The 54,557-nt window shown below is 60.9% G+C and carries 60 protein-coding genes and 1 pseudogene (1 of these 61 cut by a window edge); 28 read left to right on the forward strand and 33 right to left on the reverse strand.

The features are described 5' to 3' along the window. Positions 1–824: the end of a S9 family peptidase gene (locus tag ACZRN6_RS02320; protein ID WP_464007115.1), read on the forward strand. Its footprint begins 1,231 nt before the window's first position; 824 of the gene's 2,055 nt are visible here — the last part of the coding sequence; its start codon lies beyond the left edge, outside the window; its stop codon occupies positions 822–824. An 84-nt stretch (positions 825–908) separates the two neighbouring features. Further along, on the forward strand, positions 909–1,382 hold the full coding sequence (locus ACZRN6_RS02325) for a cyclic nucleotide-binding domain-containing protein (protein WP_322143807.1): 474 nt from the start codon (positions 909–911) through the stop codon (positions 1,380–1,382). On the opposite strand, the gene ACZRN6_RS02330 is transcribed toward ACZRN6_RS02325, so the two are convergent. Continuing rightward, positions 1,379–1,666 carry a hypothetical protein gene (locus ACZRN6_RS02330; RefSeq protein WP_322143806.1) on the reverse strand — a complete coding sequence of 96 codons (288 nt, stop codon included), beginning with the start codon at positions 1,664–1,666 and terminating at the stop codon, positions 1,379–1,381. The two genes, ACZRN6_RS02325 and ACZRN6_RS02330, sit on opposite strands and share 4 nt — an antisense overlap. Positions 1,667–1,744: 78 nt before the next feature. Between ACZRN6_RS02330 and ACZRN6_RS02335 the strand changes: the two genes are divergently transcribed. The 4 genes from ACZRN6_RS02335 (at position 1,745) to ACZRN6_RS02350 (ending at position 4,117) form a co-directional block, all read left to right on the forward strand. Beyond that, positions 1,745–2,431, forward strand: a complete 687-nt coding sequence (locus tag ACZRN6_RS02335) for a spermidine synthase (RefSeq protein WP_063032534.1) — start codon at positions 1,745–1,747, stop codon at positions 2,429–2,431. Positions 2,432–2,691: 260 nt separating this feature from the next. Next, the gene (locus ACZRN6_RS02340; protein WP_003210675.1) at positions 2,692–3,066 is read left to right on the forward strand and encodes a YajD family HNH nuclease; all 375 of its coding nucleotides are present in this window, start codon (positions 2,692–2,694) and stop codon (positions 3,064–3,066) included. A 163-nt stretch (positions 3,067–3,229) separates the two neighbouring features. Then, the gene (locus tag ACZRN6_RS02345; protein WP_003210674.1) at positions 3,230–3,697 is read left to right on the forward strand and encodes an RNA methyltransferase; all 468 of its coding nucleotides are present in this window, start codon (positions 3,230–3,232) and stop codon (positions 3,695–3,697) included. Positions 3,698–3,766: 69 nt separating this feature from the next. Next, positions 3,767–4,117 (forward strand): YgaP family membrane protein, encoded by a 351-nt coding sequence (locus ACZRN6_RS02350; RefSeq protein WP_464007116.1) that lies wholly within the window; start codon positions 3,767–3,769, stop codon positions 4,115–4,117. A 103-nt stretch (positions 4,118–4,220) separates the two neighbouring features. Here the strand turns inward: ACZRN6_RS02350 and ACZRN6_RS02355 are convergent, their stop codons facing one another. Next, positions 4,221–5,459: a hypothetical protein gene (locus tag ACZRN6_RS02355; protein WP_464007117.1), complete on the reverse strand. Its 1,239-nt coding sequence runs from the start codon at positions 5,457–5,459 to the stop codon at positions 4,221–4,223. 12 nt (positions 5,460–5,471) lie between these two features. Further along, positions 5,472–5,921: a YcgN family cysteine cluster protein gene (locus ACZRN6_RS02360; RefSeq protein ID WP_322143802.1), complete on the reverse strand. Its 450-nt coding sequence runs from the start codon at positions 5,919–5,921 to the stop codon at positions 5,472–5,474. A 153-nt stretch (positions 5,922–6,074) separates the two neighbouring features. Here ACZRN6_RS02360 and ACZRN6_RS02365 point away from each other — a divergent pair, with 153 nt between their 5' ends. Beyond that, entirely contained in the window at positions 6,075–6,674 is a 600-nt protein-coding gene (locus ACZRN6_RS02365; RefSeq protein WP_322143801.1) for a nitroreductase family protein, read from the forward strand. A 63-nt stretch (positions 6,675–6,737) separates the two neighbouring features. Here the strand turns inward: ACZRN6_RS02365 and ACZRN6_RS02370 are convergent, their stop codons facing one another. From ACZRN6_RS02370 to ACZRN6_RS02395, 6 genes are all read right to left on the reverse strand, one after another. Then, a complete protein-coding gene (locus ACZRN6_RS02370; protein WP_464007118.1) occupies positions 6,738–10,124 on the reverse strand; it encodes an OspG family effector kinase in 3,387 nt (1,128 codons plus the stop codon). A gap of 209 nt (positions 10,125–10,333) precedes the next feature. Next, complete coding sequence (locus ACZRN6_RS02375) at positions 10,334–11,266, reverse strand: D-2-hydroxyacid dehydrogenase (RefSeq protein WP_464007119.1); 933 nt, start codon at positions 11,264–11,266, stop codon at positions 10,334–10,336. A 117-nt stretch (positions 11,267–11,383) separates the two neighbouring features. Beyond that, positions 11,384–11,677, reverse strand: coding sequence for a YcgL domain-containing protein (locus ACZRN6_RS02380; RefSeq protein ID WP_322143797.1), 294 nt, complete (start codon positions 11,675–11,677; stop codon positions 11,384–11,386). Next, positions 11,674–12,807, reverse strand: coding sequence for a ribonuclease D (rnd, locus tag ACZRN6_RS02385; protein ID WP_464007120.1), 1,134 nt, complete (start codon positions 12,805–12,807; stop codon positions 11,674–11,676). The genes ACZRN6_RS02380 and rnd overlap by 4 nt, the downstream gene beginning before the upstream one ends. 122 nt (positions 12,808–12,929) lie before the next feature. Next, positions 12,930–13,580 (reverse strand): class I SAM-dependent methyltransferase, encoded by a 651-nt coding sequence (locus ACZRN6_RS02390; RefSeq protein ID WP_322143795.1) that lies wholly within the window; start codon positions 13,578–13,580, stop codon positions 12,930–12,932. A 143-nt stretch (positions 13,581–13,723) separates the two neighbouring features. Further along, a complete protein-coding gene (locus tag ACZRN6_RS02395; RefSeq protein WP_322143794.1) occupies positions 13,724–15,097 on the reverse strand; it encodes a glutamine synthetase family protein in 1,374 nt (457 codons plus the stop codon). Between the two features lie 387 nt (positions 15,098–15,484). Here ACZRN6_RS02395 and ACZRN6_RS02400 point away from each other — a divergent pair, with 387 nt between their 5' ends. Continuing rightward, positions 15,485–16,261, forward strand: a complete 777-nt coding sequence (locus tag ACZRN6_RS02400; RefSeq protein WP_322143793.1) for a transporter substrate-binding domain-containing protein — start codon at positions 15,485–15,487, stop codon at positions 16,259–16,261. On the opposite strand, the gene cynR is transcribed toward ACZRN6_RS02400, so the two are convergent. Continuing rightward, entirely contained in the window at positions 16,236–17,102 is an 867-nt protein-coding gene (gene cynR, locus ACZRN6_RS02405) for a transcriptional regulator CynR (protein ID WP_464007121.1), read from the reverse strand. The genes ACZRN6_RS02400 and cynR overlap by 26 nt on opposite strands. A gap of 112 nt (positions 17,103–17,214) precedes the next feature. Here cynR and ACZRN6_RS02410 point away from each other — a divergent pair, with 112 nt between their 5' ends. From ACZRN6_RS02410 to ACZRN6_RS02420, 3 genes are read left to right on the forward strand one after another with little or no spacing between them, the layout of a single operon-like run. After that, positions 17,215–17,856: a carbonic anhydrase gene (locus ACZRN6_RS02410; RefSeq protein ID WP_063032552.1), complete on the forward strand. Its 642-nt coding sequence runs from the start codon at positions 17,215–17,217 to the stop codon at positions 17,854–17,856. Between the two features lie 29 nt (positions 17,857–17,885). After that, complete coding sequence (gene cynS, locus ACZRN6_RS02415) at positions 17,886–18,356, forward strand: cyanase (protein ID WP_322143791.1); 471 nt, start codon at positions 17,886–17,888, stop codon at positions 18,354–18,356. Between the two features lie 55 nt (positions 18,357–18,411). Continuing rightward, complete coding sequence (locus tag ACZRN6_RS02420; protein ID WP_322143790.1) at positions 18,412–19,251, forward strand: cache domain-containing protein; 840 nt, start codon at positions 18,412–18,414, stop codon at positions 19,249–19,251. Between the two features lie 88 nt (positions 19,252–19,339). Here ACZRN6_RS02420 and ACZRN6_RS02425 read toward each other — a convergent pair whose 3' ends face one another. Both ACZRN6_RS02425 and pobA read right to left on the reverse strand, forming a co-directional pair. Further along, positions 19,340–20,851 carry an MDR family MFS transporter gene (locus ACZRN6_RS02425; RefSeq protein WP_464007122.1) on the reverse strand — a complete coding sequence of 504 codons (1,512 nt, stop codon included), beginning with the start codon at positions 20,849–20,851 and terminating at the stop codon, positions 19,340–19,342. Positions 20,852–20,925: 74 nt separating this feature from the next. Then, on the reverse strand, positions 20,926–22,110 hold the full coding sequence (pobA, locus tag ACZRN6_RS02430) for a 4-hydroxybenzoate 3-monooxygenase (protein WP_464007167.1): 1,185 nt from the start codon (positions 22,108–22,110) through the stop codon (positions 20,926–20,928). Positions 22,111–22,299: 189 nt separating this feature from the next. Here pobA and ACZRN6_RS02435 point away from each other — a divergent pair, with 189 nt between their 5' ends. Then, a complete protein-coding gene (locus ACZRN6_RS02435; RefSeq protein WP_322143788.1) occupies positions 22,300–23,196 on the forward strand; it encodes a helix-turn-helix domain-containing protein in 897 nt (298 codons plus the stop codon). Here ACZRN6_RS02435 and ACZRN6_RS02440 read toward each other — a convergent pair. Together ACZRN6_RS02440 and ACZRN6_RS02445 are read right to left on the reverse strand one after the other, a co-directional pair. Further along, positions 23,180–23,413 (reverse strand): hypothetical protein, encoded by a 234-nt coding sequence (locus ACZRN6_RS02440; protein ID WP_322148781.1) that lies wholly within the window; start codon positions 23,411–23,413, stop codon positions 23,180–23,182. The genes ACZRN6_RS02435 and ACZRN6_RS02440 overlap by 17 nt on opposite strands. A 53-nt stretch (positions 23,414–23,466) precedes the next feature. Then, positions 23,467–24,372, reverse strand: coding sequence for a LysR family transcriptional regulator (locus ACZRN6_RS02445; protein ID WP_322143787.1), 906 nt, complete (start codon positions 24,370–24,372; stop codon positions 23,467–23,469). 104 nt (positions 24,373–24,476) lie between these two features. Here ACZRN6_RS02445 and ACZRN6_RS02450 point away from each other — a divergent pair, with 104 nt between their 5' ends. Then, positions 24,477–25,349: an MBL fold metallo-hydrolase gene (locus tag ACZRN6_RS02450; RefSeq protein WP_464007123.1), complete on the forward strand. Its 873-nt coding sequence runs from the start codon at positions 24,477–24,479 to the stop codon at positions 25,347–25,349. A 34-nt stretch (positions 25,350–25,383) separates the two neighbouring features. Beyond that, positions 25,384–25,998: an NAD(P)-dependent oxidoreductase gene (locus ACZRN6_RS02455; RefSeq protein ID WP_322143785.1), complete on the forward strand. Its 615-nt coding sequence runs from the start codon at positions 25,384–25,386 to the stop codon at positions 25,996–25,998. Between the two features lie 121 nt (positions 25,999–26,119). Here the strand turns inward: ACZRN6_RS02455 and ACZRN6_RS02460 are convergent, their stop codons facing one another. Further along, entirely contained in the window at positions 26,120–26,998 is an 879-nt protein-coding gene (locus ACZRN6_RS02460) for a LysR substrate-binding domain-containing protein (protein ID WP_322143784.1), read from the reverse strand. A 110-nt stretch (positions 26,999–27,108) separates the two neighbouring features. Between ACZRN6_RS02460 and ACZRN6_RS02465 the strand changes: the two genes are divergently transcribed. The 4 genes from ACZRN6_RS02465 to ACZRN6_RS02480 all read left to right on the forward strand — a co-directional run bounded on the left by ACZRN6_RS02465 (position 27,109) and on the right by ACZRN6_RS02480 (position 32,795). Further along, complete coding sequence (locus ACZRN6_RS02465) at positions 27,109–28,734, forward strand: 5-guanidino-2-oxopentanoate decarboxylase (RefSeq protein ID WP_464007124.1); 1,626 nt, start codon at positions 27,109–27,111, stop codon at positions 28,732–28,734. Continuing rightward, on the forward strand, positions 28,731–30,173 hold the full coding sequence (locus ACZRN6_RS02470; protein ID WP_464007125.1) for an aldehyde dehydrogenase family protein: 1,443 nt from the start codon (positions 28,731–28,733) through the stop codon (positions 30,171–30,173). Before ACZRN6_RS02465 ends, ACZRN6_RS02470 begins: the two co-directional genes overlap by 4 nt. A gap of 361 nt (positions 30,174–30,534) precedes the next feature. Continuing rightward, on the forward strand, positions 30,535–31,722 hold the full coding sequence (locus ACZRN6_RS02475) for a cyanate transporter (protein ID WP_464007126.1): 1,188 nt from the start codon (positions 30,535–30,537) through the stop codon (positions 31,720–31,722). 137 nt (positions 31,723–31,859) lie between these two features. After that, positions 31,860–32,795: a LysR family transcriptional regulator gene (locus tag ACZRN6_RS02480; protein ID WP_322143780.1), complete on the forward strand. Its 936-nt coding sequence runs from the start codon at positions 31,860–31,862 to the stop codon at positions 32,793–32,795. A gap of 10 nt (positions 32,796–32,805) precedes the next feature. On the opposite strand, the gene ACZRN6_RS02485 is transcribed toward ACZRN6_RS02480, so the two are convergent. Together ACZRN6_RS02485 and ACZRN6_RS02490 are read right to left on the reverse strand one after the other, a co-directional pair. Next, the gene (locus ACZRN6_RS02485) at positions 32,806–33,168 is read right to left on the reverse strand and encodes a 5-carboxymethyl-2-hydroxymuconate Delta-isomerase (protein WP_322143779.1); all 363 of its coding nucleotides are present in this window, start codon (positions 33,166–33,168) and stop codon (positions 32,806–32,808) included. 172 nt (positions 33,169–33,340) lie between these two features. Beyond that, positions 33,341–34,276 (reverse strand): LysR substrate-binding domain-containing protein, encoded by a 936-nt coding sequence (locus tag ACZRN6_RS02490; protein WP_322143778.1) that lies wholly within the window; start codon positions 34,274–34,276, stop codon positions 33,341–33,343. Between the two features lie 61 nt (positions 34,277–34,337). Between ACZRN6_RS02490 and ACZRN6_RS02495 the strand changes: the two genes are divergently transcribed. Next, complete coding sequence (locus ACZRN6_RS02495) at positions 34,338–34,583, forward strand: hypothetical protein (RefSeq protein ID WP_023659101.1); 246 nt, start codon at positions 34,338–34,340, stop codon at positions 34,581–34,583. Here the strand turns inward: ACZRN6_RS02495 and ACZRN6_RS02500 are convergent. From ACZRN6_RS02500 to ACZRN6_RS02525, 6 genes are all read right to left on the reverse strand, one after another. Beyond that, entirely contained in the window at positions 34,538–35,863 is a 1,326-nt protein-coding gene (locus tag ACZRN6_RS02500; protein ID WP_322143777.1) for an MFS transporter, read from the reverse strand. The two genes, ACZRN6_RS02495 and ACZRN6_RS02500, sit on opposite strands and share 46 nt — an antisense overlap. 59 nt (positions 35,864–35,922) lie before the next feature. Further along, positions 35,923–37,245 (reverse strand): MFS transporter, encoded by a 1,323-nt coding sequence (locus ACZRN6_RS02505; RefSeq protein ID WP_003211904.1) that lies wholly within the window; start codon positions 37,243–37,245, stop codon positions 35,923–35,925. 74 nt (positions 37,246–37,319) lie between these two features. Next, entirely contained in the window at positions 37,320–38,198 is an 879-nt protein-coding gene (locus tag ACZRN6_RS02510) for an SMP-30/gluconolactonase/LRE family protein (RefSeq protein ID WP_322148635.1), read from the reverse strand. Between the two features lie 69 nt (positions 38,199–38,267). After that, positions 38,268–39,200 carry a 3,5-dioxohexanoate:acetyl-CoA acetone transferase gene (kce, locus tag ACZRN6_RS02515; protein ID WP_010176558.1) on the reverse strand — a complete coding sequence of 311 codons (933 nt, stop codon included), beginning with the start codon at positions 39,198–39,200 and terminating at the stop codon, positions 38,268–38,270. Between the two features lie 82 nt (positions 39,201–39,282). Then, entirely contained in the window at positions 39,283–40,071 is a 789-nt protein-coding gene (locus ACZRN6_RS02520; protein ID WP_010176559.1) for an SDR family oxidoreductase, read from the reverse strand. Beyond that, positions 40,068–40,790 carry a GntR family transcriptional regulator gene (locus ACZRN6_RS02525; protein ID WP_003211913.1) on the reverse strand — a complete coding sequence of 241 codons (723 nt, stop codon included), beginning with the start codon at positions 40,788–40,790 and terminating at the stop codon, positions 40,068–40,070. The genes ACZRN6_RS02520 and ACZRN6_RS02525 overlap by 4 nt, the downstream gene beginning before the upstream one ends. A 134-nt stretch (positions 40,791–40,924) precedes the next feature. Between ACZRN6_RS02525 and ACZRN6_RS02530 the strand changes: the two genes are divergently transcribed. After that, entirely contained in the window at positions 40,925–41,314 is a 390-nt protein-coding gene (locus ACZRN6_RS02530; RefSeq protein ID WP_177066761.1) for a VOC family protein, read from the forward strand. 134 nt (positions 41,315–41,448) lie between these two features. Here ACZRN6_RS02530 and ACZRN6_RS02535 read toward each other — a convergent pair whose 3' ends face one another. Then, positions 41,449–41,595, reverse strand: coding sequence for a hypothetical protein (locus ACZRN6_RS02535; protein ID WP_322143776.1), 147 nt, complete (start codon positions 41,593–41,595; stop codon positions 41,449–41,451). Between the two features lie 198 nt (positions 41,596–41,793). Between ACZRN6_RS02535 and tcuC the strand changes: the two genes are divergently transcribed. Further along, positions 41,794–43,086: an MFS transporter gene (gene tcuC / locus ACZRN6_RS02540; RefSeq protein WP_322143775.1), complete on the forward strand. Its 1,293-nt coding sequence runs from the start codon at positions 41,794–41,796 to the stop codon at positions 43,084–43,086. 12 nt (positions 43,087–43,098) lie between these two features. Further along, positions 43,099–43,857, forward strand: a complete 759-nt coding sequence (locus ACZRN6_RS02545) for a substrate-binding domain-containing protein (protein WP_464007127.1) — start codon at positions 43,099–43,101, stop codon at positions 43,855–43,857. Here the strand turns inward: ACZRN6_RS02545 and ACZRN6_RS02550 are convergent. Both ACZRN6_RS02550 and ACZRN6_RS02555 read right to left on the reverse strand, forming a co-directional pair. Further along, entirely contained in the window at positions 43,849–44,751 is a 903-nt protein-coding gene (locus tag ACZRN6_RS02550; protein WP_322143773.1) for a LysR family transcriptional regulator, read from the reverse strand. The two genes, ACZRN6_RS02545 and ACZRN6_RS02550, sit on opposite strands and share 9 nt — an antisense overlap. Beyond that, entirely contained in the window at positions 44,748–44,993 is a 246-nt protein-coding gene (locus ACZRN6_RS02555) for a hypothetical protein (RefSeq protein ID WP_008437880.1), read from the reverse strand. Before ACZRN6_RS02555 ends, ACZRN6_RS02550 begins: the two co-directional genes overlap by 4 nt. A 151-nt stretch (positions 44,994–45,144) precedes the next feature. On the opposite strand from ACZRN6_RS02555, the gene ACZRN6_RS02560 reads away from it, so the two are divergent. Continuing rightward, entirely contained in the window at positions 45,145–45,990 is an 846-nt protein-coding gene (locus ACZRN6_RS02560; protein ID WP_464007128.1) for a DUF6216 family protein, read from the forward strand. A gap of 191 nt (positions 45,991–46,181) precedes the next feature. Further along, positions 46,182–47,033, forward strand: a complete 852-nt coding sequence (locus ACZRN6_RS02565) for an SMP-30/gluconolactonase/LRE family protein (protein ID WP_464007129.1) — start codon at positions 46,182–46,184, stop codon at positions 47,031–47,033. Positions 47,034–47,139: 106 nt separating this feature from the next. Here the strand turns inward: ACZRN6_RS02565 and ACZRN6_RS02570 are convergent, their stop codons facing one another. After that, the gene (locus ACZRN6_RS02570; RefSeq protein WP_322143771.1) at positions 47,140–47,523 is read right to left on the reverse strand and encodes a DUF6124 family protein; all 384 of its coding nucleotides are present in this window, start codon (positions 47,521–47,523) and stop codon (positions 47,140–47,142) included. A 417-nt stretch (positions 47,524–47,940) separates the two neighbouring features. Between ACZRN6_RS02570 and ACZRN6_RS02575 the strand changes: the two genes are divergently transcribed. Together ACZRN6_RS02575 and ACZRN6_RS02580 are read left to right on the forward strand one after the other, a co-directional pair. Then, a complete protein-coding gene (locus ACZRN6_RS02575; RefSeq protein WP_464007130.1) occupies positions 47,941–48,762 on the forward strand; it encodes an SDR family NAD(P)-dependent oxidoreductase in 822 nt (273 codons plus the stop codon). A gap of 20 nt (positions 48,763–48,782) precedes the next feature. Next, on the forward strand, positions 48,783–49,805 hold the full coding sequence (locus ACZRN6_RS02580; protein WP_464007131.1) for an AraC family transcriptional regulator: 1,023 nt from the start codon (positions 48,783–48,785) through the stop codon (positions 49,803–49,805). Here ACZRN6_RS02580 and ACZRN6_RS02585 read toward each other — a convergent pair. From ACZRN6_RS02585 to ACZRN6_RS02605, 5 genes are all read right to left on the reverse strand, one after another. Continuing rightward, positions 49,795–50,409, reverse strand: coding sequence for a hypothetical protein (locus tag ACZRN6_RS02585; protein ID WP_464007132.1), 615 nt, complete (start codon positions 50,407–50,409; stop codon positions 49,795–49,797). The genes ACZRN6_RS02580 and ACZRN6_RS02585 overlap by 11 nt on opposite strands. A gap of 104 nt (positions 50,410–50,513) precedes the next feature. Continuing rightward, entirely contained in the window at positions 50,514–51,281 is a 768-nt protein-coding gene (locus ACZRN6_RS02590; RefSeq protein WP_464007133.1) for an anti-sigma factor family protein, read from the reverse strand. Continuing rightward, positions 51,278–51,775, reverse strand: coding sequence for an RNA polymerase sigma factor (locus tag ACZRN6_RS02595; protein ID WP_322148634.1), 498 nt, complete (start codon positions 51,773–51,775; stop codon positions 51,278–51,280). Before ACZRN6_RS02595 ends, ACZRN6_RS02590 begins: the two co-directional genes overlap by 4 nt. A 59-nt stretch (positions 51,776–51,834) precedes the next feature. Further along, entirely contained in the window at positions 51,835–52,326 is a 492-nt protein-coding gene (locus ACZRN6_RS02600; RefSeq protein ID WP_416152112.1) for a tetratricopeptide repeat protein, read from the reverse strand. A 103-nt stretch (positions 52,327–52,429) separates the two neighbouring features. Continuing rightward, positions 52,430–52,987 carry a cytochrome b gene (locus tag ACZRN6_RS02605; RefSeq protein ID WP_322143766.1) on the reverse strand — a complete coding sequence of 186 codons (558 nt, stop codon included), beginning with the start codon at positions 52,985–52,987 and terminating at the stop codon, positions 52,430–52,432. A gap of 237 nt (positions 52,988–53,224) precedes the next feature. Here ACZRN6_RS02605 and ACZRN6_RS02610 point away from each other — a divergent pair, with 237 nt between their 5' ends. Then, positions 53,225–53,527: a type II toxin-antitoxin system HigB family toxin gene (locus ACZRN6_RS02610; protein ID WP_464007134.1), complete on the forward strand. Its 303-nt coding sequence runs from the start codon at positions 53,225–53,227 to the stop codon at positions 53,525–53,527. Between the two features lie 3 nt (positions 53,528–53,530). Next, entirely contained in the window at positions 53,531–53,902 is a 372-nt protein-coding gene (locus ACZRN6_RS02615; RefSeq protein WP_010176581.1) for a helix-turn-helix domain-containing protein, read from the forward strand. 98 nt (positions 53,903–54,000) lie between these two features. Here ACZRN6_RS02615 and ACZRN6_RS02620 read toward each other — a convergent pair. After that, positions 54,001–54,288: pseudogene (locus ACZRN6_RS02620) on the reverse strand (transposase domain-containing protein); the annotation flags it as partial. Positions 54,289–54,557 lie beyond the last annotated feature (269 nt).

The raw sequence follows: 54,557 nt of genomic DNA on the forward strand, positions 1-54,557 counted from the left end.
TGCTGGGCGTATTCAACGCCGATGACTACGTCAGCCAACGCCTGTGGGCGACGTCGGCCGATGGCACTCAGGTGCCGATCAGCCTGGTGGTGCGCCGCGACCAGTTGGGCAAGCCCACGCCGCTGTACCTGTACGGCTACGGCGCCTACGGCCACAGCCTCGACCCGTGGTTCTCCCATGCGCGCCTGAGCCTGCTGGACCGTGGCGTGGCGTTCGCCATTGCGCATGTTCGCGGCGGCGGCGAATTGGGTGAAGCCTGGTACCGTGCCGGCAAGCAGGAGCACAAGCAAAACACCTTCAGCGACTTTATCGCCTGCGCAGAACACCTGATCGCCCAAGGCCTGACCACTTCCAGACAACTGGCCATCAGCGGCGGCAGCGCCGGCGGCCTGTTGATCGGCGCAGTGCTCAATCAACGCCCGGAGCTGTTCCAGGCAGCGATTGCCGAAGTACCGTTTGTCGATGTGCTCAACACCATGCTCGACCCGGAGTTGCCACTGACCATCACCGAGTACGACGAATGGGGCAACCCCGAGGAGCCCGAGGTGTATGAGCGGATCAAGGCCTACGCGCCGTACGAAAACGTCAGCGCCCAGGCCTACCCGGCTACGCTGGTGATCGCCGGCTACAACGACAGCCGCGTGCAATATTGGGAAGCGGCCAAGTGGGTGGCCAAGCTGCGAGACACCAAGACCGATGACAACCTGCTGCTGCTCAAGACCGAACTGGGTGCTGGCCACGGCGGCATGAGTGGCCGTTACCAGGGATTACGTGACGTAGCACTCGAATATGCATTTGTTTTCAAGGCGCTGGGGCTGGTTTAAGGAACTCCGCCTGGCGGACGGGTCTGAACACCTGACCGCCGGGCGCGCGCCCTGCACGATTTATGGACGAAGACTGTAAGCCTCATGCCAGAACCGACCTTACTCAATAACGAAATCCGCGACATGCTGATGGATTGCGGCCTGTTCGACCCTTTGCTGCCGGAAGACTTCCACGTGGCGGCGGGCTATTTCAACATCAGCAGCATCGGCCGTGACGAGGTGATTTTCCTCGAGGGCGACGCCGGCACCTTCATGTGCATCATCCACAGTGGCCAGGTGGCGGTGCAGAAAACCAACCATGAAGGCCAGCGCCTGACCATCGCCACCTTGCGCAGTGGGCGGGCCTTTGGCGAGATGGCGGTGCTCGATGGCGAGCGCCGCTCCGCCAGTTGCGTGGCGGCCAGCGATTGCGTGCTGTTGAACCTGGGCAAGGATTCCCTGGAAAAAATGCTCAACGATGCGCCGAAAATCGCGGCCAAGATCATTCGTGCGATTGCCATCGCCCTGTCCAAACGCCTGCGCATGGCGGACGGGCAATTGCTGTCCCAGCAGTTTTAACCGCCTGGGGTCTTGGGTTTGATGTCGTTCTGCTGCAAGCCGGGTATCGTCTGGTCCTTGGGCGGCGTAGGCAGCACGATCGGTGCCAGCATCGGCTCACCACCGCCTGAAGCCTTGGGCGTCGCCGGTGGCGTGACTTGCGGGTACGGCGTGGGCGTTGCAGTGCCCGGCGAACCCGCCGTGGGTGCGGGGGTGATCGGTACGGTTTGCGACTCCTGAGCCTGGGCCACACCGCTAAGGGTGAGCGCGCTCCACACAATGACCGTTAGAATGCTGCACTTCATCGATGGCTCCATGGCCTGACCGTAAAGTCGTAAGGCTACTCCCAACCGCGCAAGAATGCCCTTCCCAATGAGATTCCCATGAAACGTTTCGTTCTGCTGGACACCACTCCGATCCCCGACAACGGCGGTGCCTTGTGCCTGTTCGAATACGGTGAGGATTTTGTCATCAAGATTCAGGGCGGTGACGGTGGCCAGTTGATGAACACGCGCATGCACGGTTCCGAGGATGCACTGGCAGAAATTCCGTGCCGCAAAGTTGCCGGTCGGCCTGGTTCCAGGGTGTTGATTGGTGGCCTGGGCATGGGCTTTACCTTGGCGGCGGCGCTAAAGCATCTGGGCAAGACCGCCGAAGTAGTGGTCGCCGAGCTGGTGCCCGGCGTGGTGGAGTGGAACCGTGGCCCGCTGGGGGAAAAGTCCGGCCGCCCGCTGCTGGACCCACGCACCGTGATCCGCATGGAAGACGTGGCCAAGGTGCTGCAGGCCGAGCCCCAGGGCTTTGACGCGATCATGCTCGACGTCGACAACGGCCCCGAAGGCCTGACGCAAAAAGCCAACAGTTGGCTGTACTCAGCCGGCGGCCTCAGCGCCTGCGCCAAGGCTCTGCGGCCCAAGGGCGTGCTGGCAGTGTGGTCGGCCAGCGCCGACAAGCAGTTCAGCGACAAACTGCGCAAGGCCGGCTTCAAGGCCGAGGAAGTGCAGGTGTTTGCCCATGGCAACAAGGGCACACGGCATACCATCTGGATTGCCGAGAAGCTCAAGGGCTGAGGCCTGCCCGGTTCAGCGGCTATTTGTTTCTACCTTCGATCACGTAGGGCACTTTTTTGTCGAAGGTACTGTTCAGCGCTTTGCGGTTGAGGGTGGAAGTCGCCTGTCACCCTCACCCACATCCTCAACTGCGGCCCGGCGCCCGGCTGTTCCCACAAGGTGCTGAAACTGTGGTTACTGCGCAAAAAGCCGGAGGCTTATTACCCCGCAAGCAGCTAGAATCAACGCTATCCGTGATCCACTACAAGACAGGAGCCATGATGAGCTCGACCAACCCGCCCTCCCACACCGCCAAGCTGGACCGCATCCTCGCCGATGCCCAGCGCGACCGGGAAATGGGCTACCGCGACAAAGCCCTGAAGATGTACCCCCATGTCTGCGGCCGCTGCGCCCGTGAATTCGCCGGCAAGCGCCTGAGCGAACTGACCGTGCACCATCGCAACCACAACCATGACGACAATCCCCAGGACGGTTCCAACTGGGAGTTGCTGTGCTTGTATTGCCACGACAACGAACACTCGCGTTATACCGACCAGCAGTACTTCGGCGAAGGTTCCACCAGCAGCCCGACGATTGCCAAGGCGACGCACAACCCGTTTGCGGCGTTGGCCGGGTTGATGAAAAAAGACGACTGAGTATCTTCGCTGAATGTGAAGGCATCATCGCGGGCAAGCCCGGCTCCCACAGCGCAATGCATTCCGCATGTGGGAGCCGGGCTTGCCCGCGATAGCGATCGCCCAAGCAATACATTAGCCCGAGGCCGTATAATCGCGGTTTTTCTCGAAGGCACCCTCTCCCGTGGGCAATAAACGCTACAGTTGCATCGGCCTGTATAACCCCAAATCCCCCGAAAACGTCGGCTCGGTAATGCGCGCCGCCGGCTGCTACGGCGTGGCCTCGGTGTTCTACACCGGCAAGCGCTACGAGCGGGCCCGGGACTTTATTACCGACACCAAGAAGGTCCACCACGACATTCCGCTGATCGGTATCGATGACCTGAAAAAGATCCTGCCCCTGGGCTGCATTCCGGTCGCCGTCGAGCTGGTGGAAGGCGCCCGCCCTCTGCCCGAATACACCCACCCCGACCGTGCGCTGTATATCTTCGGCCCGGAAGACGGCTCTCTGGATAAAGAGATTCGCGACTGGTGTGAAGACGTGATCTACATCCCCACCACCGGCTGCATGAACCTTGCTGCCACCGTCAACGTGGTGCTTTACGACCGCCTGGCCAAGGGTAACAACACCCGTTCGGGACCCAAGTACTGATTTTTTGGGAACATCCGCTTGCTGTATGCAGTCAGCTGCATATCACTAAGCCCTTGTTGGAGACAGATCATGAGCGACAGCAAAACCCTGCGACCCGTCATCCGGTCCACACGGTTCGACAGCCAACCTTCGCAAAACGTCCAAGGTTGGGAACGCATCGGCTCCCTGGCGGGCGGTGTGGTAATGATGGGCAAAGGCCTGCGCCGTGGCGGTTTTTTTGGTTTGATTCAGCTGGCGATTGGCGGCGTGGCACTGGCGCGCGGGATCAGCGGGCACAGCTCGGCAAAAGACTTGCTGGAGAAGAGTCGCCAGGAAATGAACACCGTGCGCACCAGTATTGAACGCGCCGGTGAGGAACTGAAAAACCTCAAGACCAAGGCTGAAGTGGCGGCTGAGAAAGCCAGCAAAACCACGGGTTGACCGCTGACCTGTAGGAGCCCGGCTTGCCGGCGATGGCGTCCTCAAGGGCCTCATCGCCGGCAAGCCGGGCTCCTACAGGTGTCAGTGTGCCAAGAGGCGGGTGTCAGCGCAGCAGCTTGCTGTCGAGCACCACCGAGGACTCGCCGATGATGCTCTCCCCCAACTGCACGAATTCCTTCGTGCTGATGCTGTTCATCCGCATCACCGCCTGAGTCAAGTCATCCAGCGAACGCTTGTTGTGGGTTTTTACACGAATCTCGCGGTCCAGCTCCTGCAACAACACCACCGCTCGCGCTACCGTCGCGCCGCTGGCGTGTTCAACCCGCAGGGTGGTCACGTCCTTGCCGTCCTTGGTCAGCCGGGCCTGTATCGCGGCGTAGCGATCGTCACTGATGCCGCCCGCACGGCGCATCAGTTCAACGGCGTAGTACTGCGCCAGGCCTTCGCTGATCCAGTCGCTGCCCTGATGGTCGTTGAAGCGGCCGATGGCCTGCACCACTTCACGGATCAACGGGCTGCTGCCGTTCTCGCTGACCAGTGGCGTGCGGCTGTTGATGTAGATCGAGTCCCGCGCCGAAAACGCACCGCGACGCATCGGATCAGCCGCGCCCACCACTAACAACTTGGCCGGATGCCGCGGGAACGCCGCCTGCACCTGGGGCCAGACAAACGTCAGCAAGGTCAGCACATCCATGCGATGCATGCCCTGCCCTTTGGGCGAGGCCACGGTGATTTCGGTTTCACCCAGGCGCATCCTGCGGCTGCCCAAGGTGCCGGCAAGCATCCAGCCGGTGGGCCGGTCGAACAGGCGGGAAACGTTGTCGACGCGGAATTTATTCTTGCCGATACGCGGCCAGGAAGTCTCGACGCTTTTCCAGCCGGCGGGCAGTTCAAACACCAGGCGCGACACCAACTCAATGCCGTCTTGCTGGTCCAGCCGTGCCGCAGGCACCAGGTCTTCCCCGCGAAACAATGCCCAGCTCGGCGTCATGCGCGCCTCGTAAACGCCCTTCTTGCGCGCATGGGTCAGGCGTACACGGTAGGTCAGGCTGGCCTTGTCGGCGCTGGGTTGCCACAGGCCACGGCTGTCACCCGGCGCATTGCCCGGCAACACCTGCCACTGGCCATCGGCCTTGAAGTCGGTGTAGTCGCCGTCGCGGCCCAGGTCGAAGTTGAGGCTGCGCACGGCCGAGCCATGGGACAGGCTCAGACGCACTTCAGCCTGGTCACTTTGAGGCAGCAGCTTGACGTGATAGTCCAGGTCGACTTTCTTCGCCGCCCACGTCGACGCACTCAATGCCAACAACAGCAGGCTCGCCGCCAGCCTGGCTCCAACCGTCATACACACTCCTTTTCAGCCAGCGCGAAAAATCAGGTAATCCTCCCAGTCATCCTCGGGCACGCTGCCCTCGCTGAGCATGCGCCCCGACTGAGAAATGCGTTGCTGGTGTACGACATCGCGATCGCCGCAGACCAGGTGGTGCCACAGCGGCAGGTCCTTGCGTTCGCTGACCAGCCGGTAACCACAGGTAGGCGGCAGCCATTTGAACTGGTCGGCCTGGCCCGGGGTGAGCTGGATGCAATCGGGCACCGCGTCGCGGCGGTTGGGGTAGTCGGTGCACTGGCAGGTTTTCAGGTCCAGCAGTTTGCAGGCGATGCGCGTGTAATAGACGCTGTTGTCGTCTTCATCCTCGAGCTTTTGCAGGCAGCACAGGCCGCAGCCGTCGCACAACGACTCCCACTCATCCTGATCGAGTTGTTCGAGGGTTTTGCGGATCCAGAAAGGTTCGACTTTGGCGGCCATGGCTCTACATCAGTATCTGTATGTTAAAAGGCCGTCAGTCTAGTGCCCATGGCGGTCGGGGCCAAGCGCTTACGACTGTCGGTAGAACAAGACTTGTCAGCCCGTCGGCGGCGAAGTAGCTTTGAGCCCCGGTTTTTCATCAGGATCAGCCCAATGAGCAGCAACCCACGCGTCGCCGACTACCCCATCCACCCACAATTCACCGACCGCTGGTCGCCGCGCGCCTTCACCGGCGAAAGCATTCCGGTCGACACCCTGTTGAGCTTCTTCGAAGCCGCCCGTTGGTCGCCGTCAGCCTACAACTCGCAGCCGTGGCGCTTCCTCTACGCGCGCCGTGACACGCCGAATTGGGAGCGTTTCCTGGGCCTGTTGAACGAATTCAACCGTGGCTGGGCGCAGCATGCCTCTGCCCTGGTGATCGTAGCGTCGAAAACCGACTTCCTGGTGCCTGGGGCCACCGAAGAAACCCCAGCCCTGTGGCACACCTTTGACACCGGTTCGGCCTGGGGCCATCTGGCGCTGCAAGCCAGCCTCAGCGGCTGGCACACCCACGGCATGGCCGGTTTCGACCAGGAGCTGACCCGCAAGGAGCTGAAGATTCCCGAAGGTTATGCCCTGCACGCGGCCGTGGCGATTGGCAAGCTTGGCGATAAAGCCACCCTGGCCGACTACCTGCAAGCCCGGGAAACCCCGAGCCCACGCAAGCCGTTGAGTGAGCTGGTGTCGGAAGGCGACTTCAATCTCCAGGACTGAACACGCTCTGGCAGTCGTTGACGGTCACGCCAAAACCCTGCTGCCATCACAGCAGGGGCATGGCTACGCCTTGGCGATCAGCGCGTAATAGGCCCTGCGCAGCTCGTCTCTATCACGCTTGTACAAACTGGCGAGAAACGGTGTCATGTCTTCAAGACCGTTTGCGTTCAAGTCAACTGGATAGATTTTATTGTCCCTCGCCGAATACAGGAAATTACTTAACTGCAGATCGTTGTGGTAAAGATTTTTCTGTTCCATACGCCGAAATGCATCATCCAGTAAAAGCCTGGCCTCTGGCGGCAAACTTCCCTTCGCCAGGGTATTAACATCCACCCCGTCCAGCTTGCCCATTTTCAAATAACGGCGACCATTTTCAAATATCGTCGTTGCAAAGCCGTCACCGTAATAGCTGTTCAGGCACAGGATCTCGTTATCGACAAAGTCGTCGGCAGGAGTCATGGATGAAGGGCCATAGTCCTTATAAACACTTTTCCCGTCGAGACTTTCGTAGATCGCCGCCTCACCGCCCGCGCCAATTTTTGGCCCCAGGTCTGATGCCACCGAAGGCGGGGTTCCGCCGCGGGCCCCCAGGCGCTGCCATTGGTCCCCCTGAAGGTGCTGCACCAACAGCGGCGTTTGCCGGTTGTTGTGATAGATCTGCGCCTGTACGGCACCGTCTGCGGTGCGAGTCACTTGCCGCACCTCGTAGATCGCAGTGTTGCCGGCAGTATCGGTATGGCGGATATGGGACAAGTGACCGTCTGCCGCCACATAGACCCCCTGACCGTTGCGCGCAAGCCCGGCCACTTTCGATTCGGCCACGCTGTAGTCGCCAAACAACCGGTTGTTCAGGACGCTGCCCGCCTCGGCGGGTGTCGTGATAACCGCCCCATCCATCGCACTCGTTTTTGCGGTGAAGCCTTCAAGAGGGCTGCCATAAGGCCGCATCCTGTCCACATCGAACGCATACCATCGACCGCCCTGGAGTACCGCGCCTCCATCAACGTTTTGCCCGGCGACCTTGAAGGTACCCGTCGCCGCTGCGTCATAGTGTTTGCTGGCGGCCTTCAACAGGTCATAGCTGCCGCTCGCGCCCTTGAGCTTGTTGACCACCTCTGCACCCGTCGCGCGTACGAAGTTGGCACCTTTACCCAGAAGCCGAGCGCCGCCCGTGACCAGATCGCTGAAGCCATCCAATGGGTTGAATGCTTGAATGGCAGCCACACCGATGACTTTTGCCACTTGAATGGCCTTGGCGGCGGCGCTGGCGACCTTGGCCCCCGCCTTCGTCACTTTCGCCGCCAAACCCGCGCCCGCCGTGACAAAACCAAAGACATCCAGTGCCAGGTCACTGGCCCCTTCCAGGTAGTTGCCCCTGGAAAAATTCACGATGGCTGATCTGAGCGGAATCAGGTCAAGGAAAAAGTTGGTGACGTTCCACTCGGTTGCCATTTGTTTATCGAACGAGGTCACGCCCCGGGCATAGGTTTTTACGTCATCACTGTCGAGATCAAGATGCTCAACAAAGGCATCGGCGATGTGCTGCGTTCGCGCGCTGGAAAAACTGGAGGGCGGCGCTGACAAGTCGTCCCGGCTCTTTTGGCCAAGGGCAGCCTCGCTCACGGTCTTGGGCTTGAAGGGCTGCGTCTTGAACTCCTTGTTGGCCTGCCGCTCGCGTTTTGTTGTTAACTCAGAGGCCGGCACCGACTTGATTGCACCTGCGTTCAAATCAATTTCATAAACGGTGTCGCCATTCCTTCCGGTGGCCTTGACCCACAGTTTGTTTTCCGCGCCCTGCCGTTTTTTAGAGGTGAAGTCGAGGCCCAGTTCATAAGTGTTTTTCTGAAAAAACTCGAGCTTTCCAAACTCCAGGTTTTCCCGGTCGACCAATGGCAGTGTTGCGACAAGGTGCTTGATGGCGCTGCGAACCCCTTGCTGGCGAGAAGTGATTGCGTGTTCAAATTGTTCGTTGAAGATTTTATTCACGCTGAAATCAAGGCTCTTGCCTTTGATTGCCCCGGCAATGCTCGGGTCCCTGGTTTCCCATGGGTATTGGCCAAGTCCGCTCATGGCGATGTCCAGCAACGAGAAAAGCCCGGCGGGCGCCCGGTTCGGATCATAAAGCGGTTGGGCTGAAGGTTGTTTCGAGTCGACAACCTTCAGTCGTTTCTCTTCAAAAGGTACGTGTTCGCCAAACCGCTGCTTCAAATGGGCCAACGCAATGTCTTTACGGCTTGGAATCTCGGCTTCCAATAAACCGGTCGCCGCAAGCGTCGACTTCAGTTGTGCGTTGAATGCCGTCCTTGCACGGTCTATTTCATCGTCGCTGTAACGATCACCTGGCTGACGTGTGACGATCCCGTTGACCACGGCCCAGTCCACTAATGCTGCTTTTTGTGCATGTTCGGCGGCGGCTCGATTCGTCAGGATCGCGTTTTGCGCGCTGGACATGACTTGGGCAAAGGTCATGTGCGCCACCTTTCCGGGGAACTGCGCCTCTACGGCCGCGGCTGCAACCGCGAGGCTTACCCAGGCCGGGCTGCCGTAGGACACGCGGCCGGGGATGTCCTTGATCAAAAACTCGGGGGCTTTTCTTGCCAGTAACAAATAGGCGCCGGCCTTGGCCATCTCGGGGCTGGTCTTGTGATTTTCGTACAGGTAAGTGCTCAGGTGCTCAAGCACTGCCGAAGCCGGCTTGCCCCAATGGGCTTGTTGGGCGAGGTCGAAGCCCGCCACGCGGTTTCGGTGCGGCGCCGTGATGGACTCGGGATCAAGCAGCAGGTGGATCGCACTCAGTGCGTACTCGTTCACGCTGGTATCGGAGGCGGCGCCCCCGAGCTGGTCCTGTATGGCTTGCCCCAGTGCCTGTCCGCGGTTGGAACTGACCAGGGTTTCGAGTGCCTTGGCAGGATCAGTCGACGCCTCGCCCGACAGCGGCTGGTTGGCGTTCAGATATTCCAGCACACCGACGCTTGCGCCGATGTGCGGTGCATTGGGGTTCTGGCTGCCATGGTCGGTGGCCGCCGCGAGCACCCTGCGCCGCTCACCGGCGCTCAGGGGAACAGGCCAGGACAACCCACCGCCAAAATTACCCAGCGGATGCTCCAGTGCCCTGTCACTCATCGAGTGGGCATGGCAGCTCAGTTGAAAATGATTGGTGGGCAACCCCATGCCGATACTTCTGAGAAAGGTCTCTACCGTCGCGGCGTTACCCGACTGGATCGGGTAGGACGACTCGGGGTGTATCTGCATCGGTGTGGTGTGCAACGCGGCCAGCACCGCTTGAGGGCTGGCATTCACGCCAAGACGGGTGGCAATTTCGTCGAGCTTGCGGCCCAGGGTCCGTAGATTCGCGCGGTCGCCCAACGCCGCACTGAGGCCGGTTTGTCGCGGGACTGAGGCGCGGGCCTGCGTGTTGACATCGGCCGCGGCGACCAGGGCAGAGGGCAATGGGGGGCTCGCCGCCGGCTCGGTGGAAAGCAGGGAAAGTTGCGCAGTTACACGTGGAGACCGGAATACAGCGCCAGCATTCAACATGAGAATGTACCCATCTGGAGAGGGGTACGAGCCTCACATACGACCTGCAAAACGAACATCTGATTAGTGTTTGCAGAAATTTGTAAGCGCCCGGCAACAGGCGTTGCCGGGCCTTCGCGCTATCAGTAACCGCGCTCGAAACTCACTTCCCCACGCAATGCTTGCTGCGCCTGGTATGCCCGCAAATTCTCGACAAACAACTGCACCATCATCCCGGGCGAGGTCGGCGCCGAACTGTGGCCGGTCAGCAGCAGCCCCCAGGCGGTCCAGAACGGGTGACGCTGGGGCAATGGCTCCTGACGGCAAACGTCGATCACCGCGCCCGCCAGATGGCCATCCTTCAACGCTTCCACCAGGTCTGCATCGACCACAGCCACACCACGTCCGACGTTGATAAACAATCCGGTCGGCTTGAATTGCTTGAACAGCGCCGCGTCGTACAAATCGTGGGTGTTCGGTGTGTTGGGCAGCAGGTTGACCACGTAGTCCACCTCACCCACCAGGCGCGGCAATTGCTCCAGCCCGGCGACTTCGATAAATGGCGCCTGCTCGCGGGCTTCGCTGGCGATGCCGTAAAGCTCCACGCCAAACGGCTGCAGGAATTGCGCAACGCTGCGGCCAATATCACCGGTACCCACGATCAGCACCTTGCGGCCCGCCAGGCTCTGGCCCATGCGGTTGTCCCACTTGCGCTCGACCTGGCTGACCAGGCGCGCGAGTACTTCGCGCTCATGGCCAAGCATGTAGGTGAGCACGTACTCGGCCATTACCTGGCCAAAAATGCCCACGGCACGGGTCAGGCGGTAATCCCGGGGCAGGCCCTCAGCCAACAGTGGCGTGATGCCGGCCCAGGTGGATTGCAGCCATTGTGGCTGGTGGCCCTGGCGCAGCAACGTGGCCAGCAAATCCGGTTGGCCAAGCCACACCGGGCAATCCGCCGCCAGGCGCGACAATTCGGCCGAGTCGCCGCTGGTCATGACCTCAAGGTCCGGCGCCGCTTCGCGCAGCAACCGGGCGTACAGCGGGTGATCGTGTTCAGCAATCAGAACGCGCATGGTTCAAACCTTTCAAAAACACTGCAGGCGGCCGCCGGTCCAGGTCACTGTGCCGTGCGGGCGTCGCCAAAAATTGAATTCCATTGATGAATGTGCCCCGGACGGGGCACTGACCGATCACATCGGGTCATTACGTCGCAGCAGCTCTTCGGGCAAGTGTTCGATGTACTCGTCCTCGGCAGGCGGCATTTGCAAGTGGTAGCCCTGCTTTTCGAGGTTCTCCAGCACCACGGTGATGTCCTCGCGAGACAGCTTGCGCTCCGGGCTCAACACCAGGTCAAAGGCATGGTGCGGCTTGCCGAAGGCAGCCAGCAGGTTTTCCGGAACGCGCTCCAGGGCATCGCTTTTCAGCACGTAGAGGTACATCTCGTTTCGTTTGAGGCTGCGATAGATGGAACAAATACGTTTCAAGGCTGTTCTCCGGCGGTGGCCAGGCTGTCCAGCAGCGCCTGGCCCATCAACTCGCGGCGCCAGCCACGCAGCGAATCTGGCAATTGGTAAGGCCCCTCGGGGTAGCCACTCTTGACCAGGGCTTCGAGGGTTTTCTTGCGCAGCATCAGTTCCGGCGCCATGTCCAGGCGTTCAGCCTCGGCCTGGCCCAAGGCGCGCAGTTGCTTGATCAGCGTGGCAGCGTCTACCGGCAATGGTTCGGCAACCGCCGGCGGCCATTGGTCGATGGAGACGCTGCCGGCACGCTTGATCAGGCCCAGCAGGAACTCGCCGTCCTGGCGCACGGTGCGCGGGTGCATGTCTTCGATCTTGCCCAGCGCGGCGAGGTTATCCGGCTGGGACTTGGCCAAGGGCCATAACGAGTGTTCACGGATGATCCGGTTACGCGGCAGGTCTCGGGCGCGGGCCTGCTGTTCGCGCCAGGCGCACAGTTCGCGCAATACAGCCAGTTGGGCACGGGACAGTTTCCACGCCAGCTTGGCGTCGCGGTAAACCTCGTACGGGTCGACTTCGCGGCGCAGATTGGCCACCAACTCGGCACCGTCTTCCAATACCCAGGCGTACTTGTCGTCGGAAAGCCTCGGGCGCAAGCGCGTGTAAACTTCCGCCAGGTGCACCGCGTCTTCGGCGGCGTAGCTGATTTGCGTCTCGGACAATGGCCGCTGCAGCCAGTCGGAGCGGGTCTCGCCCTTGGGCAATTCGATGTCGAGGACAGCTTGCACCAACCGCGAATAGCCCATGGAGAAACCAAGGTTCAGGTAGGCGGCTGCCAGTTGGGTGTCGAACAACGGCACCGGCAGGCTGCCGGTCAGGCGCAGCAACACTTCCAGGTCTTCACTGCAGGCGTGCACCACCTTGATCACCGCCGGGTTCTCCAGCAAGGCGGCCAGGGGTTGCCAGTTGTCGATGGTCAGGGGGTCGATCAGGTAAGCGCGAACGCCATCACCGATCTGGATCAGCCCGGCAATGGGGTAAAAGGTATCGACCCGCATGAATTCGGTGTCGAGGGCGACGAATGGCAACTGCTGCCATTCGGCGCAATGCTGGCCGAGGCTATCGTTGTCGCAGATCCAGTGAATATCGATGGCCACACGGCTCTCCCTTGAAGAATGGCGCGCAGTATATATCGCGAAAGGGAGTTGCGAGCATTCGCAGTACAGCATCCGCCATGAAAACTCTTACAGCCGTTGAAGAATAGTCCCGCCGACTGGACTTATCCTCTCTTACGCAGGACGTAGACTCGCCACATGGCCGACCCCGGCAGGAACTCCTGTTGGCTGAGGACCTCGAACCCGGCCTGGCGAAACTCCGCTTCCACTTGCGCCCGATGGCTGGCGACCGGCGCCAGGGCCGGTTGCACGGCGCGGTAGCCGCTGTCGCTGTTGACCGAGACGATCACCGTGTCGCGGCTGACCCGGTGAAATTCCCCAAGCAGGGCCAGGCGCCCCTCAGCGGTCGGCACATGGCGAAACAACTCCAGGCAAAAAATGCAGTCCACCGCATTGGCCGACAGGCCGATGGAAAACGCCGAGCCCTGGAAGGTCTTGATCCGCTTGAGCAAGGCTGGCGCGTGGTGCGTAAGGGCGTGGTCGAGCATGTCCTGGGAGTTGTCCGACGCGAGTATCACCCGGTTACCGTGCTCGGCCAGCACCGGCCAAAAACGCCCGGAGCCGCACGCCAGGTCGAGAATCAGCCCCGGTTCGCCAGCAATTTTCAGCGCATGGCGCACCAACCGCTCATCGCGCCACAACCCAAGGCGCCGCAACAGGCCAGGCGGACGCGTGTCGGCACAGACCCGGGCATGCTCCTGGCCTACGCGTTCGGCAAATTCAATCTCGATGGAAGACAGCGGTTGCGACTGCATCACACGACTCGGTTAATGGATCAGACATTCGCAGCTTAACCACTGGCTCGTGAAAAAAAGGTTGAAGCCCTCCTCGTCCTCACGGCCAGCCAGTATCCCGCGGGTTGGCTGTCTGTTAACTGTCTGTGATCAACGCTTCATCTTCAGGCCTGGTGCAAATACCAACGCCAATCCTGCTCGCCCACCTCGCCCATGAACTGGCGGTACTCGGCACGCTTGACCGCCAGGTACACGCCGAGGAACTCAGCGCCAAACGCCTCCCGCGCCCAGGTCGAGCCCTCCAGTGCACGCAAGGTGGTCAGCCAATCGGTGGGCAGCAACTCCTTGGCCTGGGCGTAACCGTTGCCCTCCACCGGCAAACCGGGGTCGCGCTGTTCGCGGATGCCCCGGTGAATACCGGCCAGGATCGCCGCCGCCGCGAGGTACGGGTTGGCGTCTGCGCCGCAGATGCGGTGCTCGATGTGCCGGGAATACGCCGGGCCACCGGGTACCCGCAAGGTAACGGTGCGGTTGTCTACGCCCCAGGTGGCAGCCAGCGGTGCATAACTGTTGGCCTGGAAGCGACGGTAGGAGTTGGCGTTGGGGCAAAACATCAACAGCGAGTCGAGCAAGGTACTGAGCATGCCGCCCACCGCATGGCGCAACAAGGGCGTGCCGTCGGGCGCTTCACTGGCAAACAGGTTATTGCCGTCGCGGTCGGCCAGGCTCACGTGCATGTGCATGCCGGTGCCCGCCAGGTCATCAAACGGCTTGGCCATGAAACACGCAGTCATCCCGTGCTTGTGGGCCACGCCCTTGACCAGGCGTTTGTAACGCACCGCCTCGTCCATGGCTTGCAGGGCGTCGCTGCGATGTTCCAGGGTGATTTCCACCTGGCCCGGGGCATACTCGGAAATCGCCGTGCGCGCCGGAATGCCCTGGAGTTTGCAGGCGCTGTAGAGGTCGGCGAGGAACGGTTCGATCTGCTCCAGCTCCCGCAGGCCGTAGACCTGGGTCGAGCGCGGGCGGCCGCCATCGACATCCCGTGCCGGTTGCGGGCGGCCGTTGCTGTCGGGCTTCTGGTCCAGCAGGTAGAACTCCAGCTCCGCCGCCATCACCGGGTAATAGCCGTCGGCCTTGAGGTCGTCGATGACCCTGGCCAGCAAGTGCCGGGGATCGGCTACGGTAGCGGGCATGCCTTCGGTGGGGTGCATGCTGACTTGCACCGCCGCCGTCGGGATCAACCGCCACGGCATGCGCTGCAAACTGCCGCTGACCGGGTAGGCGCGGCAGTCGATATCGCCGACTTCCCAGACCAGCCCGGAGTTTTCCACGTCGTCGCCATTGATGGTCAGGCCAAGGATGGTACTCGGCAGCGGCCGGCCACTTTCATAGACCGCCAACAACTCATCGCGGTGCAGCAGCTTGCCGCGAGGCACACCGTTGTTGTCGAGGATGAACAGCTCGAACATCTCGATATCCGGGTTCTGCTCAAGAAAGGAGTGGGCTTCGTGCAGGGTGGCAAAGGGCGTGCTCATGGGCATTCTCATACGTTCGCGTCAGGCGGGCGCGCGGGCGCTGCCGGGCAGATGCTCGGGGCATCCAATGGGGCAAATCAACGTGTGGGAAAGGTGTCCGGTGGGCGCGCGTGGCGGCAGTGCCACAGCGCCCAGAAGGCAAGTTCGCAGGGAAGCGTATCAGCGGTGATCCGACGACGGTCCGAGCGGCTGGACGCGGTGGCGCCTGGCGATGTCACGGTGGGTGTGTCGGGGGAACCGTCCATGCGCAAATCACAGTGAAGAGATGCCGGGCAGCCTCACACGCAAGGTTAAGCCGTTAAATCCAGTCTTGACGGAGTTTGGTTGTGCCGTGGCTAAACATTTGCAAATAATGTCGACCCTGCCCATGCCCAAGGACTCGACCGCATGAAAGCTTTGCTGACCCTTTCCCTGCTGGCCGGCCTGTCTGCCCAGGCCCAGGCCGACAGCCCCGCGTCGCGTCTGGATGAAGTGCTCCAGCGCGGTGAAATGAGCGTCTGCACCACCGGCGATTACAAGCCCTACAGCTATTTGCGCCCGGACGGCAGCTACGAAGGCATCGACATCGCCATGGCCCAATCCCTGGCCAAAAGCCTTGGGGTACAGGTGAAATGGGTGCCGACCACCTGGAAAACCCTGATGCCGGACTTCCTGGCCCAACGCTGTGATATTGCGCTCGGCGGTATTTCGGTGTCGCTGGAGCGGCAGAAGAAGGCGTTTTTCAGCCAGCCATTGGGCGTCGACGGCAAGATCCCGCTGGTGCGCTGCGCCGATGTGCAGCGCTACCAGACGGTGGAGCAGATCAACCAGCCGCAGGTGCGAGTGATCGAGCCTTCGGGTGGCACCAACGAAGTGTTTGCACGGGCGCATCTGGGTAAGGCGCAACTGACGCTGTTCCCGGACAACGTGACCATTTTCGAGCAACTGCTGGCCAACAAGGCGGACGTGATGATCACCGACGCCAGCGAGGCCCGCTACCAGCAAAAGCTCAAGCCGGGGCTGTGTGCGGTGAACCCCGAGCGGTACATGCAGTACAGCGAGAAGGCGTTTTTGCTGCCTCGCGATGACGTGGCCTGGAAGAGCTACGTGGACCAGTGGCTGCACTTGAGCACGGTGACCGGCGTGTATGACGGCATCATCAACCAGTGGTTGGCTGCGCCCTGACCAGTTCGACAAACGCCCTGCACGCCGCACTGCGGTAAGCGCCCTTGCGACTGAGCAGCGCCGCCGTGCGTTGCGGCAAGGACGGGCTTAGGGGCAATGCCTGCAAGCCCGCCTGCACCTGGGCAATCGCGCTGGGCAGGATGGTCGCCAGCGCGGTATTACGGACGATTTCAATAATCGCGCTGATGGAATTGGCCTCCATGGAGATCCGCGGCTTCACGCCCTGGCTGCGGCAATACTCATCAATGTAGCGCCGCGTGGCGAACCCCGCGTTCAGCAACACCAACGGCTGCTGAAGCCACGCCTCTGGGCCGACGCCGGGATGGCCGGCACTCACCACCACACTCAACGCCTCGACAAACACCCCTTCACATTCAATATCCGGCAGATGCTCACCAGTAAAACCGATGCCGATATCCAATAGATCCTCGGTCAGCGCCGCTTCCATGCGGTCCTGGGTCAGCTCCTCGACGCTGACTGTTATCCCCGGATACAGCCCGTTGAATCGCGCCAGCAACGGCCCGATCAGGTAAGCGGTAAATGTCGGCGTCATCGCCAGGCGCAAGCTGCCACGGCTCAGGTCCTGCACGTCATGCATGGCGCGGGTGCCGGCCTGCAAATCCTGCAACGCCAGGCGCGCAAAACGCACATAGGCCTGCCCTGCGTCGGTCAGGCTGACGCTGCGCCCGGATCGGTCCAGCAATGGTGCACCGAGGGTGCCTTCCAGTTGCTTGATCTGCTGCGACAAGGTCGGCTGCGACACATGCAGTGCCTCGGCCGCCCGGGTGAAATTGCGGTGCTCGGCAACGGCCAGCAGGTAGCGGATATGACGCAGCAACATGGAAGACGCTCCAACTATAGGCATGACTTATAGAAACCATAATAAGCCGGTCTTGGACGCTATAGCTGAAAACTTCCATCCTTGCCCCATCAGCGACGCAAGGAGAACCACCATGCAAGATCTCATCGACGGCTTTCGCAAGTTCCAGGGTGAAGCCTTCACCCAACGCAGTGACCTGTTCAAGCACCTTGCCACCACGCAAAACCCCGGCACGCTGTTCGTGTCCTGTTCCGACAGCCGTGTAGTCCCGGAGCTGCTGACCCAGCAGGAACCTGGCGACCTGTTTGTGATCCGCAATGCCGGCAACATCGTACCGTCCTACGGCCCGGAGCCGGGCGGCGTGTCGGCCACCGTCGAATATGCGGTAGCCGTTCTCGGCGTCAGCGACATCGTGATCTGCGGCCACTCCGACTGCGGTGCCATGACCGCCATTTCCACCTGCAAATGCCTGGATCACTTGCCCGCCGTCGCCAACTGGCTGCGCCATGCCGAGTCGGCCAAGGTGATCAACGCCGCCCGCACTCACGCCTCAGACGCCGACCGGCTGAATTCGCTGGTACGGGAAAACGTGGTCGCCCAATTGGCTAATCTCAAGACACACCCTTCAGTGGCCCTGGCCCTGGAACAAGGCCGACTGAGCCTGCACGGCTGGGTCTACGACATCGAAAGCGGCGGCATCGACGCCCTGGATGGCCGCAGCGGGCGCTTCGTGTCCCTGCTCGACCACCCCACCACCCGCGCCCACGCCGCCTGAACCTTATTCAACCCCAAGAGGAAATCAGCATGTTGCACTCCCAATTCGCCCAAACCCCACGCCTGGCCCTGGCCGACACCGTCATCGACATCAAGGCACGCAAGAACCTGTCGTGGCAGGACCTCACCGACGGCACCGGCCTGAGCCTGGCGTTCGTCACCGCCGCCCTGCTCGGCCAGCACCCGTTGCCCAAAGATGCTGCCGACGTGGTCTGCGACAAACTCGGCCTGGACCAGGACGCCAGCCGCCTGCTGCAAACCGTGCCCCTGCGCGGCAGCTTCCCCGGCGGCGTGCCCACAGATCCGACCATGTACCGCTTTTATGAAATGCTGCAAGTCTACGGTTCGACCCTCAAGGCCCTGGTACACGAGCAGTTTGGCGACGGCATCATCAGCGCGATCAACTTCAAGCTCGACATCAAGAAGGTCGAAGACCCGGACGGCGGCTCCCGCGCGGTGATCACCCTGGATGGCAAATACCTGCCGACCAAACCGTTCTGATTTTCCGGTAAAGCGTCTACGCTCTTGGCACACCAACAAGAACGAGGGACGGGTAATGAAGGGACTGCTCCGAGCCACCTGGCTGCTGCTGTTGTGTTTTGGCCAGGTGCATGCCGCGACCCCTGAGGATGCGGACGCCCAAGCCGCCAAGGCCTTGCTGGAAAAGGCATTGGCGTATTACCAGAGCAATGGCGACAAGGCCTTTGCGGCGTTCAGTCGCCAGGGTGAATTTGTCGACCAGGACCGTTACGTGTTTGTGGTCGACACCCAGGGCGTGCTGCTGGCAAGTGGCGGGCCCTCTTCTGCGTTGATCGGGCGCAATGTTTCCGAGGTGCTTGGGCCGGACCTGAACAAGTCGTTCAAGGACGCGTTGGCGGTGCCTGAGGGCAGTGGCATCCAGCAGGCCGACTACCGGTGGCAAAACTGGAATGATGGCAAGGTCGAGCGCAAGCATGTGTATTACCAGCGCGTTGGGCAGCGGATCCTGGCCGTGGGTTATTACTTGCCACGGGCAACGCCGGAACATGCCAGAGCCCTGCGGAACAAGGCGGTCAAGGCGCTGGAGAAGGATCAGGCGGGTACGCTCAAGGCGATCAACGCCATGCAGGGTGGTTTCCTGCAGGACGACCTGTATGTGTTTGTGGTGGATCTCGACACCGGACGTTATGTAGCCCATGGCACCAATCCGCGCTTGGTCAACACCGACTTCAGCAAGATCAAGGATCCCGACGGGAAGCCGGTGGGTGAGCCAATTCTGGCGGTCATGGCGGAGCAGGGTCAGGGGGAATACGAGTATCGCTGGAAAAACCCGGTGACCGGGAAGGTTGAAAACAAGCATGCGTATTTGCGCAAAACCGGACATTTCATGGTTGCTGTGGGGTATTACAGCCCGTGAAGGTCACCTATTTAAATGCTGGAACACGGTCAATGTGAGAGCTGGCTTGCCAGCTCTCACATTGACCGTGTTCACATTAGAGAGCGGGTTACTTTGCCTTGTCTTCCCGCCCGCGTAGCACGTGGTTCGGCATGGCAATCGCGGCGGCCAAGCCCAACAACGACACTGCGGCGCTGACCATCAGCAAATGCCGGAAGGTGACCAGCAGCTCCCCGCGCAACGCATCCTGCGCCGCCCCGGGCGCTGCATTCAAACCATCCAGCAGCACATTCCCGGAACTGCCCTCTGCCACCAGAGCCCCACTCGCCAAGTGCGCAAAACTCGAATCCTGTAACAACGCCAGCAACAGCGCCGACATGCACGCCACCCCAACCGCGCCCCCCAGGGAACGAAACAGGTTGGTGGTGCTGGTAGCCACGCCAATATCGCGCTGCTCCACCGAATTTTGCGTGCCCACCAACGAAGTCGGAAACTGCATCCCGGCAGCAATCCCACTGAGCAACATAAACAAACTGCTCAACACCACAGCCTGAGGCGCACTCAACGCCATGCCGAGAATGGCAATCGGCGTCAGCAACGCCCCCGTAAGAATCATCGGCTTATAGCGCCCCGTCACCGACGTCATCCGCCCCGCAAAATACGCCCCCATCGGCAGCCCCATCGCCAACGGCAACAAATGCAACGCCGCACTGTCGGCTCCCGCGCCGGTGACCGTTTGATACCGCAGCGGCATCAGCACAATCAACGAAATCGCCTGGAAACTGGTAAAGAAAATCGTGCACCAGCACAACACCGCACTGCGGTTGGCAAACAGGTGCATCGGCAACAACGGCTCCCGCGCACGCCGCTCGTGCCACACCAACACCGTCAACGCCAACAACGCACACACCAACAGCCCCAACACCTCATCATCGCGCCAATGATGCCCCTGGCCGATTTCGGTGATGCCCAGCAACAGCGCCGTCAAACCGACGATCATCAGCACGGTGCCGAGGTAGTCGATCACCGGCTTGCGCTGCGGCACTGGCAGCCCCACCAGCGTGCGATGCGCTACCCACCAGGCGCCCGCGCCCAGCGGCAGGTTGATCAGGAACACCCAGCGCCACGACAGGTACTCGGTCATGTAGCCGCCCAACACCGGGCCAGCCACGCTCGCCACCGCGTACATGCTGCTGAAGTAACCCTGGTAACGCCCGCGCTCGCGGGGTGGGATGATGTCGCCGATGATCGCCTGGCTGACCGAAATCATCCCGCCGGCACCGATGCCCTGGAGGATCCGCGCCAGCACCAATTGCTCCATGCTTTGGGCCATGCCACAAAACAACGAGGCAATGGTGAACAGGCCCATGCCGATCAGCATCATCGGCCGTCGCCCGTACAGGTCGCCGAGCTTGCCGTAGATCGGCACCGCCACGGTCATTGCCACCATGTAGCCAGAGATCACCCAGGCCAGCAGGTTGACGTCGTGGAACTGGGCGGAAATCGCCGGCATGGAGACGGCAACGATGGTCTGGTCCAGGGCCCCGAGAAAAATCGCCATCATCAAGGCAACAAGGACACTGCGAACAGCGGGTGTGGCGGGCTGATTAAGGTGGGTCACGGCAGAACCTGCAGGCAAAGCCCCACGGGAAAAGGTGGCCCGCGGGAATGCTCGTCAGTGTACTGGATAGCTGGCTATTCGATAGCCTCGTAAGGAAGCCCGACGTAATTTTCTGCAATGGTTCTACGCCCGGCTTCGGAGTCGACGAAATACTCCAGTTCGCTCTGGGCAATGCGTTGGCTGAAGCCATCAGCCTCAGGAAACTGATGCAACATCGAGGTCATCCACCAGGAAAACCGTTCGGCCTTCCAGACTCGTCGCAGGCAAATCTGTGAGTATTTTTCCAGCAACTCCACACGGCCCTCGCGGTACACCTTGAGCAGGATGTTGAACAAGGTGCTGACATCGCTGGCCGCCAGGTTCAAGCCCTTGGCGCCGGTAGGCGGTACGATGTGCGCGGCGTCGCCGAGCAGGAACAGGCGGCCGTACTGCATCGGCTCCACCACGAAGCTGCGCAGTGGCGCGATGCTTTTTTCGATGGACGGGCCGGTCACCAGTTGCCCGGCCAGTGACGCGGGCAAGCGGGTTTTAAGTTCATCCCAAAAGCGCTCATCGGACCAGCCTTCAACCGACTCATCGGCTGGCACTTGCAGGTAATAGCGGCTGCGAGTCGGTGAACGCATGCTGCACAAAGCAAAGCCGCGCGCGTGTTTGGCGTACACCAGTTCATCATGGATCGGCGGGGTGTCGGCGAGGATACCAAGCCAGCCAAACGGGTACACCCGCTCAAAGATTTTCAACGCCTCGACGGGAATCGACTGACGTGCCACACCGTGGAAACCGTCGCAGCCGGCGATGTAATCGCACTCCAGCCGATACTGCTCGCCGGCATGTTCGTAGCTCAGCCATGGCGCTGTACTTTTCAAGTCATGGGGTTGCACGTTGCGGGCTTCGTACACCGTGGTGGCACCGCTGGCCTGGCGCGCCGCCATCAGGTCGCGGGTGACCTCGGTCTGGCCGTAGATCATCACCGTCTTGCCGCCGGTCAGCGCCTTGAGATCGATATGGGTCAGTTGCCCGTTCAGCGCCAGCTCAAAGCCATCATGCACCAGGCCTTCAGCATCCATCCGCGCACTCACGCCGGCCTGGCGCAACAGGTCGACCATGCCTTGCTCCAGCACCCCGGCCCGGATGCGGCCTTGCACGTAATCCGGTGTTTGGCGCTCAAGCACCAGGGTTTCAATCCCGGCGCTGTGCAGCAGTTGGCCGAGCAGCAGCCCGGAGGGACCGGCGCCGATGATGGCGACTTGGGTTTTCAGCGTTTTCATTATTCTTATGGCCCGCAAGCTTCACTCGAACGTATTCGGTGAAAGAGTTGTCATTGATGGTGTTGCTGGCATTTTTCACTTGAGTGCACGGCATAAGAAGGTGAAAACTGAGCCTAAAGCTGCGCTTTTCGCCAATTAGGGCGATTACCGCACAATTATCCCGAAGTATCGGATGAAGCCATGACCAAAACTGCCAGTGCCGCGATTCCAGTGTTCAAACTCTACGGTGAGAGCCAGCAATGGCCGACCCCGGATTTGTTGCACTGCGAAACCATCTCCCGGCGCAGCCGTGAGTATCAGTGGGAAATCCAACCCCACCGGCACGCCGACCTGTGCCAATTGCTGTACGTGCACAAAGGCCAGGCACAGTTGGAGATCGAGGGCCAGCGCAGCACCCTGAACGAATCGACGCTGCAGGTGCTGCCGCCGCTATGCGTGCATGGGTTTCGGTTCTCGGAAAACGTCGAAGGGTTTGTGGTCACCCTGGCGGCGCCGCTGATGGCCCATTTGCAGGGGCAACTGGGCGCGGCGCTGGATGGCCTGAATAGCCTGGGCACCTACCCTGCCGGCAGCGACAGTGACTACCTCAACAGCCTGTTTGCGCGTTTGCAGGATGAGTACGCCAACGATCAACCGGCGCGGGACATGATGATGCACGCGCTGGTCAGCGTATTGCTGGTGTGGATCAGCCGCCAGGCCATCCAGCGCCGCCACCCACGGGCGCCTCGGGGTCGCGAATACTTCCGCCGGTTCACCCAGTTGGTAGAGCAGCATTACCGCGAACACCCGAAAATCGAAGACCTGGCCCACAAGCTCGGGATCTCGGTCTCACACCTTAACGGTACGTGTCGGGAATTGGGCGGGCAGCCGGCGCTGCAAATCATGCACGACCGCCAATTGCTGGAAGCCAAGCGCCTGCTGACCTACACCAGCATGACCATCAATGAGATGTCGGAGGTCTTGGGGTTTTCCGACCCGACCAACTTCTCGCGGCTGTTTCGCCGGCGCGTCGGGTTCTCCCCGAAAGCGTTTCGGGAGCAGTTGAAAGCCGACCAGCACACTAGCGAAGTGAGCTGAAGGCGGCCATGTGGCCAACGCACTGCCCGTGATTGCAACTGGAGGCAAAGCCCGGCTGCAGGCGCGTCTGCTCGACGCGGTAGGCGGCAGTGCCATAAAGCGCGGTGGCGGCGGCGCACAGGGTGAAAATCATCAGGTACTTTCTTGTTTTGATCGACATGATGCTGACCTCTGATCCGATCAAGAAGGTGCTTTGATAAGCATAGTTCAGATGCATGGCTCAGACGGGGCATGTCGCTTATCGGGCGACATTCAATCTGTTTATGTCGCTCAGAGGCCGACGTCCCACACCGGCTCCTGCGCAAACCTCAGCACCAGGAAATCCAGCAGGCTGCGCAGCGTTGAAGGCATGTGTTTGCGCGAGGCATACACCGCGTAGATGTTCATCTGCTGCGGCTCGGCCTCAGGCAGCAGGCGAATCAATTCGCCGCTGCGAATGTAGTCGCCCGCCTGATAGCTCGGCAGCCGCGACACTCCGGCACCGGCCAGCGTCACCCGCAATAAGGTGCTCGCCTCGTTGGCGCTGATATTGCCCTGCACCGGCACCGACACCGGCTCGCCGTTTTCCATGAAGTGCCACAGGCTTTTGCCGAAGTAGGAATGGGTCAGGCAGTTGTGCCGGGCCAGGTCCTGCACCCGCCGAGGCTGCGGATGCTCCAGCAGATAAGCGGGCGAGGCGCAGATCACCGAGCGGCACAGCGTAAGGCGGCGGGCGATCAGGTTGGGGTCCAGTTCAAAGCTGGTGCGGATCGCCAGGTCGATGCGCTCATCCACCAGGTTCACCGTACGGTCGAGCATCTGCATGTCGATACTGACCAAGGGGTAGCGCTTGACGTATTCGGCCATGGCGTCGGCCAGCTGTGCCTGGCCGAACGAGGTGCTGACACTCAGGCGCAGCAGGCCTCGGGGCGCTTCGTCCGGTTCGCTGACGGCGGCCTGCATGTCGCTGCACAACTCCAGCATCTGCCGGCAACGGGGCAAGGTTTCGCTGCCGGCCGCGGTCAGACTGAGCTTGCGGGTGGTGCGGTGCATCAGCCGCGCACCGACCCAGTCTTCCAGCTCCGCCAGGTAGCGTGAAACCACCGGCCGCGACAGGTCCAGGTGGTCGGCCGCCGCCGATTGGCTGCCCAGGTCCACCACGGCCACAAACACGCGCATTGCCTGAAGACGATCCATGATTTGCCCGCTTTTAGAAACAAACTATGTCCCAGCATCGCATTTTTTGTAGTGTTTGGTGCAACTAAGCTCCGTACACACCTTACCGATGACTGGAGCTGCACATGTTTGGATTCTCCCCGCTCAAGCGCGTGGCCCTGGCCGCCGTCACCTTGGCTTTCGCCGCCCACGCCGTGGCTGCCGACTTGACCCTCGACGCCTACAACCCGGGTGAATCGGCAATGATGCCGGTCACCTCGGTACTGGTCAGCGGTGAGAAAGACGCGATTTTGGTGGACGCCCAATTCGGCAAGACCCAGGCCGAGCAACTGGTGCAAAAAATCCGCGCCAGCGGCAAGCGCCTCACCACCATCTACATCAGCCACGGCGACCCCGACTACTACTTCGGCCTCGACACCCTGACCGCCGCCTTTCCGAAGGCCAACATCGTGGCGCCGCAGCCGGTGGTGGACCATATCAAGGCCACCGTTGAAACCAAACTGGCGTTCTGGGGCCCGAAACTGGGCGCCGACAAGCCAGCCAAAGCCGTCATTCCCCAGGTACTCAAGGGCCACAGCCTGACCCTGGAAGGCAAGCAACTGGAAGTGATCGGCCTGGACGGTGCACAACCGGACCGCAGCTTCGTGTGGATCCCGTCGATCAAGGCGGTGGTCGGTGGTGTAGTCGTCGCTGAAAACATCCACGTGTGGATGGCCGATACACAGACCGCCAAATCCCACACCGATTGGCTGGCGACCTTGCAACGTATCCAGGATTTGAAACCGCGCACGGTGATTCCGGGTCACTACCTGGGTACACCTTCGCTCAACTCCGTGGCGTTCACCGCCGACTACATCAAGGCATTTGACGAAGAAACCGCCAAGGCCAAGGACTCTGCCGCGCTGATCAGCGCGATGAAAAAGCGTTACCCGAACCTGGGCGACGAAAGCACCCTGGAACTGGGCGCCAAAGTCGCCAAGGGCGAAATGCAGTGGTGAGTTGATTCAACCCTTAACCGTACTGGAGAACGTCATGAGCAAGATCGCAATCATTGGTGCCACCGGTCGTGCCGGTAGCCAACTGCTGGAAGAAGCGTTGCGTCGCGGGCACACCGTCACGGCCATCGCCCGTAATACCGACAAGATCGACGTGCGCCCTGGGGTGACCGTCAAGCAAGTCGACGCACTGGACGCACAGGCCCTGGAACAGGCCATCAGCGGCCATGACGTGGTGATCAGCGCGGCGCATTTCGCTACCCTGCCGCCTGAAGCCGTGATCTATCCGGTGAAAAAATCCGCAGTGAAGCGCCTGCTGGTGGTAGGCGGTGCCGGTTCGCTGCTGTTGTCGGGCGGCACCAAGGTGATCGACAGCCCGGGCTTCCCCGAGGAGTACAAGACCGAAGCCAGCGCCGGCAGCATTTTCCTCGACACCTTGCGCCAGGAAAACGAGCTGGACTGGACCTTCCTGTCGCCGTCGGCCGAGTTCACCGAAACCCCGCGCACCGGCAAATTCCGCCTGGGCCAGGATGAGTTGCTGGTGAGCAGTGAAGGCCGCAGCTGGATCAGCTTTGCCGACTTTGCAATTGCGCTGATTGATGAAGTGGAAACACCGCGGCATTCGCGTAAGCGGTTCACCGTCGGTTATTAAGGCTGACGCAAAACCAAAAAAGTGGGAGCGGGCTTGCCCGCGATGGCGGTGTGTCATTCAACAGTGATGTTGCCTGATGTGTCGCCATCGCGGGCAAGCCCGGCTCCCACATGTTTGATCTTCAAGGTGCAGGCGGTTGCGCCTGGCCCACCAGCCAGTCCATAAGCTGCTCCAGCCCCGCCGAAAGTTGCGTCCCCGGCGGGTACACCAGGTAATAGCCCATCCCCGTCGGCACCCGCAGTTCAAACGGCGTCGCCAACCGCCCCGCCTTGAGGTCCTCGCCAATCAGCGCGCTGTCGCCGATTGCCACGCCAGAACCCTGGGACGCAACTGTCATCGCCAAATCCAGCGTTTCAAAATGATGCCCCTGGGCAAGATTGCTCAAGCGCGTATGCGCCGCCTTCAACCACAACGCCCAATCCCGCTCATCCCGCGTGGGGTGCAGCAGCACCTGTTGCTGCAAGTCTGCAGGCGTGTGCAAGCCCGCGAGCAAGGCCGGCGCGCACACTGGTGTCAGTTGCTCGTCAAACAGATGCCGCGCCTGGGCCGACTGCTCCGCTATCGGCGCGTAAATCACCGCGGCATCGAATTGCTCGCGGCGAAAGTCGACGCTGTAGGCCACGGTGGTCGTCAGTTCCACCGGCACGTCCGGACGCTCCTGTTGCCACTGCATCAGGCGCGGCAGCAGCCAACGCATCACACAGGTCGAGGCCTTGAGCTGCAGGGTTTCGCGGCGGGTGCCGATCTGCTCCACCGCGTCGCCGATCAAGCCGAACACCTGCTGCGCCCGCAGGGACCATTCGCGCCCTTCCTCGGTCAGGCTCAAGCCCCTGGCCTGACGCTGAAACAGTGGGTAACCCAAATGGTTTTCCAGCCCGGCAACCTGCCGGCTCACCGCACCCTGAGTGATGTGCAGTTGCTCTGCGGCACGGGTGAAGTTGCAGCACTGGGCCGTGACCCAAAAGGTGTGCAGGGCCGGCAACGGGGGAAGGCGTTTCATAAGGGCGCAGCCATGACGTGAGGACATGGCTAGTATGACTTTTTATCGATTGTTGCCGCTACAGGCCAGCCGTTCCAATACCGGCTTTATCAATAACAAGAGCGACGACAATGGCGACCTGCGGCGAAGTATTGGTCAAATTGCTGGAAAGCTACGGCGTGGACCAGGTGTTCGGCATCCCCGGCGTGCACACCGTGGAACTCTACCGCGGCCTGGGGCGCTCAACCATCCGCCACGTCACCCCGCGCCACGAACAGGGCGCCGGCTTCATGGCAGACGGCTATGCACGCACCAGCGGCAAGCCCGGCGTGTGCTTTATCATCACCGGCCCGGGCATGACCAATATCACCACCGCCATGGGCCAGGCCTATGCCGACTCGATCCCGATGCTGGTGATTTCCAGCGTGCAGTCCCGCAGCCAACTGGGCGGTGGGCGCGGCAAGTTGCACGAACTGCCGAACCAGGGCGCGATGATCGCGGGCGTGGCGGCGTTTTCCCATACCTTGATGTCGGCGGCCGAACTGCCAGGTGTGCTGGCCCGGGCCTTTGCGCTGTTCCAGGCCGGGCGACCGCGCCCGGTGCACATCGAAATCCCGCTGGATGTGCTGGTGGAAAACGCCGATGCCCTGCTGGGCAGTGAGCCGGTCAGTGTTGCTCGCGCCGGCGCTGCACCGTCGGCGGTCAAGCAGATGAGCCAGTTGCTGGCGGCGGCGAAACGCCCGCTGATTCTCGCCGGTGGTGGTGCCATCGACGCAGCACCCGAGCTGGCGCAACTGGCCGAAACCCTCGGCGCGCCGGTGGCGCTGACGATCAATGCCAAGGGCATGCTCGCCTCCAACCATCCGCTGCTGATCGGCTCGACCCAAACCCTGGTCGCCACCCGCGCCCTGGTGGCCGAGGCAGACGTGGTACTGGCTATCGGCACCGAACTGGCAGAAACCGACTACGACGTGACCTTCGCCGGCGGCTTCGAAATTCCCGGCGCGCTGCTGCGCATCGACATCGATTGCGACCAGACCGTACGCAATTACCCACCACACGTAGCACTGGTGGCTGACGCGCAAATCGCCGCGAAGGCGCTGCTCGCCGAACTGGTCACCAAGCCGCTGGCCGCCCGCGACAGCGACTGGGGCGCTCACCGCGTGGCCCGTTTGTGGAGCGAACTGGAACCGAGCTGGGACGCCGCCACCCGCGCGCAAACCCTGTTCCTCAATACCGTGCTGGACGAACTGCCCGACGCCGTACTGGTGGGCGACTCCACCCAACCGGTGTACACCGGCAACCTGACCCTGAACCTCAACCACCCGCGCCGCTGGTTCAACTCCTCCACCGGCTACGGCACCCTCGGCTATGCCTTGCCAGCGGCCATCGGCGCGTGGCTGGGTCGCGGCAACGGCGCGCCAGTGGTGTGCCTGATCGGCGACGGCGGCCTGCAATTCACCCTGCCGGAACTGGCCAGCGCCGTGGAAGCGCGCACGCCGGTGATCGTGCTGCTGTGGAATAACCAGGGCTATGAGGAGATCAAGAAATACATGGTCAACCGCGCCATCGAGCCGGTGGGCGTAGACATCTACACCCCCGACTTTATCGGTGTGGCCAAGGCCCTCGGCGCGGCGGCCCAGCGCATCCAGGGTGTTGAGGAATTACGCAGCGCATTGCGGGCCGCCACTGATCGCCAGGGGCCAACGCTGATTGAAATCGACCAAGGGCTTTGGATGAAGGAGGTAGCGGTATGAGCACGCTAGTGAACGGGCTGTATATCAATGGTGCGTGGCGTGCGGGCCATGACGTGGTGGGCGTGACCAACCCGGCGACCGAGGCCGCATTGGCCCAAGTGAGCATGGGCGATGCAAGCGCGGTGGCTGAGGCCGTCAGTGCCGCCAGCGCGGCATTTGCGCACTGGTCCAAAAGCACCGGGCGTGACCGCGCCGCCCTGTTGCGCAAGATCGCCGAGGGCGTGAGCGCCCAGCGTGAACACCTGATGCACCTGCAATCGAGCAACAACGGCAAGCCGCTGTTTGAAGCGGGCATTGATGTGGACGACGTGATCGCCACCTTCGCCTATTACGCCGGTTTGGCCGACGAAATGGACGCCACCCAGGACCGTCCGGTGGCACTGCCCACCGACGATTTCAGCGCCCGCGTACGCCGTGAACCCTGCGGTGTGGTGGGCCTGATCGTGCCGTGGAATTTCCCGATGGTGACCACCGCCTGGAAACTCGCCCCAGCGCTGGCGGCCGGTTGCTGCGTGGTGCTCAAGCCTTCGGAAGTGACGCCGCTGGCGGAGTTGGAACTGGCCAGGATCATCGCTTCGGTGGGGTTGCCTGCCGGTGTGTTCAACGTGGTCTGCGGCACTGGCCTGGCGGTTGGCGCCCCGCTGGCTGGCGACCCTCGGGTTGCGAAAATCTCCTTCACCGGCAGCAATGCCGTGGGTGTGCAAGTGATGCAGCGCGCCGCTGAAACGGTCAAGGGCGTAAGCCTGGAACTGGGCGGCAAATCGTCGTTGCTGGTGCTGGCGGACGCCGACCTCGACCAGGCGGTGGAGCTGGCCTGCGGCGGTGGTTTCTTCAACGCCGGGCAGATGTGCTCCGCTACCAGCCGGGTATTGGTGGCGGATGAATTGGCGGAGGCGTTTGTGACTCGCTTGCAGGCCAGGGCCGAGAGTATTCGCGTCGCCGACCCGTTTTCCGACGACGTGGAAATGGGCGCGCTGGTCAACCGTGCGCAGTATCAGCGGGTGCTGGGGCATATCGAGCGGGGCGTGCAAGCGGGTGCGAAGTTATTGTGTGGCGGCGGGCGCCCGGCGGATTTGCCTCACGGTTATTTCATTCGCCCGACGGTGTTTACCGACGTGCCGCTGGACAGCGCGTTGTGGAACGAAGAAATCTTCGGCCCGGTGCTGTGCGTGCGCAGCTTTGCCAATGAGGCCGAGGCGGTGGCGCTGGCCAATGACAGTGAGTTTGGTTTGGTGGCCAGTGTGTTGAGCACCAACCTGGAAGCGGCTGAACGGGTGGCGAATGCGTTGCAGGTGGGACTGGTGTGGATTAACGCACCGCAGGTAATCTTTCCGCAAACGGCGTGGGGTGGTTACAAGCAGAGCAGTATCGGCCGGGAATTGGGGCCGTGGGGGTTGCAGGCGTTCCAGGAGATCAAGCATGTGATTCGGGCGACCTGAAAACTGCCCGAGGTAAGGGCTTTTGTAGTGAGGGGGCTTGTCCCCCGCTGGGCAGCGAAGCGGCCCCAAAAAAAGCGGGAGCGCTTCGCACTCCAGCGGGGGACAAGCCCCCTCACCACAGGACAAGCCCCCTCACCACAGGAAAAGCCACCTAACCACAGGACAGCCCCCTCACCACAGGAAAAGCCACCTAACCACAGGAAAAGCCACCTAACCACAGGACAAGCCACCTAACCACAGGACAGCCCCCTCGCCGCAAAAAAACCTACCTGCATTTTTTCAATAGCCCCAACGACTTTCTCATTTGCCGCCCTCCCCCGCGCCCGGCCTAATACCGCCCTTGTCAGTTCAAGGCCTGCCCATGGAAAACGTCCGCGCAAAACCCGCTACCGCCCTTTGGCTGATGATCAGCGTGGTGCTGGTCGCCCTCAACCTGCGCCCGTCGATGGCCGCCGTCGGCCCGCTGTTATCGTCGATTCGCGCTGATGTGGCCCTGAGTTTCAGCACCGCGTCCTTGCTGACGATGTTGCCGGTCATGGCCATGGGCCTGGCGATGTTTTTTGGCATGGCCGCGGCCAAGCGGTTCGGCGAGCATCGCAGCATTGTGCTGTCGCTGCTGGTGATCGGCCTGGCCACCGTGTCGCGGTTGTTCCTGGATTCGGCGCTTGAGCTGATTTTCAGCGCCATCGCCGCAGGCGTAGGGATCGCGATGATCCAGGCGCTGATGCCCGCCTTGATCAAGTCGCGCTTCAGCGACAACGTTTCCCTGTTCATGGGCCTGTACGTCACCGCGATCATGGGCGGCGCAGCCATCGCCGCCTCGTTCTCGCCATTTATCCAGGTGCGAACCGGCAGTTGGCGCATCGGCCTGGCGATCTGGGCGGTGCTCGCCGTATTGGCGCTGGTGTTTTGGTACGCGCAGCGCTCGGTGCTGCCGCCACTGCCGCAAGCAGGCGCAGGCTCGCAGGCGTCATTCTTTGGTAACCGCCGGGCCTGGCTACTGGCGATCTTTTTTGGCCTCGGCACCGCCGCCTATACCTGCGTACTTGCCTGGCTGGCGCCGTACTACGTGGAGCTGGGCTGGAGCGAACAGAACGCCGGCCTGTTGCTGGGTTTCTTGACCGCCATGGAAGTGGTCTCCGGCCTGCTCACCCCGGCCATTGCCAACCGCCGCCGAGACAAGCGCGCCGTGGTCGCGGTGTTGTTGATGCTGATGATCGCCGGCTTCTGCGGCCTGATTCTCAGCCCGCACTACCTCAGCCTGCTGTGGCCGTGCTTGCTGGGCCTGGGCATTGGCGGGTTGTTTCCGATGAGCCTGATCCTGTCCCTCGACCATCTGGACAACCCACGCCGGGCCGGTGGCCTCACTGCCTTTGTGCAGGGCATTGGCTACTTGATCGCCGGTTTGTCGCCGCTGATCGCCGGGATGATCCGCGACCAACTGGGCAGCTTTGAATGGGCCTGGTGGTCACTGACGGCGGTCGTGGTGTTGATGCTGCTGATCGTGTTGCGCTTCGATCCCCGGCATTACGCGCGGCATATTCGCTGAGGTCGTGTTGTAAACATTATTTGTCCCACCTCAAACAGAGAAAGGTCCGACAGAGCTTTCTATTGGCACGAGCGTTCCGTTAACATTTTGTATTGTCTTGTACCGAGTTCGGTACAAAGCGCTTGCGGACGGAACGGATGCTAAACAGCAACTTGCTTAGAAAGCTCGATATGCAGGACCTGATGGTGTTTATCGCTGTTTACGATCAAAGCAGCGTCACCGAGGTCTCCGAAACTCTATTCGTCAGCCAGTCCACCGTGAGCTACAGCTTGAAGAAGCTGCGTACCAGTTTCGAAGACGAGTTGTTTATCAATACCCGGGCGGGCATGCGTCCTACGTACAAAGCCACCAGCATGTACGGCCATGTGCAGAAAATCCTCGAAAGCATCAACCTGTGTCACGCCGGCAGCCAGGCCTTCGACCCCACCCATAAGGCCGTGACCTTCAACGTCTGCGCCCCCGAATACTTCGAACAGTTGATCCTGCCGCGCCTGCTGAAAAACTTCGACCACGCCGACCTGCCGGTGATCGTCAACGTGCAGAAGCTGGAAACCGAGATCCCGGCCGACGCCTTGCGCGACGGGCGCCTGGACCTGGTGATTTGCTTCGGCCCGCACTTTCATCGCGAGCACAAGGACATCAAGAACCAGATGCTCCTGGAGGACGACCTGGTGTGTGTGTTCGACAAACACTCGGCGCCCCGCGAGCCGGCATTCAGCCTGCAATCGTTCGTCGCCCGGCGCCACGTGTTCCCCACGCCCTGGAGTTCCGACACCAACATGATCGACGGCTGGCTGGCGCGCCAGTCCCACAAGCGCCAGGTGATCGCCCGGGCCAACAGCTACAGCGCGGCACTGAAGATGATCACCGGCACCGACTTTATCGTGACCTTGCCTCGGCGGGTGCAAAAGCTGCTGGCAGACAAAACCGTGTTCGGCCATTGCGAAGCGCCGAACGGTTTACCGGGGTTTACCCTGGACATGCAGTGGAATGAACACAGTGAGCAGGACAGCGCAAACACATGGTTCAGGGAACAGATGATGAAGGTATGCGCGGATCAGGGGTTGCTGTAACCCCTTCCCATCAGCCGATGGTGACTTTGCTGTAGGAATCGCGATCCATGTCTACCAGCAAGACACTGAGCTGCACCTGCAGGTCTGCAGGCCAATCGCCCAGGTCCTGCAGCGCCGCCAACAGGCTTTCCGACAATTGCTTCTTGACCTGCGGTGAGCGCCCGCTGAGCAGCGACAGCTTCACGGCGATAAACGCGCGCGGGCTCAGGGAGGTGCCGACCTGGAACGTCTCCACCTTCAGCGCGCGGCTTTTGATGTCGAACTCGGAACCGAACTGCCCGGACGCCATCAGCACGTTGTTGAGCCGCAACAAGGTTTTCTCAACGGCCAGCTCAGTGAGGTTGGCGGTGTATTCCAGATGCAGGTGCGGCATGACAGGCTCCGAGTTGTTGTAGGAAGAGAGTCATACATATAGCACGTGGCCGGGGGTAATCAGACCGCTTTCAGTGTGAAACTTTGGTCAGTCGGCGGAGCTGGCGCTGCGGTAGTGAGCACGCAGCAAGCAACGGGATGGCCCATGGGTGGTTTTCCCTGAAGGGGTTATCTCAAGATTTTGCTACGACGACTGGCAGCATATCCCGCTCACTCATGAATGCCTCCAGCCGCGAGCGCACCCACCGTTCCGCCGGGTCGGTGTCGACATGACTGAGCCAAACCATTGACAAGTCCAGGGTCGGGGTTTCGAACGGAAACGGCTCACAGAACAGATTCCCCCCGGCGGCCATGGCGTGGGCGGTGTAGTCCGGCAGGCTGGCGATCATGTCGGTGCCGGCGAGCAATGCCGGCAACGCGCTGTATTGCGGCACCGAGAGCACCACATGGCGCTTGCGTCCAATCTCCGCCAGCCATTCGTCGGCGAACCCAGACACGTTGGCCGTGTGGGAAACCAGCACATGGGGCCGTGCGCAATATTCGTCGAGGGTCAGCGGTTTGTCCGACGCATCCGCTCGCAACAGGCAGGGGCGAATATGCCGCAATAACTTGCGCTTGGCATTCGCCGGCAGGCCACGGGTCTGGGTGATGCCCACGGTGATATCACCGGAAGCCAGCAGGTCCGGGATGCGCCAGTAATCCACATGCTGTACCACGAACACCACCATCGGCGCTTCCTGGCGCAACGCGCGCAGCAGTGGCGGCAGCAGGCCGAACTCAACGTCGTCGGACAGGCCGATGCGAAAAGTCATGGTGCTGATGGATGGGTCGAAATCGTGGGTCAGGCTCAGGGCCGATGACAATGAGTCGAGGGCCGGCGACAGGTGCTTGATGATTTCCTCGGCCCGCGCGGTCGGTTCCATGCGATGGCCGACGCGAATGAACAGCGGGTCGTTGAACAGCGTGCGCAGGCGGTTGAGGGCCGAACTGATGGTGGGTTGGCCAAGAAACAGCTTCTCGGCCACCCGTGTCACATTGCGTTCGAGCATCAAGGTTTCAAAGACCACCATCAGGTTGATGTCGGCCTTGCGTAATTCATTGCGATTCATCGGCGACCGCCCCACTGCCCTGGATAAGCCGCAGTTTAGAAACACCCGGGGGCCTGCGTCTATGCGCACACTGTTCAACACGGGCCTTTGGGACTATAAAGCAGCTTCCAAGGCTTGCGAGAACACCATTGTGCTGGTCATTTCTGCCTTGAGCGTCCTGGTTGCCGGGATTTTGCTCTGGGCCATCAAATTCATCGCTCACCCCACCGCCAGGACACTGTTGCGGGTATTTGTCGGCTTATGCCTGGCGGCAGTCGTGGCTTATCTGGTGCTGGCTTCCGGGTTTCCCACCTCATTGCTGGTGTGATCAGGCTCCTGCCCCTGGCGCAAACGCAAGGCGGCCAACGCGGCCACCACCAGCACCAGCGCGATCACTTTCAAGCCGTTCATGGCATTGCCAGTGCTCATCTCGATCGCGCCCATCACCGATGGCCCGACAAACCCGCCGAGCAACCCGCAGGCATTGACGAAGCCCAGCCCGCCCGCCAGCGCCACGCCTTTGAGGCGCGAAGCCGGGTAGAGAAAGATGATCGACTGCACCACGAAGAACATCACCGCCGACACACAAAAGCCCAGCAGGCTGAACACCGGCCCGGACACCGAGGCAATGCCCAGCCCCAATGCCATGGTCAGCAAGCCGGTAATCAACAAGCGCCGGGCACGGGTGGGTGTGGTCGCAAAACGCGGCAGCAACACCGCGCCTGCCGCTGCGGCGATCCACGGTAATGAGGTCAGCAAGCCGACGCTCATGGTGCTCAATTCACCGTATTTGCTGATGATGCTCGGCAGGAAAAAGATCACCGTGTAAATGGTGATCTGATGGCAAAAATACACAAAGATCGCCAGCAGGATTTGCGGCGTCAGCCAGTTTTTCAGGGAATGCCCGCCCTCGCCTGCGCCCTCTTCGGTTTCCATCGCGATGCGCTGTTCAATCCCCCGCGCTTCCTCGGCCGAGAGCCATGGCGCCTTGCTCGGGCGGTCCGGCAACTTGCGCCACACCACCCAGGCAAACGCGACCGCCGGCAGGCCTTCAAGCAGGAACATCCACTGCCAGCCGTGCCAGCCGAGGATTCCGTCCATGCGCATCAACGCCGCGCCCACCGGGCCGCCGATGATGTTGGCAAAACAAACGCCCAGCAGAAAATACCCGGTGGCCCGCGCCCGTTGCTCGCGGTTGAACCAGTAGGTGAGGTACAGCATCACCCCGGGAAACAGACCGGCTTCGGCAATGCCCAACAGCAGGCGCAGGACATAGAACGAGGTTTCGCCCTGGACGAACGCCATGGCCGCCGAGATCAGGCCCCAGGTCACCATGATCCGCGCAATCCAGAACCGCGCGCCGACCTTGTGCATGATCAGGTTGCTGGGGATTTCCGACAGCGCATAGGTCAGGAAAAACAACCCCGCACCCAAGCCATAGGCCGCGGCTGAAATCCCCAGGTCCACGTCCAGATGATGCTTGGCCAGGGCAATGTTGGTGCGGTCCAGGAAACTCAGCACGTAGGCGATGATCAACAAGGGCATCAACTTGACGAACATCAGTTTGTTCAACTCCCGTGGCTCACGGGCGGTGTTGGCAGTCTTCATCGGGCAATTCCTCTTGGCGCCCCGCCAGCACCACGGCTGGGGAGCGCATCGGTGTTGTTCTAGGGTTCGAGTTGCGCAACCAGGGCTGGCGGGCGATGGGAAAACAGTTGCAGCAGCGCCCCGCCCAGGGCACAGCCGGCCATCACGAAGAAGCACACAGTGTAGCCGTGCAACGTGGTCCAGCCGCCACCCATGGCAATCAGGCTGCCCATCAGCACCGGCGCCAGGCCACCGCCGATAAACATCGCGGTGGTAATGATGCCGTTGGCGGTGGAGGTCGCCGACGGCTCGGCCGAGTCGCAGGCCACCGCGTAGTAGATCGGCCACACCGCGTTGGCCACCAGGCCGAACAGCAGTTGCACGACGATGATCAGGGTCAGGGTGTTGGCGAAGTAAAACGCACCGACACTGGCAGCCATCCACACCCCGCAGATGATCAGGGTGACGCGCCGGCCAATGATGTCCGACAGCGACGGCCACACCAGTTGCCCGAGAATCCCGGTGAGGGTGAACACCACGCTCATCCCCGCCGACTCGGCCAGGGACAGCCCGGCGATGTTGTACAGGTACGCCGGCAGCACGATGTTGACGCCCATGTACACGACTTGGGTCAGCATCGTGTTACCCGCCGTGAGCGCGATATTGCGGTTGCGCAAGGTGGCGATAAAGGTACGCCAGGCGTGGCCCTTCACTTGGCTGGCGGGGGCGTTGTCCGGCGGGGTCATGCCTTTGGCGGCGATGTCGACGTACAGCGCGGTGATGCGTTCGGCGGTGGAATAACGCGCCCAGAAAATCATCAACGGCAAGGCCACCACAAACGCGAAGAAGAACACGTAGCGCCAGTTGTCTTCACCAAAGGTGCTGATGACAAAACTGGCGACGATGCCACTGAGCATGGCGCCAATCGGGTAACCGGTGTGGTGCGCGCCGAGCGCAAAACCACGCCGTTCCACCGGCCACCATTCGGCGGTGTTGCTCACGCCCACCGGCTCGCCCCAGCCTGCGCCGAGGTTGACGCCGACCCGCAGCGCAATAAAGGTTGCGAGGTTGCCGCTCAGGGCCTTGAACCCGGAGAGAAACGAGATCGCCGTGTAGCCCAGCACCAGCGGCACCTGGAACCGCGCGCGTTTCCAGCCACCGCCGTAGCGGTCGCTCCACATCGATCCGGGAATATCCAGCAGGGCCAGGGCGAGCATGATCACCGTGGCCATGGTGCCCCACTGATCGGCCGACAAATCAAAATGCTTGGAGATGGTCGGCCCCAGGCGCAGCACGATCTCACGGTCGTAGGCGTTGAGGATCCAGATCATCCAGCACACCAGCAGCGACACCCAGGAGTGCCGGTGAATGCTGCGCAGCGAGGCTTTTTTTAAGGTTGCCATGGGTTTCTCCAGGCGCGCGAGGGCGCGCACTGACACAAGGTTGCGGAAGGAATAGGCCTTGTTGAAAAAACGCGCTAGCTGGCGAACCGTCGCTCGGCTATTCCTTGCACGCCCAGCCCGGTGATCGCAAAAAGCGCCCCGCGCTGCTGACCGTCGGCCGGGAAACGCGGCAACGGCGGCTTGGCCATGGAGGTGACGAACAGGGTGTCCAGGTTCGGCCCGCCGAAGGTCAGGCTGGTGACCTTTTTCACTGGCATCTGGATGACCCGGTCGACCTGGCCGTCGGGGGTGTAGCGCACCAGTTTCCCGGCGTAGACCAACGCCTGCCACAGGCAGCCCTCGGCATCCACGGTGCAGCCGTCGGCAGCGCCACCGCCGCCAGTGTCGACCTTGGCGAAGGTGCGTCGATTGCTCACCGCACCGCTGGCCTGGTCGTAGTCATAGGCCCAGATCTCGCCGGACCAGGTGTCGCAGAAGTAGAACGTGTCACCCGACGGGCTCCAGCACGGGCCGTTGGACACGATGATGCCTTCGTCCAGGGTGTGCAGGCTCAGGTCCGCGTCCAGGCGGTAGAGTTTGGCGCTGGCGCTGTCTTCGAGGGTGTCCATGGAGCCGAAGACAAAGCGGCCCTGGCGGTCGACCTTGCCGTCGTTGAGGCGGTTGTTGGGCAGTGCGGGTTCCGGGTCGATCACCAGGGCCAGTTCGCCGCTGTTGAGGTCCAGAATATGCACGCCGTTTTGCAGGGCGACGATGGCTTGCTCGCCACTATGGCGCAGGGCCATGGAGCCGATTTTCTGCCCCACGTCCCAGGCACGCAGCTCGCGGCCATCATCGGTGCAGCGCAGGATCCGGCCGTCGGCGCTGTCGATCCAGTACAGCCGTTGTTGCAGGGCATCCCACACCGGGCCTTCACCCAGTGTGGTCTTTACGTCGACAAGCACTTCGATACGCATGGCGTTATCCCCTTTTTTGTTGTTGTGCGGGATGGGCATGGCCGCGCCGTGACGCGGCCGGTTTATCACTTAGAAGTTGACCTGGTCGCGGCCCTTGAGCCCGAGGATTTCCCGCGCTTCATCCGGCGTGGCGACCCGGTGGCCAAGGGCTTCGATCACCGTGCGAATGCGCCGTACCTGGTCGGCGTTGGACGCGGCCAGTTTGCCCGGGCCATCCCACAGCGAATCTTCCAGGCCGACCCGGGCGTTGCTGCCCATGGACAGGCCCATGGTGGCCAGCGGGATCTGCCCACGGCCGGCGCCGAGGATTGACCACACGTAGTCGTCACCGAACAGGCGGTCGGCGGTGCGGCGCATGTGGGCCAGGTCTTCCGGGTGGCCGCCGATGCCGCCGCGCAAACCGAATACCGACTGGATGAACAGCGGTGGCTTGAGCAGGCCGCGTTCCAGGAAGTGGGCGGCGGTGTACAGGTGGCCGATGTCGTAGCACTCGATTTCGAAGCGTGTGCGGTTCTCGGCGCAGGAATTGAGGATGTGGGTAATATCGCGGAAGGTGTTGCGAAAGATCCGGTCGTCACTTTCTTCCAGGTATGGACGCTCCCAGTCGTGCTTGAACTCGGTGAAGCGGTTGAGCATTTCGTACAGGCCGAAGTTCATCGAGCCCATGTTCAGCGAGGCCAGCTCCGGCTTGAACTGCATCACCGGTTGCAGGCGTTCTTCCACGCCCATGGTCGGTGCGCCGCCGGTGGTGATGTTGATCACCACGTCGCTGGCGGCCTTGATCTGCGGCAAAAATTCGGCAAACAGCGCAGGGTCCTGGCTGGGACGGCCATCGATCGGATCACGGGCATGCAGGTGGACAATCGCGGCGCCGGCTTCGGCGGCTCCGATGGCAGCGTCGGCAATTTCCTGCGCGGTGATCGGCAAATGCGGCGACATCGACGGCGTATGGATCGCACCGGTGACGGCGCAGGTGATGATGACAGGACGATTTTTGGACATGACGATTCTCCGACTTTTATTCTTATGAAAAAAATCCCGGGTGTGGCTTGTGTGTTCTTCCTTGGCGACTTGCTAACGAGGCCTACAGGTACTCGACGTTACCGTCGACACTGATCGCTTGGCCGGTGACATTGCGGGCGGCAGGCGAGCAGAGAAACAAGGCCATGGCCGCGACGTCTTCGGCGGTGACCATGCGCTTGAGGGAGATCTTGTTGAGGTATTCCTGGCGCATCTCGGCTTCCGGCACGCCGACCTGTTCGGCACGGGCGCGGATCACCCCGTCCATGCGCGGGCCTTCAACGATGCCGGGCAGCAAGGCGTTGACGCGGATGTCGCTTTCGCCCAGCTCCGAGGCCAGGGATTTCATCAAGCCGACGATCGCCCATTTGGTCGCGGCATACGGCGTGCGCCAGGCGTAGCCGAGGCGCCCTGCCACCGAGGCGATATGCAGCAGATGGCCGTGGGACGATTCCTTGAGCATCGGCACCGCGTGGTGGGCAAAGCGGTACTGCGCCGTCAGGTTGATGTTGATCGTGGCTTGCCACTCGGCATCGCTGATGGCGTCAATGCCGCCCGTGGGCCCGGCAATCCCGGCGTTGTTGACCAGCACATCCAGCCCGCCGAACTGCTCACGCTGCACCTGGAACACCGCCTCGATCTGCGCGGCATCACTCACGTCGGCACGGGTAGCGACCGTGCCCGGGTACTTGTCGCGAAACGCCGCCAGGGCCGGTTCGCTGACATCACACACATGCACCTTGGCGCCCGCCTCAAGATAAGCCGCCGCCAACACTTCACCGATGCCGGCAGCCCCGCCGGAAATCAACACACGTAACCCAGGATAGGGCTGCAGCCGCTGTAGGACACTCATGCACGTTTACCTCCTGAAACAGACGACCGCGAACGGTCGTTCTTGACGAGCAGGCGCGCCAGGGAATCGGCGGCCTGCATGATGTCATCGGTCACGGCAGCGCGGGCACCGGCGCCATCGCGGGCGGCCAGGGCTTCGACGATGCGCGTATGCGCCTCCATCGAACGCTGCAAGTGAGCTTTATCGGGAGCGACCAGGGCAAAACACGGGCCCATGTGCAGCCAGAAGTTTTCCACGGCAGCCATGGTCAATTCGGCCTGGGCGACGGCATAGATGCGTCGGTGAAAGGCGAAGTTAGTCCACAGGTAGCGGGAAACGTCGACTTCGTCGGCGGCCTGTTGCATCTGTTGGCAGAGGTCGGAGATTTCGTCGAGGTCGGCTTTTTCCAGGAGCAGCACGGCCTTTTCCGCCAGCAAACCTTCCAGGGCGACCCGCGCATCGCGAATCTCGCGCAGGCGTTCGACCGTCATCATGCGGACCCGCAGACGGGAAGTTTCGGTGACTTCAAAGGCGTTTTCGGCGCTGAGGCGCTGGAGGGCTTCGCGCACCGGCATGGGGCTGGAGCCGAGGGCTTCGGCGAGGCCGCGGATGGTGAGTTTCTGGCCGGGCTGGAAACGACCACTCATCAAGGCTTCGCGGATCTGGCGATAGACCTGGTCTTGCAAGGTATCGCGGGACACCTGGCGCAAGGTGGGAAGGAGAAGCGGGCCATCTGTCATGAGTCAAAACCTGTGTTGTCGTTCTTATGCCTCCAATATGTGATCACAAATCAAATATGTCAAATAGTTTCCCGTTGACGGTATGCACGACGCTGACTCTAATGAGCCCTTTCTCCAGCAAGGACCGCTGAACCATGAAATTTGCCTACACCATCGTCTACGTCCCGGACGTCGCTGCATCCCTGCAATTCTTCGAAAAAGCCTTCGGCTTCAGTCGCCGTTTCCTGCATGAATCGGGGACCTATGGCGAGTTGGATACCGGTGATACCACCCTCTCTTTTGCAGCGCATGAGTTGGGCGAGATGAACTTCAAGGGCGGGCATGTGGAGGCGCATGCTTCACAGCAACCGCTGGGGATGGAGTTGGGGTTTGTTACCGAGGATGTGTCAAAGGCTCATGCCAGAGCGCTGGCCGAGGGTGCGACAGAACTTGCTGCGCCGAGCACCAAGCCTTGGGGGCAGGTGGTGTCGTATGTGCGGTGCCCGGATGGGACGCTGGTGGAGTTGTGTACGCCGATTCAGTGAATCGTACTGTGGCGAGGGAGCTTGCTCCCGCTGGAGTGCGAAGCGCTCCCAAAAATCTTGGGGCCGCTTCGCAGCCCAGCGGGAGCAAGCTCCCTCGCCACAGCAAGCTCCCTCGCCACAATGAAATGCCTGCATCAAGGCCTGAGCGGGCGCTCCTGATCGCGCTCGGACAGCTCCGTGCCATCGTCCGGATGCTTCCAGGTTTGCGGTTTTTCTTCCTCGCGAAGCTTCCTGGCGCGCTCCTGCTCCAACTCCTCGCGTTGCTTGTGTTCGTTGCTCATACCCACCTCCCCTCCGTAAGAATTGGACACACTGGGGAAGCATAGATGAGGGAGGGGTTTTGTGCAGATCAGCCAATTGATAATCAAGACGCATCAATGCATGTAAACAACTCACTTATCATTTCTAAATGTGTCAGCCACTATCCGCGGTCTTAAGCGAAACAAGCACTTTAAAAAGAACGCTGGAGACACAAAAAAATGCAAAACCCTTCACGGCCTGACTCTGCCCGCTCCAAAGTCGGCGCGGTCTTTCGCGTCACCTCCGGCAACTTTCTCGAACAGTTCGACTTCTTTCTGTTCGGCTTCTATGCCACCTATATCGCTGCCGCATTCTTCCCTGCTGCCAATGAATTTGCGTCATTAATGATGACCTTCGCCGTGTTCGGCGCGGGCTTTTTGATGCGTCCGCTGGGGGCTATCATCCTCGGCGCGTACATCGATGATGTGGGCCGTCGCAAAGGCTTGATCGTGACCCTGGCGATCATGGCCAGTGGCACCCTGCTGATCGTGCTGGTGCCGGGCTATCACACCATTGGTTTGTGGGCACCGCTGCTGGTGCTGATGGGCCGTTTGTTGCAAGGCTTCTCGGCCGGCGCAGAGCTGGGCGGTGTGTCGGTGTACCTGGCCGAAATGGCCACCCCGGGCCGCAAGGGTTTCTACACCAGCTGGCAATCGGGCAGCCAGCAGATCTCCATTGTGGTCGCGGCCGCCCTCGGTTATGGCCTGAACCAGTGGATGGAACCGGCCGTGGTTGCCGATTGGGGCTGGCGCATTCCGTTCGCCATCGGCTGCGTAATCATCCCGTTCATCTTCATTCTGCGGCGTAACCTGCAGGAAACCGAAGAGTTCGCCAACCGCAAGCACCGCCCGACCATGCGCGAAGTGCTGGCCACCCTGGTGAAGAACTGGACCGTGGTCATCGGCGGCATGATGATGGTGGCGATGACCACCACCGCGTTCTACCTGATCACCGTGTACGCACCGACCTTCGGCAAAACCGTACTCAACCTGACCACCTCCGACGCCCTGCTGGTGACCTTGCTGGTGGCCGTGTCGAACTTCATCTGGCTGCCCATCGGCGGCACCCTCAGTGACCGTTTTGGCCGCAAGCCCGTGCTGATCGCCATGACCGTTCTGACCGTGCTCACCGCCTACCCGGCGCTTTCCTACGTGGTCAATGCACCAAGCTTCGGGCACATGCTGGAAACCCTGCTGTGGTTCTCCTTCCTCTATGGCATGTACAACGGCGCCATGATCCCGGCCCTGACCGAAATCATGCCGGTGGAAGTACGCGTGGCAGGCTTCTCCCTGGCCTACAGCCTGGCGACCGCGATCTTCGGTGGTTTTACCCCGGCGATTTCCACCTGGTTTATCCACGAGACGGGCGACAAGGCTTCGCCGGCCTACTGGCTGATGTTTGCCGCGCTGTGCGCCCTGTGCGCAACATTTGCGTTGTATCGCCGCGCCAGTGGCCGTGTGCAAGTCGCCTGAGGAGTCACGCTGATGAACCCACTGTTGAAAACACTGGCGGCGATGGCGATGGGTTTTCTAGCGATGGTCGCCCACGCTGAAGAGCTCAAGGTCATGACGTCCGGCGGTTTCACCGCGGCCTACAAGGTGCTGGGTGCGCAATACGCCGCCCAGAGCGGCGATACCCTCGACACCATCCTCGGCCCCTCCATGGGCAAGGCGCCGGAAGCGATTCCCAACCGCCTTGCCCGTGGCGAACACGCCGACGTGGTGATCATGGTCGGCTACGCCCTGGACGAGCTGATCAAACAAGGCAAGGTCGACAAGGCGTCCCGCGTTGAACTGGCGGACTCGCGCATCGGCCTGGTGGTCAAGGAAGGCGCGGCCAAACCTTCTATCGCCACCGATGCCGACCTGAAGGCGGTACTGACCAAGGCCAAATCCGTGGCGTATTCAGACAGCGCCAGCGGCGTCTACGTCGAAAAGGAACTGTTCAAGAAGCTCGGCATGCCGTCCAGGGGCACCATGATCGAACGCATCCCGGTGGCCTCGCAGGTGGCCAAGGGTGACTACGAAGTGGGCTTACAGCAGGTCTCTGAATTGCTGCCGATTCCGGGCGTGAACTACGTCGGAAAGATCCCTGAAGACGTGCAGTCCGTCACCCGTTTTGCCGCCGGCATTCCGGTAAACGCAGAACACCCGGCGCAGGCGAAAAAGCTCCTGCAATTCCTCGCCTCCCCCCAGGCGCAACCGGCGGTGCAAGCCACCGGCCTGGATTCGGTCTCACACTGACCGGAACGGCATCTCACGCGTCAACCGCTCCAACTCCAGTGCCGCCGGCGTCAACGTACGCCCGCGGCGCTTGATCAACCCCACGTTGCGCACCACTTCCGGCTCCACCAACGGCACACTCATCAGAATCGGGTGCTTGCCGCCCGGCATCGCAATCGACGGCACCATCGCCACCCCGAGCCCCGCCTCCACCAGCCCGATCATCGTGGTCACGTGATGGGTTTCACAGATGCTTTGCTTCTTAACCCGCACCCCGCGCAGGGCCTGATCGAGCAAAAAGCGATTGCCCGAGGTCTTGTCCACGGTGATGTAGTCGTGCTCGTACGCCTCGGCCCACGTCACACTGGCCCGGTCTGCCAGCGGGTGCTCACGGCGACAGGCCAGCACATAACGCTCTTGCAACAACAGCTCGAACTCCACGCCGTCTGCCAGGCTGCCGCTGAAGCTCACGCCAAAATCTGCCTCGCCACTTTCCACCGCCGCACACACCTCGCCCGCACTCGCGTCCAACACCCGCAAACGAATCTTCGGATAGAGCTTGTGGAATTCGGAGATCACGTGAGGCATGAAGTAGTACGCCGTAGACGGCACACAGGCGATGGTGACGTTGCCCATGCGGGTGGAGGCCACATTGCTGATGCCCATCAGGGCGATGTCCAGGTCATCGAGCATGCGCTCGACTTGCGGCAGGAACGCGCGGCCGACCATGGTCAGGCTGACCCGGCGCGTGGTGCGCTCGAAGAGTTTGACGTCGAGGGCGGATTCGAGCTTTTCGATACGCCGGCTGAGGGCCGGCTGGGAGATACGAATGGCTTCGGCCGCCGCACGGAAACTGCCCTTGTCTACGACGGCGCGGAAGGCTTGAAGGTCGTTGAGATCGAAGTTGATGATCATCGAGTGGGCCGTTGGGTAGTCGCGGGGGAAAAACGCTCAGATGCAAAAAACCCAGCAACAGGCTGGGTTTTTCCGGTATCTGCCGTATACAAAAATCCTGCCTCTGCTAACAGCTCAGTGAGCTGGGCTTGATCATAGGTCTCGGGTATTAGGGCGTCAATTGTCGCAAAACTGGCATCAAGCTTCACACGCTCGCTGGCACCGTCAAAACCCTTGATCAGCAGGTCTACGTGAATCTGCACACCGTATAAGCGTTTCAGTTCAATGACCTCTTGATGCTGTCCGGCTTCCTACGTGCAAGTCAGCTTCTTCCTGTTTTTCCTGAAGCAAAGACACCTCTGCCCAGTTTGCCTAGAATCGCGCGTTCGACTCGTTATGACTAAGGATTAAGCCATGACCGCCCCAATCTCCAAAAGCACACCGCTGACTTGGTATGTTGAAAATTTCCCTGCACTCAGCGGCATCGTTACTCTACTCGCCGTTGTGTGGCTGCTTTGTTTCATCTACCGACGCTCCGGCTCTCTGTTGTTTCTGCGCGACTGGATTTGGCGTTTTTTTGGTGGGCAGCCGCACTTCGAAACCGAACGTTTCGAACGCATGCGCAAGGACCTCCGTGAGCTGGAGTACTACCGCTATGAGTTCAACATTCCTGCAAACACCTTGCAGGATGCAGACTCGGCTGAAGAGTGGATGTACAACAATGGATTCACCCCACGCGATTTCGGTCGAGTGAAGCGCTACATTGACTGGAGCGACTTCACTGCCTTGAGCTTCATCACCAGAAGGTTCGCGCAGTGGAGGACCAATTGCTGTTTCTTGTTGGCCATCGTGCTGCTGGCAGGCGTAGCGATCACTCCACCTTTGATTGAATCCGGGTATTTGATGGTGTCACTGAAAAACTCGCCGGAGTCGCCATCATTCTACCTCTCCGAAGAAAACGTGAAGTTCGGGATATGGTCCGACGCAAGGCTCACTGTTGAGCAATGTCGGTCATCAGGGTCTCTGCAAGCCTTCATCCTTCCCGGTCTGCCAGAAGAAAAGCTCGACGTCATCTGCTCATTTTTTATCGATAAAAACTACAGTAAATACGTGCGCGACGGTTTGAGCGAACAGCGCGGGCTCCTGCTGTGGTTCGCCTTGCTCTCGATGGGCGGGATGATCTGGCTGGTTATCCTTATCGCGCGAATGGAAGTCGCCCGTAAGCTATACCGCCAGTGGCTTGCCAGAGGGATCAGGTGATTCCCAGAGACGTTTCAGGTGGGCACGATATGCAGCCCTCTTGCAGGTGACCACGACAATTAATTTATATTCAGATCTTTTCTATTCACGACTACCTACCGGCAGCGCACTCAATGGATAACACAATAAAAAGGACTTCCAACCCAGCGCCTCTCTATCGCGCGCTTCTTCTGGGTCTGTGGCTACTGGGGTTGCTCTGCCTTGCCACCCTGGGCTTCTTCGCCTGGCAAAGTTTCTATCCGGTCAGCGCTGCCAATAACTGGAGTGTGCAAGTGATCCACCGCAATGTGGAAAAGGCCGCATCACTGATGCCGATGCTCGACGGTTCGCTGATGGTAAGCCAGGAATTGAGCAACGGGCTTGGCAGTATCGTGCGTATTTTGCCCGACGGAAAACGCGAACTGGTTGTAGGAAATCTATCCAAGCCGGATGGAATGGTCGCCACTCAGGGCGGTTGGGTGTTCAGCCAGGAAGTGGATGGCGCGCCGGTCAGTTTCCTCAAGGACGGCGTCGTTACCGAGCTGTTCAAGGGCGACAGCGTGCAAGGGCTGTGGGACGACGGCGAGTTCCTCTACGCCATCGAAGACCGCAAGGTCGGTGCCCGGATCCTGCGCTATCGCTGGAGTGATAAAACACTGGGCGTAGTACGTGACCAACTCAGCGAAGGCGAGTCGATCGTTCGCTGCACCGATGGGCGCATGCTCTACACGGAAAAGAAGAAGGGCGTGGTCCGCGAATTGACCGAGGACGGTAGCGATCCAGTGGTACTGAGCCAATTGAATAAACCCACCTTTCTGATGTGCGATGAACGCGGGTTATGGATCAACGAGGATTCCACACACCGTGCACGTTTGTTGCTGATCGACAGGCAGGGGCGCCAGCAGACGATTCTGTCTTTCCTGAAGGCGCCACAGTCGATTGTGCGTACGACGAAGGGAACATATCTGGTGGCCGAAGGGGGTCGTGACCGTATCCTGGAATTGGTGCCATCCCTGGCACTGGAAAAACGCGTTGCAGCTGAAACCGCGCCACCGCCTCATTGAGCGACATCGCCAACCGCGCCAGCTCATGGCGCCAGTGAAGTTGGCAGATATACATCTTCCAAAAAAAAGCCCGCTGGCTTTTAGCTACAGCGGGCTTTGCAGGCGATCACAGGTTGCAGGGTTGGTCAGCTGAAAATTGGCGGTCGAGAACCGAGTCTACCAACGCCTGAGCATTCTCGATCAACTGGGCCAGCCCCATGGTCAATCGGTAGTGAATGCTGTCTTGACCATCGGCGCAGCGGTAGGCTGTTTCCAACGCTGACGACAGGATTTCGGTGGCGTTGGCCAGTGCTTCTTCTGTGCCTACATCCGCACCCACGCGGAAGATTTTGCGTGGTGGGCGCTCGTCGGTTTCAGCCGACTCGGGCGCTGGTTTACTCAGGTAATAATCGAGCGCTCTTTGCGCCGCGTCGGACATTTTTCCGTCAGTGAGCTTGTTGTGCGCGCGAGCGCCGAAGGAATCAGGGGGATTGGGGGTGATTTTTTTCATGGTGTAGCTCCTGTATGTAATAGGAGCTGCCATTCCCCTGCTGTCAAACAGGATTGGGTGGCAGCTGTACGCGGGTTGACAGACCGGTATACAGGACCCGGCGCACCCGAAGATGCCCCACGTACAGCCGCCATAGAACGACGTCACAGCTAGAACAGCCTGTAAGCATATGGTGGTTGTACACCTGTAAATCGGCCTGTCAAAACCGGTCGCCATGAGGGCGACGGGGCGAAGGTTACCGCCGCACCTCAGGCAGCGCAACCCTGCGTTGCCAGCTTAAGAATCAGACTACGGGCATCACTGAAATGGCGTAATTTGCAAGTCACTTGGCGCCCTCTTGCTAGTGTATGAAAAGGACCCGTCGACCATCATTCGTTCACAGGTTGCTCCCGCTGTCCCAAACGAAGAGGTGTTCGAATGTCCAAAATCTGGTTTATCACCGGCAGTTCCCGTGGCCTCGGTCGCTCGATTACCGTAGCCGCCCTGCGCGCCGGTGATCGTGTGGTCGCCACCGCGCGCAACCCCACGCAGTTGTATGACCTTGTCGCCGAGTACGGCGATGCAGTTTATCCCGTCGCGCTGGATGTCACCAACAACCCGCTGGTGCTGGAAGCGGTGGACGCTGCGGTGAAGCATTTTGGTCGCCTGGATGTGGTGGTCAATAACGCCGGCTACGGTGACCTGGCTTCGGTGGAAGATGTAACCCTGGAGGATTTTGCAGCGCAGATCGACACCAACTTCTATGGTGTGGTGCATGTCAGCAAGGCGGTGGTGCCGGTGTTGCGCGCCCAGGGCAGTGGCCATATTTTCCAGGTGTCGTCGTTGGGCGGTCGCATCGGCATGGCCGGTTTAGCCGCGTACCAAAGCGCGAAATGGGCGGTCGGTGGGTTCTCGACGGTGCTCGCGCAGGAAGTGCGGCCCTTGGGGATTCAAGTGACGGTGCTGGAGCCGGGTGGCATGCGTACTGACTGGTCGGGCAGTTCCATGACGATTCCAGCCATCAGTGAGCCTTACCAGCAAACGGTCGGCGCGCTGGTTGAACTGCTCAACTCACCCGGTATCCTGCCGACCGGCCCGGACCGGGTTGCCGAGATCGTGCTTGAGCTGGCGTTGAGCAAAGACGCCCCGCTACGCCTGCTGATCGGCAGCGATGCGGTGCAATACGCTGCCCGGGCAGCGGCAGACCTGGCCGAGTCCGATAAAAAGTGGCATGACCTCAGCGTGTCGGCCTCGGATTAATTTCACAATAAAGGTGCGGCATGCCTGACGCGACCCAAGCCCGTTTCAACATACCGGATGTGTTCTGGCACGCGCTGAAGAGCGTCGGGCTGGAGCCACCGTTGGTGTTGCGTCAGGCGCGCTTGCCCATGACCCTGCATATTCGCGAGCGGCGCGACCGGCGGCAGGTGACGACCCTCGAGTTCTTTCGCTTGTGGGAGGCGGTGCGGGCGCTTAATCCTGACCCGGCTGTCGGGATCGAGCTGGTGACACGACTGGATAGCACCGCCCTTCCGCCGTCGAGCTTTGCCGCCTTTATTGCGCGGGATTATCGCGATGGCCTGCACCGCCTCGCCCGCTTCAAACAACTGTGCACACCCGAACGCTTGCTGGTTTGCGAAGAAGGCCGCAGCTGCACGGTGACCATCGACTGGTTGCACACGCCTGAGCCGCCACCCGCGCTGTTGGTGGACGCCGCGTTTGCCACGTTTGTTGAATTGGGACGGCGGGGTTCTCGCGCCCAGGTTATACCCCTGAAGGTCGAACTGGCGCGCCCGGATGACGGCAGCCGTGCACTGGCCGAGTTTTTCGGCTGCCCGGTGCGCTTTGGTGCCGAGCGTAATGCGCTGGTGCTGGATGCCGCAGACCTGGACCGGCCGTTTCCGGGATACAACCCGCAAATGCTGGAAATGCTCAACCCCGGCCTGGTGGCGGCGCTTGCCGAGGCATCGGCACCGGCCAGCATCAGCCATCGGGTGAAGATCACCCTCAAGCGAATTCTGGCCAGTGGCCGACCGGAGATGGCCGAGGTTGCGCGCGAGTTGGGCATGAGCGAGCGCACGTTGCAGCGGCGCATTACCGAGGCCGGCACCAGCTTTCGGCAACTGATGCTGGAGACCCGCCAGGAGGTGGTGCGCCATCTGCTCGCCGAGCCGACGATTGAAATCGACGAGATCGCCTGCCTGGTCGGTTATGAAGACACCAACTCGTTTTACCGGGCGTTTCGCTCCTGGGAAGGCACGACGCCGGCTCGGTGGCGGGCGTTACAAGCCCCTACGTATTAATAAACGCCGGTTGCTTGCACATCGTCAGGTTGTTGAGGTTCTCGTTGATATCGAGCTTTGAGGAGCCAATGTCAAATTGGTAGTAGACCTTCCACGAGATAGCAGCCCTAGTGCCCGTGGTGCAAAACTTCATCAGCTTGGCCTTGCAGGTAGCCTCGTAGAACGAGCCCGCCAGCATGCGCGCCGGGCTGGCTCCCGGGTCCTTCGACTGGCAGGGACAGTGAGACAGGAATACCTCGGCTTTGGCCGGCGGTCGACCGCGCAGGCTGACGAAGTTTTGCACGCATTCGTCAAAGTGCTCGATCAATAACTCTTCTGCGTGGCGGCTCTCGACGTCGACCTGGCGCTGCGCCACCAGGTCCTGCGCGACCGGTAACATCGACCGGTACTTTTCCTGGTGCTGATCCGCGGTCAGCGTCCTCTTCAACAGCTGCGCATGCAGTTTCAACTTACTGCCCACCGCGCTGTTGGCAACTTGCTCGCGCGATTGTCGGCTGATGAACACATAGTACCGCGCGCCTTCCAGGCTCAGTACCAAGCCAATCGCCCCGGGGCGCTCACGAAGAGGAAGCGCTTCTGTGAGTGTGTCTCGGTAAACCAGCATAGGCCTCTCCCTCACCAATCGATAAACCCGAACCAACATGACGCCAGATTCGGACAAGTACATTGGTGAACAGTCGAGGGGCTTGGTTTATTCCATTTCGCTGACTATGCGGGCAGCGCTTTCTCGGCACTGCGCGCCATGATCTGCAAATCCTCGAACGGGTTTGTGCCGATCAACATGAAGGCATGGGACGGATTGGACCAATACACCACGTTCAGGCCACGGCGCTGTTCGTTGGCCATGGCCATGGCACCTTTTTTCGCCGCCGTGATGCACAGCGCCAACGGGCCATGGCGTGGGTCGAGGTAGGTCAACTGGCCGATCAGCACGCCATCGTAATCGAGGATTTGTGCGCGCCTGAACTCGGCGCCCGGCAGGCTGATTGCCTCCAGGCTCAACGACAGGCCAAGTTGGCGCCCTACCGAACTCAGTTGCGCGGTATGCGACTCAGGCTCGGTGCTTAAGTTTTCCAAGGTCTGGGGCGTATACAACGCCATGTATTCGGCGACCGAGGCACGCCAGCCCGAACCGGGTTCAGGTCGGGGCCACATCATGAACAGGCGGTCGGCGACCACACCGGCCACCGCAAAACTCGCCGCAACCGCAAGAAACCTGCGTCGACTCAAGGTCGGGGCTTGTGCTGGCGGCAAGGCATCGAGCATCAGTTGCAAACGCTCGAGGGGGGCTTGATCGAGAACCGAATCGAACGCCGCCTTGCACGGCAAGTCACCGCGCTTGAAGTGCTCCACGCGAGCCGTCACGGCGGGATCGATCCCCAGCAGGTTATCGATACGCTGGCGCTGCTCAGGGTCCAGTTCTCCGTCCAGATAAGCCACCAGCAGTTCATCCGACGGTGGGGTATTTTGCGTCATCGTCGTTCTCCGCTCGATTTGTCCAACAGGCCGCTTGAGTGGGCAGTGTCGGCCAGCTTCACGCGCGCAGCGGCTAGCCGGCTCATCACCGTTCCCACCGGGATATGCAGGACCTCGGCAATTTCCTTGTATGAAAGCCCTTCGACATAGGCCAGGAAAACAGTCTCTCGCTGGGCTTCGGGCAGTGCATTCACGCGTTTGATCACTTGAGCGGCCAGTACCTGATCCTGAGCCAGGGTTTCACCATCGAAGGACAGTTCCTGCTCCGCATCGACAAACCCCTGCCCCTGCCGCACGCGCTGCGAGCGCAATTCGTTAAGCCAGATCGAATGCATGATCGTCAGCAACCAGCGGTCCAGCCGCGTGCCGGCCACAAACTGGCCAGCACGCTCCAGCGCCCGCACGCAGGTGGCTTGCACCAGGTCATCCGCCACATGCTTTTGTCGCGACAGCACCAGGCCGTATCGCCATAAACGCGGCAACAACTGGCTCAACTCACGGCGCAACTCAGCGTCTTGGGTGATGGCGGTCTCCCGGCTGTTCGCTCACATGCTCAAGCCTGGGGCGCGGCAGCGATGGCTTCGGCGAGGTCTTCATACTCTTCGCAGGTGGTGCTGCACAGGGCTTTGATTTTCACCAGTTGCTCCTGGGCCAGGTCCACACGGCCCTTGATCACGTAGGCCTCGCCGAGGTATTCGCGCACTTGTGCATAGTTGGGGTCCAGTGCCACGGATTTCAGGTAGTAGCTGATGCCTTCATCGGTGCGGCCGAGTTTGCGGGTGGCGTAGCCGCGGTAATTCAGCGCTTTGGCCGTGTTCGGGTCTTGCAGGGTATCGAGCAGTGACAGGGCTTCTTCGTAGCGCCCATCCTTGGCCAGCCGGTAGGCGTAATCGGTGCGGTCGGCGTCCGATGTGGCCTTGCTCGTCTGCAATACGCACTTGCCGGTCTTGGTGTCCCAGACCTGGCCTTTGGGGCAGTTGGGCTTGGGTGGCGCCGACTCGTCACCGGAAGCGTGAGCCTGGCCGGCCAGTAGCGCTGTGGCCATACAGGCACCGAAGAACAAAGCGGTGCGGTAACCAACGGCGTGTTCGTGGCGATTCTTCATGGTTGTAATGCTCCGTAACGATAGGGAAAGTACAGCAGCAAACTCAGTGTTGAAGGTCGCCCCGAGGGCCGGGCAGCATGCGGCGCAGGGTGCTGTCACGCTTGATGTAGTGATGCCACAGCGCGGCGCAGGCATGCAGCCCCGCAAGCACAATGATCGCCCACGCGACATTGTTATGCAGGCCACCCAAGGTGCCGCGCCACTCGTGATCGATCACGAATGGCGCCGGGATGGGGAACAGTCCGAAAAAGTTGAAAGGCTCGCCCTGCGCCCAGCGAAACAGGAAGCCCAGGAGCACCTGCGTCAGTAGTAACAGGTATAGACAGCCGTGGGCGATTTTGGCGGCCACGTTCAGCGCCGGGTGGCTGTCAGCCTTGGGGTGATTGCCACCGAACAGACGCCAGAGGATACGTGCAGCAATCAGCACCGCCAGGGCGATACCCAGGGAGATATGGACGGATTGCAGGCCCTTGCGCAGCGGCGTGCCTTTTTCCAGGTTTTCCCAGATATGAGCGCTGGCGAACATGAAGATCACCAGGGCGGCGGTCAGCCAGTGGAAGGTGCGGGTCAGGCGGTCGTAGCGGTCGGTTGGGGTGTTCATGGGCGTTTCCTGGGTGGTCTGTATGGTGAACACCGCAGTAGAGGGAGTTATTCGGTCGTGGTTGAAGGTTTATTTGAGTGCGTTCGGATACACCCGTTTCCGACAGAGGGAAAAAACACCCAGAAACCAAATCCCTCGCCTCCCGCTTCGCGCTTTATGAGACCTACGGCTTATCTAAACATGACCCATCGGATGAAACGCACTTGAAGAAGTCCCATGCTGGGACTAGGATCATTAATGAGAATCGTCGCTGTCAGTCACCTAAAGGCTTTTTGGCAAAAACACTTGGATGCAGAGCAATCATTCCTTGCATGGATAGACGAGGTCAAGAAAGCGGACTGGAAGAGCCCGGCTGATATCAAGGCTCAATTTCGTCACGCCAGCGTTCTAAAAAGCCGCAGGGTCGTGTTCAACATCAGAGGTAACGACTATCGGCTCGTGGTCGCCGTGGCCTATCGCTACGGCGCCCTCTACATCAAATTTGTCGGTACGCATAAGCAGTACGACGTCATTGATGCCGATACCGTTGAAATGGAGTAAGCCATGAATATTCGCCCTATCCACACCGAGCAAGACTACCGGGACGCGCTGAAGGCTGTATCGCCATTGTTCGACAACGAGCCGGAACCCGGGACGCCTGAAGGCGACTATCTGGATGTGATGATTACACTCATTGAAGTCTACGAAGCGAAGCACTTCCCGGTGGACTTGCCCAACCCGGTGGATGCCATTCGTTTCAGAATGGAGCAGTCGGGGCTATCAGCGGCTGATCTGGTCCCTGCTATTGGCCGACAGAATCGGGTTTATGAGGTCCTGAACGGTAAGCGGGCTCTTACGCTGCCGATGATTTGGAAGCTGCATGAGATGTTTGGGATCCCTGCAGAAAGCCTGATAAAGCCAGTAAAGATTGCTTGACCTCAGAAACGAAAAAGCCCCGTAGTTTATTTAACTACGGGGCTTTTTCTATGGTAAGCGGTCCATAAACCCCACCGAATTCAAGATGAGTGGCGCTTTTAACTAAGCGATGTCGGGGAGCAGTTCCACGGCAACTGGGCTTCGTAATCTTCGACAGAGGTCGCCCTGGGCAGGCGCTCCAGTGCGTGGCGCAGCCACGCATAGGGCTCTTGGCCGTTGGCTTTGGCAGTCTCGACCAAGCTATAAAGTTGAGCGCTGGCCTTGGCGCCTCTGGCCGTGTCGCTGAACAACCAGTTCTTTCTTCCGATCACGAAGCGGCGGATGGCTCGTTCAGCGGCATTGTTGCCGATGGGCAGGTAGCCTTCCTCGACGTACCGTTCCTGACGACCATTTTTGTTCACACCCGTGGAGTCTGGATAAAGGCAGTGACCGAGTTGTTTCGGCGCAATACCTAATTCGCTTTCAAGCCAATCAAACACCACATAGACAGCGTGCCGCTGCGTATCCAGCAGAGTCACAATAGGTGGGCTGGGTATAGCTTTGCGCATCTCTAGCAGGAATGAGGCGGCATAAGGTGCGTACAGGTTGGTGATCAGCGCGGGCAGACTTTGCGATCTGGTCAGCGCATCCAATTGTATTGTCTTAACCAGACGCA

This window comes from Pseudomonas sp. A125 (assembly GCF_055409485.1).

Excerpts from the sequence above, each read along its gene's own strand:
- ACZRN6_RS02550 (WP_322143773.1), bottom strand. The coding sequence starts at position 44,751 with ATGATCATCAACTTCGATCTCAACGACCTTCAAGCCTTCCGCGCCGTC.
- ACZRN6_RS02470 (WP_464007125.1), top strand. The coding sequence starts at position 28,731 with ATGAGCACGCTAGTGAACGGGCTGTATATCAATGGTGCGTGGCGTGCG.
- ACZRN6_RS02530 (WP_177066761.1), top strand. The coding sequence starts at position 40,925 with ATGAAATTTGCCTACACCATCGTCTACGTCCCGGACGTCGCTGCATCC.
- ACZRN6_RS02610 (WP_464007134.1), top strand. The coding sequence starts at position 53,225 with ATGAGAATCGTCGCTGTCAGTCACCTAAAGGCTTTTTGGCAAAAACAC.
- tcuC (WP_322143775.1), top strand. The coding sequence starts at position 41,794 with ATGCAAAACCCTTCACGGCCTGACTCTGCCCGCTCCAAAGTCGGCGCG.
- ACZRN6_RS02605 (WP_322143766.1), bottom strand. The coding sequence starts at position 52,987 with ATGAACACCCCAACCGACCGCTACGACCGCCTGACCCGCACCTTCCAC.
- ACZRN6_RS02375 (WP_464007119.1), bottom strand. The coding sequence starts at position 11,266 with ATGCGCGTTCTGATTGCTGAACACGATCACCCGCTGTACGCCCGGTTG.
- ACZRN6_RS02525 (WP_003211913.1), bottom strand. The coding sequence starts at position 40,790 with ATGACAGATGGCCCGCTTCTCCTTCCCACCTTGCGCCAGGTGTCCCGC.
- ACZRN6_RS02325 (WP_322143807.1), top strand. The coding sequence starts at position 909 with ATGCCAGAACCGACCTTACTCAATAACGAAATCCGCGACATGCTGATG.
- ACZRN6_RS02475 (WP_464007126.1), top strand. The coding sequence starts at position 30,535 with ATGGAAAACGTCCGCGCAAAACCCGCTACCGCCCTTTGGCTGATGATC.
- ACZRN6_RS02485 (WP_322143779.1), bottom strand. The coding sequence starts at position 33,168 with ATGCCGCACCTGCATCTGGAATACACCGCCAACCTCACTGAGCTGGCC.
- ACZRN6_RS02440 (WP_322148781.1), bottom strand. The coding sequence starts at position 23,413 with ATGCATCTGAACTATGCTTATCAAAGCACCTTCTTGATCGGATCAGAG.
- ACZRN6_RS02500 (WP_322143777.1), bottom strand. The coding sequence starts at position 35,863 with ATGAAGACTGCCAACACCGCCCGTGAGCCACGGGAGTTGAACAAACTG.
- ACZRN6_RS02580 (WP_464007131.1), top strand. The coding sequence starts at position 48,783 with ATGCCTGACGCGACCCAAGCCCGTTTCAACATACCGGATGTGTTCTGG.
- ACZRN6_RS02510 (WP_322148635.1), bottom strand. The coding sequence starts at position 38,198 with ATGCGTATCGAAGTGCTTGTCGACGTAAAGACCACACTGGGTGAAGGC.
- ACZRN6_RS02570 (WP_322143771.1), bottom strand. The coding sequence starts at position 47,523 with ATGAAAAAAATCACCCCCAATCCCCCTGATTCCTTCGGCGCTCGCGCG.
- ACZRN6_RS02505 (WP_003211904.1), bottom strand. The coding sequence starts at position 37,245 with ATGGCAACCTTAAAAAAAGCCTCGCTGCGCAGCATTCACCGGCACTCC.
- ACZRN6_RS02350 (WP_464007116.1), top strand. The coding sequence starts at position 3,767 with ATGAGCGACAGCAAAACCCTGCGACCCGTCATCCGGTCCACACGGTTC.
- ACZRN6_RS02560 (WP_464007128.1), top strand. The coding sequence starts at position 45,145 with ATGACCGCCCCAATCTCCAAAAGCACACCGCTGACTTGGTATGTTGAA.
- ACZRN6_RS02410 (WP_063032552.1), top strand. The coding sequence starts at position 17,215 with ATGCAAGATCTCATCGACGGCTTTCGCAAGTTCCAGGGTGAAGCCTTC.
- ACZRN6_RS02400 (WP_322143793.1), top strand. The coding sequence starts at position 15,485 with ATGAAAGCTTTGCTGACCCTTTCCCTGCTGGCCGGCCTGTCTGCCCAG.
- ACZRN6_RS02435 (WP_322143788.1), top strand. The coding sequence starts at position 22,300 with ATGACCAAAACTGCCAGTGCCGCGATTCCAGTGTTCAAACTCTACGGT.
- ACZRN6_RS02330 (WP_322143806.1), bottom strand. The coding sequence starts at position 1,666 with ATGAAGTGCAGCATTCTAACGGTCATTGTGTGGAGCGCGCTCACCCTT.
- cynR (WP_464007121.1), bottom strand. The coding sequence starts at position 17,102 with ATGTTGCTGCGTCATATCCGCTACCTGCTGGCCGTTGCCGAGCACCGC.
- ACZRN6_RS02480 (WP_322143780.1), top strand. The coding sequence starts at position 31,860 with ATGCTAAACAGCAACTTGCTTAGAAAGCTCGATATGCAGGACCTGATG.
- ACZRN6_RS02615 (WP_010176581.1), top strand. The coding sequence starts at position 53,531 with ATGAATATTCGCCCTATCCACACCGAGCAAGACTACCGGGACGCGCTG.
- ACZRN6_RS02535 (WP_322143776.1), bottom strand. The coding sequence starts at position 41,595 with ATGAGCAACGAACACAAGCAACGCGAGGAGTTGGAGCAGGAGCGCGCC.
- ACZRN6_RS02450 (WP_464007123.1), top strand. The coding sequence starts at position 24,477 with ATGTTTGGATTCTCCCCGCTCAAGCGCGTGGCCCTGGCCGCCGTCACC.
- ACZRN6_RS02575 (WP_464007130.1), top strand. The coding sequence starts at position 47,941 with ATGTCCAAAATCTGGTTTATCACCGGCAGTTCCCGTGGCCTCGGTCGC.
- ACZRN6_RS02445 (WP_322143787.1), bottom strand. The coding sequence starts at position 24,372 with ATGGATCGTCTTCAGGCAATGCGCGTGTTTGTGGCCGTGGTGGACCTG.
- ACZRN6_RS02360 (WP_322143802.1), bottom strand. The coding sequence starts at position 5,921 with ATGGCCGCCAAAGTCGAACCTTTCTGGATCCGCAAAACCCTCGAACAA.
- ACZRN6_RS02455 (WP_322143785.1), top strand. The coding sequence starts at position 25,384 with ATGAGCAAGATCGCAATCATTGGTGCCACCGGTCGTGCCGGTAGCCAA.
- ACZRN6_RS02490 (WP_322143778.1), bottom strand. The coding sequence starts at position 34,276 with ATGAATCGCAATGAATTACGCAAGGCCGACATCAACCTGATGGTGGTC.
- ACZRN6_RS02585 (WP_464007132.1), bottom strand. The coding sequence starts at position 50,409 with ATGCTGGTTTACCGAGACACACTCACAGAAGCGCTTCCTCTTCGTGAG.
- cynS (WP_322143791.1), top strand. The coding sequence starts at position 17,886 with ATGTTGCACTCCCAATTCGCCCAAACCCCACGCCTGGCCCTGGCCGAC.
- ACZRN6_RS02390 (WP_322143795.1), bottom strand. The coding sequence starts at position 13,580 with ATGCAGTCGCAACCGCTGTCTTCCATCGAGATTGAATTTGCCGAACGC.
- ACZRN6_RS02460 (WP_322143784.1), bottom strand. The coding sequence starts at position 26,998 with ATGAAACGCCTTCCCCCGTTGCCGGCCCTGCACACCTTTTGGGTCACG.
- kce (WP_010176558.1), bottom strand. The coding sequence starts at position 39,200 with ATGTCCAAAAATCGTCCTGTCATCATCACCTGCGCCGTCACCGGTGCG.
- ACZRN6_RS02545 (WP_464007127.1), top strand. The coding sequence starts at position 43,099 with ATGAACCCACTGTTGAAAACACTGGCGGCGATGGCGATGGGTTTTCTA.
- ACZRN6_RS02395 (WP_322143794.1), bottom strand. The coding sequence starts at position 15,097 with ATGAGCACGCCCTTTGCCACCCTGCACGAAGCCCACTCCTTTCTTGAG.
- ACZRN6_RS02465 (WP_464007124.1), top strand. The coding sequence starts at position 27,109 with ATGGCGACCTGCGGCGAAGTATTGGTCAAATTGCTGGAAAGCTACGGC.
- ACZRN6_RS02600 (WP_416152112.1), bottom strand. The coding sequence starts at position 52,326 with ATGGCCACAGCGCTACTGGCCGGCCAGGCTCACGCTTCCGGTGACGAG.
- ACZRN6_RS02420 (WP_322143790.1), top strand. The coding sequence starts at position 18,412 with ATGAAGGGACTGCTCCGAGCCACCTGGCTGCTGCTGTTGTGTTTTGGC.
- ACZRN6_RS02495 (WP_023659101.1), top strand. The coding sequence starts at position 34,338 with ATGCGCACACTGTTCAACACGGGCCTTTGGGACTATAAAGCAGCTTCC.
- ACZRN6_RS02340 (WP_003210675.1), top strand. The coding sequence starts at position 2,692 with ATGAGCTCGACCAACCCGCCCTCCCACACCGCCAAGCTGGACCGCATC.
- ACZRN6_RS02520 (WP_010176559.1), bottom strand. The coding sequence starts at position 40,071 with ATGAGTGTCCTACAGCGGCTGCAGCCCTATCCTGGGTTACGTGTGTTG.
- ACZRN6_RS02335 (WP_063032534.1), top strand. The coding sequence starts at position 1,745 with ATGAAACGTTTCGTTCTGCTGGACACCACTCCGATCCCCGACAACGGC.
- ACZRN6_RS02355 (WP_464007117.1), bottom strand. The coding sequence starts at position 5,459 with ATGACGGTTGGAGCCAGGCTGGCGGCGAGCCTGCTGTTGTTGGCATTG.
- ACZRN6_RS02590 (WP_464007133.1), bottom strand. The coding sequence starts at position 51,281 with ATGACGCAAAATACCCCACCGTCGGATGAACTGCTGGTGGCTTATCTG.
- ACZRN6_RS02365 (WP_322143801.1), top strand. The coding sequence starts at position 6,075 with ATGAGCAGCAACCCACGCGTCGCCGACTACCCCATCCACCCACAATTC.